This window comes from Streptomyces sp. NPDC059788, from assembly GCF_042732265.1.
Classification (GTDB): domain Bacteria; phylum Actinomycetota; class Actinomycetes; order Streptomycetales; family Streptomycetaceae; genus Streptomyces.
On record NZ_JBHWHY010000050.1, the window covers coordinates 1 to 57671 of the forward strand.

A 57671-nucleotide genomic window follows, 5' to 3' on the forward strand; every position below is an offset into this window, starting at 1 on the left:
GGGGCGGGGGGGGCCCCCCCCCCCCGGGGGGGGCGGGGCCGGGGGGGGGGCGCGGGGTCCCCGCCCCCGCGGGGGCCCCGCGCCCCGGGGGGTACGGCCCCGCCCGTACCCGTCAGCACCGGTGGACGCCGGCGCCCACCGACCCGAACCGACCATGTGCCACACGCCGGCACCGCACGCCAGGGGTGGTAAGCCATCGTGGAGTTCGTCGTCTTCCCCGACCATCCCGCGACCGATCCGCTGTGCCTGTGCCTCAGGCGCGACCCCACGATGCGGACGGTGCGCCACCCCTCCGGGCGCCCCTGGGTCATGGGGCACTGGACCGACGACGAGGCCGTGGCGGCCGGCAGCGGACCGGACCGGCTGCTGCTCTTCGGCACCACCTCGGCCGACGCCGGGACCCTGGACCGGCTGCTGCGCCGGCTGCGCTGCCTCTCCGACCTGGACAGCCGGGTCCGCGAACTGCACGGCAGCTTCTTCCTGCTGGCCGCCATGGGCTCCCGGCTGCGGTGCCAGGGCAGCCTGTCGACCGTCCGGCAGATCCACCACGCGGACATCAACGGCGTCACGGTCGCGGCCGGCCGCCCCCAGGACCTGGCGGCGCTGGCCCGCGAGGCGGCCGCCGCCGGCCTGCCCACCGGCGCCCCGGGCCTGGGCTCCGTGGACGAGGAGAGCCTGGCCGTGCGGCTGCTCGCACCGTTCGCGCCGTACCCGCTCGCCCTGCGCCCGGCGTGGCGCGCGGTGCACGCCGTACCGCCCGGCCACTGCCTGACGCTGGGGCCCGACGGCCGGTCCGGCACGGTGCGCTGGTGGTGGCCCCCGCAGCCCGACCTGTGGCTGGAGGACGCCGCCGAGTCCGTACGGGACGCGCTGACCGAGGCGGTACGGGCGCGCACCCGCAGACCCGCGCTCAGCGCGGACCTCTCCGGCGGCATGGACTCCACCAGCCTGTGCTTCCTCGCCGCCCGCGACGCCGCCCGGCTGATCACCACGGCCTGGGTCTGCCGCGACGAGGCCAACGACGACAACATCTGGAGCGCCCGCGGCGCGGCCCTGCTCCGGCCGGCGGAGCACCTGCCGCTCCCGTACGCCGACGCGCCCACCTGGTACACCCCGCCGCAGCCCGCGCACGGCGACCCGGCAGGGCCGCTCGCGGTGATCCGGGAGAGCGCCCGGCTCGCCCACCAGGCCCGGACCGTCGCCGCCCACGGCTCCCGCACCCACCTGGTCGGCGTCGGCGGCGACGAACTGTTCAGCCCGCGCCCGGTGGTGCTCAACTCCCTGGCCCGTACGGACTTCCGCTCCGCCGCCCGGCGCGCGAACGCGGCCCGCCGCCTGGGCCGCTGGACGCTGGTCGACACCCTGCGCACCCTGTTCGGCGGCGTCCCGTATCCGCAGTGGCTGGAGTCCTGCGCCGACCGGATCGTGCCCGGCGCCCGGGCCGGCGACAGCGGCGCGGACTGGGAGGTCGTGCCCGCCATGCCGTCGTGGGCGCATCCGGACGCGGTGGCCACCGTCCGCCGCCTGGTGCGGGACTCCGCCGCCGGGGGCCCGGAGCCCTTCGCGCCGCTGCGCTGCCAGCACGAGACGCTGCGCGCCGCCGCCCGCGCCGGGGAGATCGTGCGCGGCGCCGCCGCGCTGACCGCCCATCACGGCGTCACCTTCGAGGCGCCCTTCCTGGACGACAACGTCATCGAGGCGGCGCTCGCCGTGCGACTCGTCGACCAGGTCGCCTTCGGCGCGTACAAGCCCCTGCTCGGCACGGCCATGCGCGGCGTCCTGCCGGAAGCGCTACGGGCCCGCGGCACGAAGGGCGAGCACAGCGCCGAGGTGTACGCGGGCCTGCGCCGCCACCGCCGGGCGCTGTCCGCGCTCTGCGACGACTCGCGCCTGGCCTCCCTGGGCCTGATCCGGCCCGAGGCGCTGCGCGCCGCCCTCACCAAGCTCCAGCCCCACTCGCACGTCCTGCAGCCGCTCGACCCCACCCTGGCGGCCGAGTACTGGCTCCGCTCCCTGCAGGGGACGCAGACGCCGGTGCCCGCCCGCCCCACCGTTCCCGCCGCGGAAGGAGCCTGACCCGATGGCGTTCGCCCTCGCCCCCCACGTCAGCAGTGTGCGCACCCCCGGAGGCATGGTGCTGCTCAACGCCCGTACGGGCCGCTACTGGCAGATGAACAACACCGGCGCGTTCGTCCTGGAGCACCTCCTGGCGGGCGGCACCTGCGCGTCGGCCGCCGACGAGCTGCGCAGCCGCCATCCCTCGGCGGCCGACCGGGTGGGGGCGGACGCCATCGCGCTGCTGGAGTCGCTCCGGTCGGCGAAGCTGGTGACCCCGTGAGCATTCCCGTCGCCGTGGGAGCCCCCGGCCGCCTGCCCTTCGGGGAGCGCTGCGCGGCCCTCGTCTGTGTCGCCGTGGCCCGCGTCCTGACGGCCCTCTCCCCGCGCGCGCTGTGCCGCGTGCTGGAAGCCGTGCGGCGCGGCGCCCGCCCCGCCCGGGTGCCGGAGGCCGCGCGCGCCCGGCACGCCGTCGTCACGGTCAGCGTGCGCTGCGCGGGCAACGGCTGTCTGCAACGCTCCGTTGCCACCGTGCTGTTGTGCCGGCTGCGCGGGCGGTGGCCGCAGTGGTGCACGGGCGTGCGTACGGAGCCGTTCCGCGCCCATGCGTGGGTCGCGGTGGACGGCGAACCCGTCGGCGAGCCGGACGACACCCGGCTCTATCAACCACTGCTGTCCGTCCCCCGCTGAGCGCCCCGGCACTGCGCGGCGGGCCCCCGCCGGTCGCTCAGCCGGCGGCCGCCCGCCGCGGCGGTGCCATGCGTATGACGTCGTCGCACACGTCCAGCCGGGCCCGTCGGCCGCGCTCGTCCCAGGCCCGCACCGGCGTGCCCTTCGTGTCACGGGGCGCCGTGACGACGGCGGAGCCGTCGCTGATGATGCAGTCGGCCGGGTTCGGGTGCCCCGGTTCGGCGTCCCGGTAGCGCAGGTCGACGACGACGCCGGTGCCGCCGGGCAGGCTCACCGGGCGGGCGCGGCCCTGCCCCACACCGCCCGCCTCGGGGCCCTTGCCGTAGTGGACGAGGAAGTCGGGATAACCGCGGAAGACGCACTCGTTCGCACCGGTGTTCACGGCCGACAGCCGGCCTTCCCGGTGCATGCTGCGGGCCTTCTTCTTCAGCACCGTGACCTTCCACCTCAGGCCCTCGGTCGTACAACTCGCGTGCAGCGCGTCGACACGCGGTTCGTCACAGGCGACCAGACCGCCGCTCAGAACGAGCGCGGCCAGAGCCGCCACGATCAGCGGGCGCTTGCGCACGGGACCCCCAATAGTCCGGCTGTGGTTCCTGCCGTCGTTAGGGATGGGTTCCAGCGCTTATAGGTTGCTTATACGGAAAAAGTTCGGCCACCGGCCGCCCCTCGCGCCATCAGGGCCGCGTCCTCCTCGGGCAGCCACACCGGACCGTCCGGGCGCCGCAGCCACCCGCGCCCGGCCGCCAGGTCCCGGGCGGCCGTACGCAGCGCGTCCAGGCCCGCGTGCCGCAGCCCGCGCCGCCACACCAGGGATATCGGCGAGAGCGGCACGGGGTCGGTGACCGGGCGCAGCACCATGCCCGGCACATCGATGAACTCGGCACTGGCCAGCACCGACCAGCCCTGTTTGCGCACCACGCGCATGAACTCCGCCGCCCCCTCGATCTCCGGGAACGGCGCGGCCATCGCGATGTCCCGCCCGGCGAAGAGGCGGGCGGCGAGGTCGGTCCACTCGGCGGTGTGCGGGTTGCCGGCCCCGGCGTAGAGGGTCTCGCCCGCGAGGGCGGACAGGGGGACGGCGGGGCGGGCCGCCAGGGGGTGGGCCGCGTCGAGCAGGACGGCCATCGGCTCGAACCGTACGGGTTGGTGGTCCAGGCGGGCCCGGACGGCCGGCGGCAGCCCGGCGACGCGCCCGAAGGAGACGTCCAGCCGCCCGGCGGCGATCTCGGCCGCCGCGCCGGTCAGGCCGCTGTGGAAGCGGGCGACGAGTTCGCCGGCGGGCGCCAGGCGGCGGGCCTCCTCCAGGACGGTGTGCGCCGTGCCGATGGGCACGCCGACATCGACCAGCAGCGGGCGGTCGTCGGGCGCGCGGAAGGCGGCGGCCAGGTCGTCGTGGGCGGCCAGCACCTGCCGCGCGTACGGGAGCAGACGGGCGCCGTCCTCGGTGAGGGCGACCTGGCGCGTCGTACGGTCGAAGAGGACTGTGCCCAACTCCCCCTCCAGGCGCCGGATGTCGCGGCTCAGTGCCTGCTGGGCGACGTAGAGGCGGGCGGCGGCGCGGGTGAAGTGCAGTTCGTCGGCGACGGCGGTGAAGGCGCGGAGCAGGCGCGGGTCGAGGTCTCGGGGCACGGGCACATCGTGCCACCGGCGCGTACGGGGTCCGGGCGCACCCGCCGCTTTGACAACACAAGTGCGTGAATGCGTACGGATCAGGTGTTGGACGGGGAACGGCCCGCGCCGCGACCGTAGTTGCGTGATCCTCTTCCTCGCGTCCCGGCCCGTGACCGCCCGGCCCGTCCCGCCCGCGCGCCGTCGGCGGCGCCGTCGTCCCGCCGCGCTCCGGCGCGTCCTCGGGCCGTACGGACGGATCTTCACCGTCCCCGGCACCCGCGCCTTCACCGCCGCCAACCTCCTCGCCCGGCTGCCGATGGGCATGTTCGGCGTCAGCGCGATCCTGATGATCGCCGGGTCGCGCGGCTCGTACGCGCTGGCCGGGGCGGTCACCGCGACGGGGCTCGCGGCGACGGCGGTGGCCGGGCCGTGGACGGCGCGGCTGGTCGACCGGTACGGGCAGGCCAGGGTCGCCGTCCCCGCGACGGCACTCGCCGCCCTCGGCTCGCTGGCGCTGGTCCTGTGCGTCCACCTCGGCGCGCCGTCCTGGACACTGTTCGCCGCGTACGCCTGCACCGCGACCACGCCGAACACGGGCGGCATGGCCCGCGCGCGCTGGGCCCACCTCCTCCGGGACGACCCGCGCGCGCTGCACACCGCCAACTCCTTCGAGCAGGCGGCCGACGAGGTCTGCTTCATGCTCGGGCCGGTACTGGCGGCGTTCCTGTGCACCGCGCTCTTCCCGGAGGCGGGCACGCTGACGGGCGCGGTCCTGCTGCTGACCGGTGTGCTGCTGTTCGCCGCCCAGCGGCGCACCGAACCGCCGGCCACGCCCGTGTCCGCCCGGCACGGTGCCGGACGGCTCGTGCCCCCGCTCCTGCCCCTGCCCCTGCTGCTGACCTTCCTCGCCACCGGGGCGGTCTTCGGCTCGCTGGAGGTCGTCACGATCGGCTTCACGGACGCGCACGGGCAGCGCGCCGTGGCGGGGGCGCTGCTCGCCCTCCAGGCGGCCGGGTCCTGCGCGGCGGGCCTCCTGTACGGGGTACTGCGCCCGGCCGGACCGGCGGGCCGCCGGTTCCTGCGGTGCGTCGCCGCGATGGCCGCGCTGATGTGGCTGCCGTGCACGGCCGCGGGCGCGGGCGGCGGGGTCCTCCTGGGGGCCGCCCTGCTGCTCGCGGGGATGGCGACCGCGCCGACCATGGTCACCGGCATGGGCCTGATCCAGTCGCGGGTACCGGCGGGCCGCCTGAACGAGGGCATGACGCTGGCCGTCACCGCCCTGCTGACCGGCATCGCGGCAGGCTCGGCGACGGGCGGCTGGGCCGTGCAGCACCTGCCGCGGGGCACCGCCGCGGGCTACGCCGTGCCCGCCGCGGCCGCCGCCCTGGCCCTGACGGCCGCCGTCACCGCCCACGCCGTACGGGCCGCCCGGCGGCCGGTCTGAGCGGCACGAACGGCGAAGGCCCCGCTGCCTGGGCAGCGGGGCCTTCGCCTCACATGGGGTGACGGGTCCGGGGGCCGGGGCCTCCGGTTTCTCCGTCGAGTGGAGATGGCGGGAATCGAACCCGCGTCCAACGGTGCGGAAACAGGGCTTCTCCGAGCGCAGTCCGCTGCGATTTTCTCAGCCCCGGAGATCTCGCGGACAAGTCTCCGACGGGCTCAGTCACTGTTTGATTTCCTCCCAGGACCCGTGACCGGACCTAGAAGTTTAGTTCCCTAGCTGATGCCAGGATCCGGGTCGGGAACATCCCCGGGCTGACACTTCGCAAGTCGCTACTTAGGCAGCGAGGGCGAAGGAATCGCGCTTGGTGTTGGCGATTATTTTTTGCGACATAGGGTTAACGAGATCATTGCCGCTTCCTCGGCTCGCTTCCCCTGCTTCGACATCCGCTGTCGAAACCGATCATCCCCATGTTGTTTTTTCAAGGTGGTGCCTGCACCGGCGTGCGGTGCGCTGCCCATCGTACGTGACCAACGCGCGACGATGCCAGCGTATTCCTCCGGCGCCGGGGCCCGCCCGCGCCGGCGCCCGGGTCCGGCTCAGGCCCGCTCGCGCCGCTTGGCCGCCGAGATCGCGCGGTGCGCCTCACGGCGGTCCTGCTGCTCACGCAGCGTCTGCCGTTTGTCGTACTCCTTCTTGCCCTTGGCGAGCGCGATCTCGACCTTCGCGCGGCCGTTCTTGAAGTACAGCGACAGCGGCACGATCGTGTGGCTGGTCTCCTGGGACTTCGACTCCAGCTTGTCGATCTCCAGGCGGTGCAGCAGCAGCTTGCGCTTGCGGCGCGCGCTGTGGTTGGTCCACGTGCCCTGGGCGTACTCCGGGATGTGCACGTTGTGCAGCCACGCCTCGCCGCGGTCGATCTGCACGAAGCCGTCCACCAGGGACGCCCGGCCCTGCCGCAGCGACTTGACCTCCGTGCCGGTCAGCACCAGCCCGCATTCGTACGTGTCCAGGATGAGGTAGTCGTGCCGCGCCTTCTTGTGCTGGGCGATGAGCTTGCGGCCGGTCCCGTCATCCTTCTTGTTGCTCTTCTTCTTGTTCGCCTTAGCCATAGTGGCGCCATTTTCGCACTACGCCCCGCCCCCGAGGCCACTCAATACCGTACGGGCGCGCGCCGGGGCGTCGTCCTCCGCGACCAGGTCCGGGGTGATGCCGCGGTCGTCGACCGTGCGGCCCGACGGGGTGCGGTAGTGGCCCACGGTCAGCTCGGCGACCGAGCCGTCCGGCAGCTCGCTGGGCAGCTGCACCGATCCCTTGCCGAAGGTCGGGGTGCCGACGAGGACCGCGCGGGCACGGTCCTGGAGCGCCCCGGCGAGCAGCTCGCCCGCGCTCATCGTGCCGCCGTCCACCAGCACGGCCAGGGGGATCTGGGTGTTGCCGCCGTCCTTCGCGTACAGGGCGCGCTGGCTGCCGCGGACGTCGTACGTGGCGACCAGGCCGCCGTCCAGGAAGGCGGAGGCGGCGGCGACCGCCTCGTGCACCAGGCCGCCGGTGTTGCCGCGCAGGTCCAGCAGCACGCCGCCGCGCGGGGAGGCCGCGCGCACGGCCCGGCGGATCTCCTCGCCCGTACCGCTGCTGAAGGCGCCCACCTTGATGACGGTGGGGCCGTCCGGGCCGTCGGGGCGCTCGGTGGTCACGTTCTGGTCCCGCAGGCGGGCCCGGCGCAGGGTCTCGGTCCACTGCCGGGTGTCGCGCCGCAGCTCCAGTACGACGCTGCTGCCGCCGCCCGGCGCGGTGCCGCCGGCGGCCGGTCCGGCGTCGCCGCGCAGCCGCGCCACGACCTCGGTGACCGCGCTGCCCCGCGAGGCCACGCCGTCCACGGAGCGAAGTTCGTCGCCGGCGCGAAGGCCGGCCTTGGCCGCGGGGCTGCCGGGGCGTACCCGGGAGATCAGGGCGCGGCCGTCCGGCGCCTGCCGCAGCCACAGGCCCACGCCCACGTACTCGCCGTCCAGCTCCCGCTGGAAGTCCTCGTACTCGCGGGCCGAGAACGCCGTCGACCAGCGGTCACCGCTGCGGCTGACGGCCTCGCCCGCCGCCGTGGAGCCGTCCGTGTGAGGTCCGGCGGCGGGCCGCGCCGCGCGCTCGAACCGATGGGCCCGGTCGGCTCCGGCGGCCGCGTGCCCCGCTATCCGGCGCTCGTCCGCCCGGGTGCCGCACTCCTCCCAGGAGCCCGCCGCCGCTCCGGTGGCCAGCACGCTGACGAGGACCAACGTCAGGGCCGCCCCGCGGCGGCTGCGGCGGGGCCGGACGAACAAACACGGGCCCGTCATGCCGGTGAGTGTAGGCCAGAAAGAAGCGCCGTACGGGGAGTTGACCGTACGGCGCCCTTGGCATACGTCACACCTTGAGGTACTTGCGCAGCGCGAAGAACGCGGCGAGTGCCGGCATCAACAAACCGATCAGCAGCACCAGCGGCAGCACCGCCACGACCGAATCCCAGCCAATGAACTTGATGACCAGGATCTTCGAGGCCAGCCAGTTGTTGATCAGCACCCACTTGCCGCCGACGATCAGCACACAGGCGAACACCGCGCCGAGCAGGCCCGCGATGGCCGCCTCCAGGATGAACGGCATCTGGATGTAGAAACTCGACGCGCCCACCAGGCGCATGATCCCGGTCTCCCGCCGCCGGCTGAACGCCGACACCCGCACGGTGTTGACGATCAGCATCAGCGCCACCACGAGCATCAGCGCCATCACCACCAACGCGGCGATGTTCATGCCGTTGAGGAGGTTGAACAACGGCTCGATGGTGTCGCGCTGGTCCTGCACCTCCTGTACGCCCGGCCGCTCGGAGAACGCCGATTTGATCACTTCGTACTTCGTCGGGTCCTTGAGCTTGACCCGGAAGGAGTCCGGCAGCTGGTCGGGGGTGACCAGGCCCGCCACGGGCGTGTCGCCGAACTGCTCCTTGTAGTGCTTGTACGCCTGGTCGCTGGACTCGTACTGCACGTTCTGCACGATCGGCAGCCGGTCCAGCTCGGCCTTGATGTCGTCCTTCTGCTGCTGGGTGGCCGCGCCCTTGCCGCATTTGGCGCCGGTCGCGGCATCGTTCTTGTTGCAGAAGAAGACGGAGACGTTGACCTTGTCGTACCAATAGCCCTTCATCGTGCTGACCTGGTCGCGCATCAGCAGCGAGGCGCCGAACAGGCCGAGCGAGAGGGCGACGGAGACGATGACCGCGAAGGTCATCGTGAGGTTCCGGCGGAGACCGACACCGATCTCCGACAGGACGAACTGGGCGCGCATGGCGTCCTTTCAGTACTGGGGGCCGTACACGCTTAGTGCTGGTAGCCGTACACGCCGCGCGACTGGTCACGCACGAGCCGGCCCTTTTCGAGTTCCATGACGCGCTTGCGCATCTGGTCGACGATCTGCTGGTCGTGGGTGGCCATGACGACCGTCGTACCGGTGCGGTTGATCCGGTCGAGCAGCTTCATGATGCCGACCGAGGTCTGCGGGTCGAGGTTGCCGGTGGGCTCGTCCGCGATGAGCAGCAGAGGACGGTTGACGAACGCCCGCGCGATGGCGACGCGCTGCTGCTCACCACCGGACAGCTCGCCCGGCATCCGGTCCTCCTTGCCGCCGAGGCCGACTAGGTCGAGGACCTCGGGGACCGTCTTGCGGATCTGCCCGCGCGGCTTGCCGATGACTTCGAGGGCGAAGGCGACGTTCTGTCCCACCGTCTTGTTGGGGAGCAGCCGGAAGTCCTGGAAGACGGTGCCCACCTGGCGCCGCATCTGCGGCACCTTCCAGTTGGAGAGCTTCGCGAGGTCCTTGCCCAGTACGTGCACGGCGCCATGGCTGGCGCGCTCCTCACGCAGGAGCAGGCGCAGGAAGGTGGACTTGCCGGAGCCCGAGGAGCCCACCAGGAAGACGAACTCGCCGCGCTCGATCTCCAGGGAGACATCCCTGAGGGCGGGGCGGTTCTGCTTCGGGTAGGTCTTGGAGACGTTGTCGAATCGGATCACTGATGCACCACGGTCGACCTGGGTAGCGGCACAGGATGCCCCTGTTGGGGCTCCCGTCGGTGAGCGTGACCCTACGCGAGTCTCACGTGAAGGCGCAGTCGCCGTTCGGGGTTGGTGCGTTTATTCACGGCATCTAGGGGGACAAAACGAGCACATTCCGGCCCGTGGAAGCGGACGGTGTCGCCGAAAAGGCCGGAAGGCGACCGGGGCGCGCCGTTCCGCCGACGAGCTGGCACAGTGGTAGGGGGAACCATCGTGGTTCCTTGCGCGTTGCAGCGGTGGAGGAGGAGGTCGCATGACGTACGACCGGCTGGTGTGCGCCAACTGCGCGGCTCCTGTGAACGAGGGCCGCTGCCCCGTGTGCCGGGCCAGCAGGGAACGGCTGCAGGAGACCGGGCTGTTCGGCCAGCTGACGCCCGCGGCGCTGGTGGCGCTGCTGCTGGCGCTGATCGCGCTGGCGGTGCTGGTGCACCAGGCCGCCTGAGGCGGCGCCCGCGGTGACGCACCGCGCACGGAGCATCGCTCCGCCTGGCCCGCCGACGGGCGGGCACCGATGACGTAGGACGCCGAAGGGCCCGGAGCGCCGCTCGCGCTCCGGGCCCTTCGTCATGCGCTGCCCCGGGTGCGGGGCGGGGCCTGGTGTCAGGCCGCGGCCGCGCCGCCGCCGTTCTTGTTGATCAGGCGCGGCATCAGGCGGAAGCCGATGCCACCGGCGATCATCGTCGCCGCGCCGACGAGCAGGAAGGTGGTGCCGGAGGCACCGGTCTCCGCCAGCTCGCCGCCCTTGGCCTGCTGCTGCGGCTGGCCGGGCGTGTTCACGATCTGCTCGTTGCCCGCGCCGGGCTGGTCGATGGGCTTGCTGCCCTCGTTGTCGGTACCGGTGCCGGTGCCGTCGTCGCTGCCGCCGGTGGTGCCGTTGGAGCTGCCGCCGCCGGTGGTCTCCGAACCGCCGGAACCGCCGCCGGTCTGGCCGCCGCTGTGGCCGCCCGACTGGCCGCCGGTCTGCGAACCGCCGGTCTCGTTGCCGCCGGTCTGGTTGCCGCTCTGACCACCGGTCTCGTTGCCACCGGTCTGGTTGCCGCTCTGACCGCCGGTCTCGTTACCACCGGTCTGGTTGCCGGACTGGCCACCGGTCTCGTTGCCGCCAGTCTGGTTGCCCGACTGGCCACCGGTCTCGTTACCACCGGTCTGGTTGCCGCTCTGGCCACCGGTCTCATTGCCGCCAGTCTGGTTGCCCGACTGGCCACCGGTCTCATTGCCGCCAGTCTGGTTGCCCGACTGACCGCCCGTCTCGTTACCGCCGGTCTGGTTGCCGCTCTGGCCACCGGTCTCGTTGCCACCGGTCTCACTGCCGCCGGTGCCACCGATCTGCCCCGCGGTCTCGGAGCCACCGGAGTCGCCGCCGCCGCTGAGGAGGTCGTCGATGGCGCCGATCAGACCACCGGAAGTGGAACCCGCCGTCTGCTCGGTGCCGACCGCCGAGGCGGCGCCGGCGGCGGTGAGCGACGCACCGGCCGCGATCACCGCACCGGCCGCGATACGCGCTACGCGCAGCCGCGTCTTCTTCGTCATGTGCCTGCTACCCCCAGTAGCTCTACTCGTCCATGGAGCATCGCTGTTCGGGGCAGCGGCCGACCCGGGTAGGCGAGTCGCCGTACCGCCCTGCGGCCGTTGCACTCAGTTCCCCGTTCACACGCACGCCCCGGACATACGTATGCCACGTACCACCCTTCCCAGTTCTCACATCATCGTCAAGGTCAAATAAAGGTGCGATGACCGAATTGAGAGGAGTTGCGGGGTCCATGGACGTATGACTGTGACCAAACCGCCACATCGCCATACGACAGCAAAAACAACTGCCGCTCAATAAGCGGCAGTTGTTTCACAGAAAATCCAGGCGGCCTTTTCCGGCGCCTTACATCAGGGGGTTACGGACCAGGGTTACTTTCCCTGCTCCTGTTCCTGCTGCTTGCGCCAGCGGATGCCCGCCTCCAGGAAACCGTCGATGTCACCGTCCAGCACGGACTGCGGATTACCGACCTCGAACTCGGTACGCAGGTCCTTGACCATCTGGTACGGGTGCAGAACGTACGACCGCATCTGGTTGCCCCAGGAATTGCCGCCGTCGCCCTTGAGCGCGTCCATCTTGGCCTGCTCCTCCTGGCGGCGGCGTTCGAGCAGCTTCGCCTGGAGGACGTTCATCGCGGTCGCCTTGTTCTGGATCTGCGAACGCTCGTTCTGACAGGAGACGACGATGCCGGTCGGGAGGTGCGTCAGGCGCACCGCGGAGTCGGTCGTGTTCACGCCCTGGCCGCCGGGGCCGGAGGAGCGGTACACATCGACGCGCAGCTCGGACTCGTCGATCTCGATGTGGTCGGTCTGCTCGACCACCGGCAGCACCTCGACGCCCGCGAAGGACGTCTGGCGGCGGCCCTGGTTGTCGAAGGGCGAGATGCGCACCAGGCGGTGGGTGCCCTGCTCGACGGAGAGCGTGCCGTAGGCGTACGGCACCTGGACGGCGAAGGTGGTCGACTTGATGCCGGCCTCTTCGGCGTACGAGGTCTCGTACAGCTCGGTCTTGTAGCCGTGCCGCTCGGCCCAGCGCAGGTACATGCGCTGGAGCTTCTCGGCGAAGTCGGCGGCGTCCACGCCACCGGCCTCGGCGCGGATGTTGACGACGGCCTCGCGGGAGTCGTACTCGCCGGACAGCAGGGTGCGGACCTCCAGCTCGTCCACCGCCTTGCGGACGTCGGCCAGCTCGCTCTCCGCCTCGGCGCGGGCCTCGTCGTCGCCCTCGGCCTCGGCGAGCTCGAAGAGCACACCGACGTCGTCGACCCGGCCGCGCAGCTCCTCTGCCCGGCGCAGCTGGCCCTGGAGATAGGACAGCCGGCTGGTGATCTTCTGCGCGTTCTCCGGGTCGTCCCAGAGGGACGGCGCCGCGGCCTGCTCCTCAAGCGCGGCGATATCGGCCCTCATCTTGTCGAGGTCCAGTACGGCCTCGATCGACCCCATGGTCGAGGAGAGGGACTTCAGCTCTTCGGATACATCGACGACTGCCACGCACCCCAGCCTAACGGCTGCCGCCGTCTGCATGTCCCGAGCCTCGCGCCGCTTGTCGGGCGGCGGCGCGCGGACGCAGGTGGGGCGGGGTGCGGGAACCGCGGTACGGGGCCGTGGCCCGGGCCTGAGCGGGCCCGGGCGACGGCCGTGGATCAGGGCGCGGGCCGCGGGGTCGTCGCGTCGGAGTGCTGGACGCCCGGCTTGGCGTCCTCGGAGTCGCCGTGCTGGGAGGCGAACCAGCCGCCGAGCCCGGCGGCGGCCACCACCGCGGCGGCGGCGAGGCCCAGCTTCACCCGGCGGCGGCGCACCGCCTCGCGGTGCCGCGCCGAACCGGCCCGGCGCTCGCCCGCGGCGCGCGGGGCACGGGCCGTGCCGTGGGCGCCCCCGGCCAGCTCGTCCGGGCCGGGGACGCGCATACTCGTGTGCGTCTCGCGGTTCGAGTCGGGGGCGGCCGAGCCGTGCACGAGCGGTACGGCGCCGCGCGGCCGGGAGCCGCCGGGCGCGACCGGCGGGTAGAGGGACTCCTCGTACGAGCCGGAGCCGGTCCCGGCGGTGCCCGGCGCGTACGGGCCGGAGGCGCTCTCCTCGGCCTCCCGGGCGGCCTCCTCGCTGTCCGGCTCGTCGATGTCCAGCGGCGGGTGGCCCGCCAGGCCCGGCAGGATCTCGCGCAGCCGGGCGGCCAGTTCGGGGGCGCGCAGCCGGGAGGCGGGCGCCTTGGCCAGGCACTGCAGGAGCAGCTGCCACAGCTCGTCCGGGATGCCGGGCAGCGGCGCCACGGACTCGGTGACGTGGCGGCGCAGCACCGCGCCGGGGTGGCCGCCGCCGAACGGGGTGAAGCCGGCGAGCAGCTCGTACAGGACCGTGGCGAGCGCGTACACGTCGACGGACGCGCGCGGCGGCAGGCCCTCGATGATCTCGGGGGCGAGGTAGTCGGGGGTGCCGATGACCTTGGTGGCGCGGGCCAGGCGCGGTGAGTCGACGAGGCGGGCGATGCCGAAGTCGGTGAGCAGCGCCGGGTGGGCGCCGCCGGGGCCGAGCGGGCCCTGCATGTCCAGGAGGACGTTCTCGGGCTTCACGTCCCGGTGCACGACGCCCGCCTTGTGGGCGACGGCCAGGCCGTCGGCCACGTCGGCGGCGATGGCGACGGCGGCCTCGGGGGCGAGCCGGCGCTCCCGCTCCAGGCGGGTGCGCAGGTCGGTGCCCCGTACGAGGTCCATGACCAGGGCGAGGTCGTTGCCGTCGACCACCAGGTCGCGCACGTTGACGACGCGCGGGTGGTCCAGGCCGAGCAGCGCGGCGCGCTCCTGGACGAAGCGGCCGACCAGCTCCTGGTCGGCGGCGAGGTCCTCGCGCAGCAGCTTGATGGCGACGGCCCCCTCGGGTCCGTCGCCGAGCCATACCGTGCCGGCACTGCCGCGGCCAAGGATCTGGTGGGCGGTGTACCGGCTGCCGATCTTCCGTGCCAAGACTGCTCCGACGTGTCGGGCCCGCTGAGCGTCCTCAGGGGGCTGAAGGTGGCGTCAAAGCTACGCGGGTATCGGGGGGTTCTGTGCCCAGGATGGGCACAGGTGTCACTTCTGTGGGGGAAATCGCCCCTTGGAAGTCGACAAATCCCCTCTGTGACCGCGCCGGCGGCAGGGGGTCACTTGAACCAGTTGCCGACGTCCTTGACGAAGTCCCGGACGCTGCCGATGACGTCGCCGATCTGTTCGAAGTAGCCCTTGGTCGTACCGATCCACTCCTGGAGCGGGGAGAACTCCCAGATCGCCCAGCCGCCGACGAACAGGATGACCAGCACGAACAGACAGCCCTTGAGGCAGCCCAGGCCCGGGATGCGCATCGGGTTGGCGCTGCGCTGCCGGGGCTCGCGGCGCGGCCGGGGCTCGCGCTCCGGCGGCCGCTCGGGCTCATAGCGCTGCGGCGGCGGCTGCTGCCGGCGCGGCGCCTGCTGCGGCTGCGGCTGCTGGGGCTGCTGGGGCTGCTGGTGCTGGGGCTGCTGGTACGGCGCGGGGGCCTGCTGCTGGTACTGCGGCGGCTGCTGGTACGGCTGCGCCTGCTGCTGGTACTGCGGAGACTGCTGAGGCGGGGCGGGCTGCCGCTGCGGGCGGCGGCGCAGCGGGTCCTGCCCCGGGTCCAGGTACTGGGTCTGCTCGTTGCGGTCCCGGGCGGCCCGCATCTGGGACTCCCACGGATGCGGGCCCTCGGGCTGCCCGCCGGGTGGTCCCGGCGGTACGGGAGGCATGGCGCGGGTCGGGTCGGCGCCGCCCTGGCCGCCGCCGAAGTCCTGGCCCTGGCCGCCGGGGCCGGAGGCCAGCACCTGCGTCGGGTCGGCGTCCGGTCCGCGCCGGCCGTCCCGGCCGTTGGTGGACGGCAGCACGCTGGTCGCCGCGGCCGGGTCGTACGAACCGGCGGTGGACGGCAGCACCTGGGTGGGGTCGGCGTCGCCCGTACCGCCGGTGCCGGTGCCGGGCACCGTGGCGGGGGCCGGGTCCGGCGCGAGCAGCGCGGCGACGCCGAGCGCGGCCTCGGCCTGCGCCGGGGTCGCGTGCACGCCGACGCCCGCGGCGACCGTGCGCAGCGCGCGGGCCAGGTTCTCGGCGCTGGGCCGCTCGCCCGGCTCCTTGCTCAGGCAGCGCTCGATGACCGTCCACAGCGGCTCGGGGACGGTGGACGGGCGGCGCGGCTCCTCGCTGAGGTGGCGGTGCAGGACTTCGAGGGCGCTGGCGCCGCCGAACGGCGGGCGGCCGGTGACGAGCTCGTACAGCAGGATGCCGGCGCCGTAGATGTCCACGGCGGAGGTCTGCGGGCGGCCCTCGGCGGACTCCGGCGCCACGTAGGCGGGGGTGCCGACAAACTCGTGGGTGCGGGTCAGGCCGGGCGAGTCCGCCAGGCGCGCGATGCCGAAGTCGGTGAGCATCGGGTGCAGCTCGGCCGTGTCGCCCTCGCCGGTGCCCTTGAGCAGGACGTTGGCGGGCTTCAGGTCGCGGTGCACGACGCCGTCGGCGTGGCTGGCGGCCAGCGCGTCGGCGATCTGGGCGGTCAGCAGGGAGGCGGCGACGGGGCTGAAGGGGCCGTTGTCGCGCAGGTAGCGGTGCAGGTCGGGGCCGTCGACGAGGTCCATGACCAGGGCGAGCAGATCGCCCTCGACGACCAGGTCGCGGGTGCGCACGATGTTCGGGTGGGTGAGCCGCAGCAGGACCGAGCGCTCCCGCAGGAAGCGCATGACCACGTCCGCGTCGTGCGCCAGCTCCTCCTTGAGGACCTTGATCGCGACGGTCTCGCCGGGCTCCCCGGCCACCGCGGCCTCGGCCCCCGCCGTCTCCCTCTGACGGGCACGCCAGACGGTGCCCGTGGCGCCGCGTCCCAGCGGCTCCTCAAGCAGGTACTTGCTGCCTACCGGCCGCACGTGCGCTCCCTGGTCGTGATCGATCCTTGCCGGGCCGGTGGGTCGCGGCGGCCCGTCGCCCCACTGTAGTGCCGCCGAACGGGCCGTACGGCGGGACGATCGGGCGGGGCTTGGGGGAAAGACGCGCATTCAGGACAGATGGTTGCGGGCGGACCGCGATCGATGTCCACGTCAGGCCGAACAGCGATCGCCGATGATCGAAAACCGGCCGTTCGCAGTATCCGATCAGGCGGTTTTCCGCCCGGGGTCGACCAATCAAGATCACTGAGTGATGGTCGGCGGGCGTGTTGTCAGTGGCAGGTGCGAGGATGCACCCAGCACGGAAGCGGTGGGGGTGCGGGGCCTTCGTCGCGCGCGTGCGGCGCGGGAGCGCGAGCCCCGTGTCACCAGGACTTGTACGTGCCGAGTGCCCGGGTGCGGTGGGGGAGATCACGGGGCCCCCGTCGAACGGTCCGGGCGGAAGGGACCGCTGACGGCGATGCAGATCCGGCTGACCGTCCTCGGGCCGCGCAGCGGCCACCCCACGCGGGCCTGCGACGTCCTCGTCACGGCCCCCGCCGGGACGGCGCTCGCCGCGGTGGCGAGCGGCCTCGCGGCGGCCGTGGCCGGGTCCGGCGCGGACATCGGCAGCAGCGGCAGCGGCAGCAGCGGCAAGGGAGGTGCCGCCGCGGGCGGCTCCGGCGGACCCGTCGTGCTGTACGCGGGCAGCGAGCGTCTCGACCCGCAGCGCGCGGCGATCGGCGAGCCTCCGCTGATCGACGGCGCGGTGCTCTCCCTCGGCGCCCCCGGCCCCGCCCCGGCACACGGTCTGCCGCACGGCGCGCCCCGGCTGCGGATCGTCTCCGGGCCCGACGCCGGCGGCGTCCACCTGCTGCACGGCGGCCAGGGCGGCGCGATCCGCGTCGGCCGCTCCGCCGAGGCCGACGTGCCCCTCGACGACCCGGACGTCTCCCGGCTGCACTGCGCGGTGACGGTCGAGCCGGACGGCGCGGTACTGGTCGCCGACCTCCGCTCGACCAACGGCACGGCGGTCGGCGGCGCCGAGATCGGCGAGCGCCCGGTGCCGCTGGCGCCCGGCGCGCTGCTGCGCATCGGCGAGTCCGCGCTGCGCCTCCAGGCCGCGCCCGCCGAGCCCGACCCGGCCCTGGTGTGCGCTCCCGACGGGGAGGGCCAGTTGCGCGTCTCCCAGCAGGACGCCGCGGCACCGGAGGCGGCAGCCGCCGTGCGGTCCGGCGCCCCCTCCGTCCCCGGCGCCCGGTCCGCCGCCCACGACCAGGACACCTCGCGCCCCGGAGCGCCGGGCCACGGCTCCCCGGCCCCCGCCGCTCCCCCGGCCGCCCAGGACGTCACGGGCCGCGTCCCGGGGCCGTACGCCGCCGCGTCCCCGTACGGCGCCCCGAGTCCGCGGGAGGAGCTGCCCGCCGCGTACGACAGCCCGGCGCGCCGCGGCACCCCGCTGCGCGGCACCCCGTTCCCCGGCAGCCCCCAGGAGCGCTACGAGCCGTACGGCCCGGACGCCGACGGGCCGGCGCGGACCCACGGCGGCCGGCCGGGCCCCGCCCCGGCCGGGGACCCGCGCGACGGCTTCCGCGACGACCTCGGTGACGACGTCCGCGACGGCTTCCGTGCGGACCCGCGCGACGACCAGGACGGCCCCGGCGCGTCCGCGAAGGCCGCGCGCCGGGGCGGCCTCGGCGCCTGGGCCCGCCGGCTGACCGGCGCCCGGCCCGCCGCCGAGCGCCCCGGGGCGGCGCCCGCGCCCGCGCCGACCGTGTGGCAGGAGCAGCAGCGGCAGTCGCAGGCGGCGGCGTCCGGCACCGCCGACCAGGCGTACGGGCCCGCGGGCGAGCGGCTGAGCCCCGAGGCCGCCGACGAGCGGTGGCCCGACCCGGCGACGGTGCTGCTGACCGCGCTCGGCCCCGGTCCGCGGCTCTGGGAGCGCGGCCCCGACCACCCGGACGCCCTCACCGTCCGGCTCGGCACGGTCGCGCAGGACGGCGGCCGCTCCGCCGCGCCGGTGACCGTCGAGCTGCGCAAGGCGGGTGCCCTGGGCCTCGCCGGGCCGCGCGCCCGGCTCGGCGGCCTCGCGCGCGCCGCGGTCGCCCAGCTCGCCGCCCTGCACTCCCCCGCCACCCTCGAAATCGTGCTGGTCAGCACGGACCGCGCGCGCTCGCTGGAGGACCGGCTGGCCGACTGGTCCTGGCTCGGCTGGCTCCCCCAGGTGCGCCCTGCCCACGCCCAGGACTGCCGTCTGCTGCTCGCCTATGAGAAGGAGCAGGCGACGGCCCGTACGGCGGAGCTGGCGCGCCGCCTCGACGACGGCCCGCTGGGCCCGCACTGGGCCGGTGCCGACCGCTCCGCCGTCGCCTCCGCCGCCGCGCGCTACAACGGCCCGTACACCCTCCTGATCGTGGACGGCGACCCCGGCTCCTCGGCGCTGCGCGAGACGACCGCGCGGCTCGCGGCGAGCGGCCCGGCGGCCGGCATCCATGTGCTCTGCCTGGCCGAGACGCCCGCCGCCACCCCGGCCTTCCCGCTCTCCGCGACCTACGAGGCGGCCCGTGCGGCGTCGCCCGCCTTCGGCGAGTGCGGCGCGGTCGCCGTGCTGAGCGGCGACGTCGCCACGGCGCTGCGCGTCGTCCAGCCCGGCACGGGCCCGAACGGCACGGTCGCCGCGGTCGACGCGGTCTCCGGCGCCTGGTCCGAGCGGTTCGCGCGGGCCCTCGCGCCGCTGCGGGAGGCCGACACGGGCGGCGGCCTCGGCGGGCGCCCGGCACGCAGCGCCGCCGTACCACTGCCGGACACCTCGCGCCTGCTGGACGAGCTGGGCCTGGCGCGGGCCACCCCGGCTTCGCTGATGGCCCGTTGGGCCGCCGCCTCGGACCCGGGCCGGGCGGGCGCCGCCGCCGTGCTGGGCGCGGGCCCGCACGGCCCGCTCTGCGCCGACCTGGCCGCCGACGCCTGCCATCTGCTGGTGACGGGCGGCGCGGGCAGCGGCAAGACGGAGCTGCTGCGCTCGCTGGCCGCCTCGCTCGCCGCCGCCGACCGCCCGGACCTGCTCTCCCTGGTCCTGGTGGACGGCGCGGGCCCGGAGCGCGGCGAGGGCCTGCGGCTGTGCACGGACCTGCCGCATGTGACCACCCATCTGACGGCCTCGGACCCGGTGCGGATGCGGCAGTTCGCGCAGGCGCTCAGCTCCGAGCTGAAGCGGCGCGCCGAGACCCTGGCCGGTACGGACTTCGCCGCGTGGCGGGCCCGGCACCTCCCGGCGCCGCGCACCCCGGCGCCCCGGCGCCCGGCCGAGTCCCCCGCCGAGCAGGACTCCACATCGACCGGCACCCTGCGGCTGCGTGCCCGCAGCGCCCCCGGGCCCGGCCCGGAGGGGCAGGCGCCGCGGGCCGCGCCGATGTCCCGGCTGTTCGTGCTGGTCGACGACTTCGACGCGCTGGTCGCCCCGGCCCTCGGCAGTACGGGCCGGCCCGCGGCCGGTTCGGTGGTGCGGGCGCTGGAGGCGGTGGCGCGGGACGGCGCGGCGCTCGGCGTGCACCTGATAGCGGCCACCGGCCATCCGGACCGTACGGCCGACACGGCCACGGACCGGGCGGCCGGACTGCGCGTGGAGCTGGGCCCGGCGGCGGACGCGGCCGAGCCGGTGCCACCGGGCCGCGGACGGCTGCACCGCGCGGCGGACGCCGGCGTCACGCCGTTCCAGACCGGCCGGGTGACCGGGCGGATACCCCGGACGTCCACGCTGCGCCCCACGGTCGTGCCGCTGGAGTGGGCGCGGATGGGCGATCCGCCGGCCCGCCGCCCGCTGCGCGAGCTGGGCAACGGGCCGACCGATCTGGCCCTGCTGGCGAGCGCCCTGCAGCGGGCCGCCCAGTCCTGTGGCGCGCCCGCCGCCGCGCCCCTGCTCTGACCCCGGCGTCCGGCCTCCCCGCCGGCGGGCCCGGCGCGCCGCACGAAGCCCGGTCGTGAGGTGTACGCGAGGGGTAACGGGCCGGTCACGAAAGGGCAGTTGGGGCCGGAGGCGGTATTGCGGGGCCAGTGATCCGGGCGTAGGACTGTCCGCGGCGGGACACCGCACCGCGGTACCGCCACACGGCGCTCAGTGCACCGCACGGGAGGGGCTTCGGGGATGGGCACTTCACGCACACGGCGCGGCGGCGCGCGCACCGCGACGACCGGCGGCACGGCTGCCGCCCGCACCCGCACCACGACAACCGCCCGCGCCGCCCTGGCACTCGCCGCGGCGGGCGCCCTGACGCTGACCGCCTGCGGCGGCAGCGGCGGCAACGGCGACGGCGACAAGAGCGAGGGCGGCGGCAAGAGCAGCGGCGGCGTCTCCGTCCAGCTCCCCAAGCTGACCGGCCAGAAGCTCCAGGTCTCGGCGGTGTGGACGGGTCCGGAGCGCGCGAGCTTCCTGAAGGTGCTGGAGGAGTTCGAGAAGCGCACCGGCGCGACCGTCGACTACATCCCCAGCGGCGACGACATGGCCGGGTTCATCGGCTCGAAGGTGGCCGGCGGCGGGCAGCCGGACGTGGCGTTCCCGCCGCAGGTCGGCGTGTTGCGGGAGTTCGCCCGCAAGGGCTGGCTCAAGCCGCTGGGGGCCGCCGCCAAGGAGGAGCTGGCCAAGAACTTCTCGCCGGGCTGGCGGCAGCTGGGCTCGTACGACAGCACCGAGTACGGGGTGTATTACAAGGCCAGCAACAAGTCGCTGGTCTGGTACAACACCAAGGTCTTCGAGAACGCGGGAGTGAGCGAGCCGAAGGACTGGGCGGAGTTCCTCAAGACGGCGCAGACCATCGCGGACTCCGGGGTGGAGCCGGTGTCGGTGGGCGGCGCGGACGGCTGGACGCTGACCGACTGGTTCGAGAACGTCTATCTCTCCCAGGCCGGGCCGCAGAAGTACGACCAGCTGGCCCAGCACAAGATCAAGTGGACCGATCCGTCCGTCACGAAGGCGCTGACCGCGCTCGGCCGGCTCTTCGGCACACCGGGCCTGCTGGCCGGGGGCAACAGCGGCGCGCTGCAGACCCAGTTCCCCGCTTCGGTCACCCAGACCTTCAGCGGCGGCGACCAGCCGAAGGCCGCCATGGTCTCCTCGGCGGACTACGCCGCCACCAACATCGCGCAGACCAAGGCCAAGGTCGGCACGGACGCCAAGGTCTTCCCGTTCCCCGCGGTCGGCTCCAGGTCGCCCGTGGTCACCGGCGGCGACGCGGCGGTGGCCCTGAAGGACACCAAGGGCGCGCAGGCCCTGCTCACCTTCCTCGCCTCCACGGACGCCGCCAAGATCTGGGCGCAGGCCGGCGGCTTCATCTCCCCCAACAAGGAGCTGGACGGGGCCGCGTACGCGAACGACACGATGCGCGAGATCGCCGCGGCGCTGATCAAGGCGGGCGACGACTTCCGCTTCGACATGTCGGACCAGGCGCCGGCCAGTTTCGGCGGCAAGCCCGGCCAGGGCGAGTGGAAGGACCTCCAGGACTTCCTCAAGAACCCCAAGGACGTGGCGGGCACCCAGAAGAAGCTGGAGCAGGACGCCGCCAAGGCGTTCGGCAGCTGACCCGGCCTCCGTACGGCGGCGGGCCCGGCCGGTCCGCCGCCGCGCAGCGCACCCACGGTGCGCACCGCCGCTGACCGCATCGACCGGGGGGCACCACCATGAACGCTGCGACCGCGGGCGGGCCGGCCGGCCCGGTCCGCCCGCGCACCGGCACGCCGCGCCGGGGCAGGAGTGTGGCGGGCACCCGTCCCTGGGTCGCCGCCGTCTTCCTGCTGCCGGCCCTCGTCCTGCTCGGGGCGCTGGTCGTCTACCCCATCGGCTTCTCGGTCTACCGGAGCCTGTTCGACGCGTCCGGCGACGGCTTCGTGGGCCTGGGCAACTACGGCGAGCTGTTCACCGACGAGCGCATCCGCATCGCCCTGAAGAACAACGTCATCTGGGTCGTGGTGGCCCCCACCGTCGCCACCGCGCTCGGCCTGCTCTTCGCGGTGCTCACCGAGCGGGTCCGCTGGGGCACCGCCTTCAAGCTGGTCGTCTTCATGCCGATGGCGATCTCCATGCTCGCCGCGGGCATCATCTTCCGGCTGGTGTACGACCAGGACCCGGAGCGCGGCGTCGCCAACGCCGTGTGGGTCGCCGTCCACGACACCTTCGCGGAGCCCGCCCCGTACCCGGGCGCCAAGCCGCGGCCCAACGCGGGCCTCACGGCGTCCGGCGGCGCGTACACCACCACCAAACCGGTGCGCGCGGGCGATCCGGCGCACCTCCCGCTCGTCGCCGTACAGCCCGCCGACCTGGGCAAGGCGCGCGCCGCGACCGCCGCGCGCCCGGAGCCGGGGCGGGTCACCGGCACGGTCTGGCTGGACTTCACCCGCGGTGGCGGCGGCGCCCCGAACATCATCGACCGCTCCGAGAAGGGGCTGCCGGGCCTGACGGTCGAGGCGGTCAAGGACGGCCGGACCGTGGCGAGCGCGACCACCGGGACCGACGGCCGGTTCTCGCTGCCCGCCGAGGCGGACGGCGCGCTGCTGCGGCTGCCCGCCGCGAACTTCGCCGCCGCGTACAACGGCGTGAACTGGCTCGGCCCGGCCCTGGTCACCCCGGCCATCATCGGCGCGTACATCTGGATGTGGGCCGGGTTCGCGATGGTGCTGATCGCGGCGGGCCTGGCGGGGATGCCCAGGGAGCTGCTGGAGGCGGCCCGGGTGGACGGCGCCAACGAGTGGCAGGTCTTCCGCCGGGTGACGGTGCCGCTGCTGGCGCCCGTCCTGATCGTCGTGCTGGTCACGCTCATGATCAACGTGCTGAAGATCTTCGACCTCGTCTACATCATCGCGCCGGGCTCCAGCCTCAAGGACGCCAACGTGCTCGCCCTCCAGCTCTTCCAGTCGTCCTTCGGCACGGACGTGGACCAGGGCATCGGCAGCGCCATCGCGGTGTTCCTGCTGCTGCTCGTCCTGCCGGTGATGTACGTCAATCTCCGGCGCCTACGGAAGGAGCGCGGGCGATGACGACCGCGGACGGTGTCGTACGGGCCAGGCAGTCGCTGCCCGCGCGGATCGCGGCCCGCACGGGCGGCGGCGCCCTGCGGGTCGTACTGATCCTGATCGGGCTGTTCTGGCTGATGCCGACGGCCGGGCTGCTGGTGTCCTCGCTGCGCTCGCCGCAGGACATCGCCGAGTCCGGCTGGTGGACGGTCTTCACCGAGCCCGCCCAGCTCACGTGGTCCAGCTACGGCGCGCTGCTGGAGAACGCCAAGGTCATGGACTCGCTGCTGACCACCGCGCTGATCACCGTCCCGGCGACACTGCTGGTGGTCGTCATCGGGGCGCTGGCCGGTTACGCGTTCGCCTGGATGGACTTCCCCGGCCGCGACGGGTGGTTCATGGTGGTCGTCGGCCTGCTGGTGGTGCCCGTACAGGTCGCGCTGATCCCCGTGGCGAAGCTGTTCGGCGCGGTCGGCCTGTTCGAGACGACGCCCGGTGTGATCCTCTTCCACACCGCCTTCGGGCTGCCCTTCGCGGTGTTCCTGCTGCGCAACTTCTTCGCCGAGATCCCGCGCGAGCTGCTGGAGGCGGCCCGGCTGGACGGCGCGAACGAGCTGCGCCTGTTCACCCGGGTGGTGCTGCCGCTGGGCGGGCCCGCCATCGCCTCGCTGGGCATCTTCCAGTTCCTGTGGGTGTGGAACGACCTGCTGGTGGCGCTGATCTTCGCGGACAGCGGCAGCCCGCCGATCACGGTCGCGCTCCAGCAGGAGGTGCGGCAGTTCGGCAACAACATCGACGTGCTGGCGCCGGGCGCGTTCCTGTCGATGGTGGTTCCCCTGGTCGTCTTCTTCGCCTTCCAGCGGCAGTTCGTCTCCGGGGTGATGGCGGGCGCGGTGAAGTGACCGGCGCGGGCCGGGGCCGGGAACCGGCGGCGTACGGGAACGGGTGCGGTGGCGTAAGGGAACGCTGTGCCGTACGCCACTTTCCGTTCACGTTGCTGCCCCACGATGACGGGCACGCCGACGACGCCCCCCGACCGTCTGGAGACGGACCGCACATGACTGCCCGCACCGCAGACCTCAGTGCCGAACTCCCGCGCCCCGGGCGGCTGTCCGATGTGAAGGGCTGGTTCTTCACCGCCGACCAGCTGCTCTTCGACTGGTTCCTGGCCCGCCAGGAGGACCGCGCCGAGCCGGGCGACCTGCTCGAACTGGGCGCGTACATGGGCAAGAGCGCCATCTTCATGGGCGCGCGGCTGCGCCCCGGCGACCGCTTCACGGTCTGCGACCTGTTCGACTCGCCCGCCGGGGACGCCTCCAACTCCAAGGAGATGGCGAAGTCCTACGCCACGCTGACCCGCCGCGCCTTCGAGGCGAACTACCTGGCCTTCCACGACGAGCTGCCCGAGATCGTGCAGGGGCTCAGCTCGGTCGTGGCGGACCACGTCGAGCCGGGCAGCTGCCGCTTCGCGCACATCGACGCCTCGCACCTGTACGAGCATGTGCACGGCGACATCGTCACGGTGCGCGAACTGCTCACGCCCCAGGGCATCGTCGTCCTCGACGACTTCCGCGCCGAGCACTGCCCCGGGGTGGCCGCCGCCACCTGGCAGGCGGTCACCGGCCAGGCGCTGCGCCCGGTCTGCATCACGCCGACCAAGTTCTACGGCACGTGGGGCGACCCCGCGCCCGTACAGGCGGCGCTGCTGGCGTGGCTGACCGGCCGCGAGGGGATGTGGCACGAGGTGCAGGAGGTCAACGGCGCGCCGCTGATCCGGCTGAGCGCCAAGGGCGCCGAGGAGCCCGCGCACCCGGTCTCCCGCCACCGGGCGGCGGCCCCGCGGAAGAACGACGCCCCGGCGGCCTCCGCCCAGCCCGCGGGCCCGCAGGCGGCCGCCCGCACCGCCGCGCCCCGTCCGGCCGCCGCCCGCGCGCGTCGCAGCCCGGCCCGCCGCCTCGCGGTCAACGTCCTGCCGCCGTTCATCACCAAGGCCGTCGTCGCCGCCCGCCGCCGCTCGGCGGCCCGCTGAGCGGCCGGGGCACCGGCCGTCATCCGGCGACGGCGCCGGGGCCCGTGAGGGTGCGGGTGGCGCCGTCCTGCTGGGCCGCGGCCCGTTCGGCGGCCCGGGGCGACGGGGCGGGCCGGCGCTCGTCCGGCGGCAGCAGGGGCAGCAGGTCGTCCTCGCCGAGGAGGACCCGGCGCACCACCCGCTCCGCGGCCAGCCCGTCGCCGTACTGGCAGAAGCGGTCCCGGAAGGCGGCCCGCAGCGACGCCGCCGCCGGGCCGTCCCAGCGCCCGGAGTGGAAGGCCCCGGCGATGGCCGCCTCGTCCTGCGCGAGCACGCCCGGGGTGTCGCCGGGCCGCCCGGACAGCAGGTCCACGTAGACACCGCGGGCGAGCCGGAAGGCGTCCCAGCCCGCGGTGTGCACGATGATCGGCCGGTCGAGGTCGGCGTAGTCGAAGAGTACGGAGGAGCAGTCGCTCAGCAGCGCGTCGGCGGCCAGGCACAGATCCTCGATGTGCGGGTGGCCGGAGACGTCGAGGACCGCGCCCGCCTCCTGGAGGGCGGCCGTCTGCGGGTCCGGCGCGCCCTGCCGCCCGGCGTACGGGTGGGCGCGGACCAGGAGCTGGAAGCGCGGGCCGAGCGCCGCGGCGAGGCGGGCCACGTCCAGCGGCGGTGCGGCGGCGGCCGGGTGGTCACGGTGGGTGGGCGCGTACAGCACGGCAGTCGCGCCGGGCCGGATGCCGAGCGCGGCGCGCATCGCGCGGACATCGGCCGCGGTGGCGGTGTGATACCGGTCGTTGCGCGGGAAGCCGGTGGCCAGCGTCTCGTACGAGCTGGGGTAGGCGCGCTCCCAGATCTCGCTGGAGTGCTGGTTGGCGGAGAGGCAGTAGTCCCACTGGTCGGCGTGTTCCAGGACCCGGCCCGGTCCCGGGCCTGCCGGGGCGCCCGGGTGGCGGTGGGCGTCCAGGCCCGTCGCCTTCAGCGGGGTGCCCTGGTGGGTCTGGAGGCAGAGCTGTCCCGGCCGCCCGGCAGCGCCGGGGAAGTCGCCGTCGGTGACCAGGTACGCGGCCCTGGCCAGCAGTTCCCAGTAGCGGCGGGAGCCGACCGTGACGTGGTCGGTGCCCGCCGGTACGGCGTCCTCCGCGCCCTCGCGGACCGCCCACACGCCGTACAGCTGGGGCGCGATCTCGCGGGCCTTGCGCTCGACGGCATACGGGTTGCCGGTCACCGCGCGGTTGCCGCGGGCGCCGTACAGCACGAGGTCGGCGTCGAGCGGGGCGTGCAGCCGCAGGCCGTAGTAGCGCCGGTAGGCCGTGCGGGCGGCGGCCTCGCCGCGGTCGCGCAGCTCCCTGGCCAGCTCGCGCCGCATGTCGCGCGCCCCGTGCAGCGACCGGTACGCGCGGTACGAGCGCAGCGCGGGCGGCAGCGGCGCGCCGGCCGGGCGGTGCCGTCGGATGCAGCCGCTCGCGGCGCGGAAGAAGGCGGCGCGGTCGGCGGGCACGATGCGGTCGGGGTCGTCGAGGATCGCCAGCAGCCGTTCGGTCATCCGGGCGTGCAGCACGGCCAGCAGCTGCGGCCGGGCTTCGGCCGGGGCCGACCGCGCCCCGGGCCCCGGCTCCCCGCCCGGCAGCAGGCCGTCCAGCCGGGCGAACAGCTCCTCGTAGCGTTGGACGACGACGAAGTGGTGGCGCCCGGGGGTCGTGCCGGCACTGCCCCGCCGCCGCTCGCGCCAGGTGACACAGGCCCGGTCCAGCGCCGCGACGCGCCCGGCGGTCAGCAGACTCTCGTACGCGTACGGGATGTCCTCGTACGGGCCGTCGGCGAAGGCGAGTCCCCGGCCGGTCCAGTGGTCGCGGCGCACCGCCCGGTTCCACGCGGCGGGCGCCACGCCGAGCGCTTCGGGGCGCTGCGCGGCGTCGAAGACCGTGTCGCCCGCCGCCGCCAGGAGGGCGCCGTCGCCGCCGGGCCGCCGCCGCTCCCAGACGTCCACCCGTTCGTGGTCCCACAGCAGGACGTCCGGCTCGCCGCAGGCCCGCAGCCGCGCGTCGACGGCGGCCAGCGCGCCGGGGGCCAGGGTGTCGTCGCCGTCGAGGAAGAGCAGGTAGTCGCCGCGGGCCAGCGCGGCACCGGCGTTGCGGGACGGGCCCGCGCCGCTCGGGCGCCGCTGGTGCCGGGCGATCAGGCGCGGGTCGTGGCGCGCGTACTCGTCGATGATCGCGCCGGTGGCGTCCGCCGAGCAGTCGTCGACGGCGATCAGCTCCACGTCCCGGTGGGACTGCTCCAGTACGGAGTCCAGGCAGGCGCGCAGGAAGCCCTGGACGCTGCGGGCGGGGACGATGACGCTGAACCGGGGCATGGCCATCCCAAAGTCGGGGCTCGCGGACGAGAACACGGGGAACGGACGCAGAGCGTAACCATGCGGCTACGTACTGTCGATTGCGCCTGTCACCCGTTCGGCCCACGGCCGGTGACCCGCCGGTGCGGGGCGAGTTGAGCCACGTGCCGCGGCGGGCCGGGGAGGGACGGTATGCGGGGCCCTGGTTCCGGCCCCGGGGCGCGGGACGGCAAGATGGCCCGGAGCAGGGGCGTGCACGCAACCGTGCGCCGGCTTCCGGTGTCCGTACCGAGGAGGCGGGAGCCACGGGGCCCGCCGGCGCCGACCACACCGACACGAAATGTAGATGTAGTGACTGTGAACGAAGCCCCAGAGCCGCGGCCGGGGTCTGCCATCCCTGGGTCCGCGCAGGTCAGCGTCGTCGTCATCGCCTACAACGACGCCGCGCTGGTGGGCGGGGCGGTGCGCTCCGCGCTGGCGCAGGGGGACGCGATCGCCGAGGTGATCGCGGTCGACGACGCCTCCACCGACCGCACGGGCCAGGTCCTGGACGAGCTCGCGCGCGAACACCGGCGGCTGCGGGTGATCCACCGCGAGGACAACAGCGGCGGCTGCGGCACGCCCCGCAACGACGGGCTGCGGGCGGCCACCGGCCGCTTCGTGATGTTCCTGGACAGCGACGACGTGCTGCCCGCCGGCGCCGTCGACGCGCTGCTGGACGCGGCGCTGCGCCACGGCACGCCGGTCGCGGCCGGCCTGTGCGTACGCCGTGAGCTGCCCGGCCCGCGCGAGGTGCCCTGGCAGCCGGACCTCTACCGCGAGCCCGCCCTGCGCACGCCCGTCACCGACCACCCCGAGCTGGTCGGCGACACCCTGTGCGTCAACAAGCTCTACGACCGGGCCTTCCTCCTCGACCACGGCGTCCTCTTCCCCGACGGCCGCTTCACCTACGAGGACTTCGTCTTCATCTCCCGGGTGCTGGCCGCCGCCCCAAGCCTCGCGATCATCCCCGACGAGGTCTATGTCTGGCACGTGCGGCGCAGCGCCGCCAAGCAGTCCATCTCGCTGGACCGCAAGGACGTCGCCAACTGGCAGGCCCGCATCGAGGCGCACCGCACCAGCGTGCGCATCTTCGCCGACGCCGGGCACAAGGGGCTCGCGCACGCGGCGCGCACCAAGTTCCTCGACCACGACCTGCGGATGTACGTCCGGGAGCTGCACACCCGCGGCGCGGACCACCGGCAGGAGTGGTGGCGGCTGACCCGCGCGTACCTGGCCGGTTTCGAGGAGAGCGAGCTGCTCGCCGCCACCGCGCCGGCCCGCTGGCTCGCCCGGGTGCTGCTCGCCTCCGGGACGCCGGTGGACCTGGACCGGCTCACCCAGCTCGCCGCCCGCCCCGGCCGCCTGCTGCCGCCGTACGCGAGCGACGGCGAGCGGCCCGTGTGGTCGCGCGACCTGCCCGGCGTCGAGCTGGACGGCCTGGACGCGCTGCCGTCCGAGCAGCTGCCGGTGACCATCGACGCCGAGCCGGTCCTCGGCACCCGGCCCGTGCTGCGGCTGCGTCTGCACGAGCTGTACGGGCGGGTCGGCGCCGCCTCGCCGGCCGGCATCGAGGTGGAGCTGCGCCGCCGGGCGGACGGCCGCCGCGGGCCCGTACACACCGCCGCGCTCACCCCGGACCCGGCCGGGCGCGGCTGGACGGCCGAGACGCCGCTCGACCTCGGCGCCCTGATCCCCCGGGGCGGCACCGGCGCCCCCGACCCGTGGGACCTGACCGCCAGGGTGCGCTGCGCGGACGGCTCCGAGCTGCACGGCGCGCTGCGGGCCACCGGCCCCGGGCTGCGGCGGCACGCGCTGCCCAGCGCCCGGCACGGCCTGCTGCTGGCGCAGCCGTACGCGACCACCGGGGGCGCGCTGGCGCTGCGTATGGCGTCCGGAATGCGTACCGCGTGGCAGATCGCGGCCCGCAAGCTGCGCCGCGCGCGCGGGCGCGGCCGTTAGTCACATCACAGCGGCCCGGCCGGCGGCGGCCGGGCACGGCGCTGCGGGGGCCCCGCGACGGCCCCGGTCAGCGCGCCGGACGCCGCCGTACGGCCCCCGGGGCGGCGCCCGCCGGCGTCCGCACCTGCTCCACCCGACCAGGAACGACCACCTTAGGATGGCGAGATGTCTTACTTGATCACGGGCGGCGCCGGCTACATCGGCGCCCACGTCGTACGGGCCATGACGCAGGCGGGCGAGCGGGTCGTGGTGCTCGACGACCTCTCCACGGGCGTGGCCGCCCGGGTCCCCGAGGGCGTCCCGATGGTGGTCGGCTCCACGCTGGACCGCGAGCTGCTGGACCGCGCGATCGCCGAGCACGGCATCACCGGCGTCGTGCACCTGGCCGCGAAGAAGCAGGTCGGCGAGTCCGTCGAGATGCCGCTGCACTACTACCGCGAGAACGTGCACGGCCTCCAGACGCTGCTGGAAGCCATGGCGGCGGGCGGCGTCGGCCAGTTCGTCTTCTCCTCCTCGGCCGCGGTCTACGGGATGCCGGACGTGGACCTGGTCACCGAGGACACCCCCTGCTCGCCGATCAACCCGTACGGCGAGACCAAGCTCGTCGGCGAGTGGATGGCGCGCGCCGCGGGCAAGGCGCACGGCATCAACACCGCGTGCCTGCGCTACTTCAACGTGGCCGGCACCGCCACCCCCGAGCTGGCCGACATGGGCGTCTTCAACATCGTCCCGATGGTCTTCGAGAAGCTCACCGACGGCGAGTCGCCGCGGATCTTCGGCGACGACTACCCGACGCCGGACGGCACCTGCATCCGCGACTACATCCACGTCGCCGACCTCGCGGACGCCCACCTGGCCGCCGCCCGCAAGCTGGCCGAGCCCGGCCCGGTGCGCGACCTGACGCTGAACATCGGCCGCGGCGAGGGCGTCTCCGTCAAGGAGATGGTCGACCTGATCAACGAGATCACCGGCCACACCGACGCGGTCGCCGAGGTCACCCCGCGCCGCCCCGGCGACCCGGCCCGGGTCGTCGCCGCCGCCGACCGCATCGCCGACGAGCTGGGCTGGAAGGCCCGCCACGACGTACGCGACATGATCACCTCGGCCTGGCAGGGCTGGCAGCACCACCGCGCCGGCGCCTGATCCACCGCCCCTTCGTACGCCCCCGGTCCGCCGGGGGCGTACGGCTTTTCAGCCCGTTTCCGCGGGCCCCGCCGGCCGCAGCTCGTAGCAGGCGTCCGGGATGCCGCGCCCCGGGTCGCGGAAGTACGGGTACGCGGCGTACTCCCGGCCGTCGCCACCGGCCACCGGCGGCCCCAGTTCCCGCTCCGTGTCCGCGCGTACGACCTCGTCCAGCTCCGCCACCCGCCCCGTGCGCAGGCAGTGCGCGCGCAGCCGCAGCCGGGGCGGGAGGGCGGCCAGCACCCGTTCGGTGAGGTAGGCCTCGACCAGCGGGCGGGCGGCCTTCGCCATGGCGCGGCGCCCCTCGGCGTCCCGGGCGAGGTACGGCGCGGCGAACTGGGCGAGGATCTCGCCGTGGAAGTGGCGGACCATGAGCGTGTCGCGGTCCGGGCCCGGCGGCACCAGGTCGGCGACCCGGGCGAGCACGGTGGCGATGTAGCCGAGGTGCTCGGCCCAGTCGAGGTCCTGGCGGCTGGCGTTGCTGTCGTCGTCGCGGCCGTGGAGGTAGTAGCAGTCGTAGTCGCCCAGTACGGAGACCGTCTCCGCGCCGAGCAGGGCCCCGATGCCGAAGGGCAGGTCCTCGGCCAGCAGCCGGCCCTCGACGAAGCGCAGCTCCCGCTTTTGCACGTAGGCGCGGCGGAAGAGCTTGTAGGCGGCCAGCGTCCAGTAGACGGGCGAGTCGAAGGGCGTGACGCGGGCGCTGGTGGTGTGCAGGTCGACGGGGGCGGCGCGCCCGCCGGCGCCGACTATGCGCCCGTAGACGACGTCCGAGCCGTGGGTGTCGGCCAGCGCGGTGAGCCGTTCCAGTGCCTCGGTGCCGAGGTGGTCGTCGGAGTCGAGGAAGAAGAGGTACCGGCCGCGGGCGCGGTCCATGCCGACGTTGCGCGGCCGTCCGGCGCCGCCGGACGGCGGCTGGTGGACCACCGTCAGGTTCGGGTGCGTACGGGCCTGTTCGTCCAGCCACCCGCCGCTGCCGTCGTCGGACCCGTCGTCCACCGCGATGATCTCGACGGCGTCCGGCCCGAGGCTCTGGGCGAAGGCGGACCCGAGGCAGCGGTCGAGGTAGCGGCGGGTGTTGTGGACGGGCACGACGACCGAGACGGCCGGTTCACGGGGCACCGGGCCGCCGGTGTCCGGGGGACGGTCCGGTGCCATGGTGTGCCTCTTCCGTCGTGCGGTGCGGACCGGCCCCGCGGCGTGCGGGGCCGGTCCGGCGGGCCTCAGCGCTCCAGCAGGGCGAAGAGGTCCTCCCAGCGCTTGGTGATGCGGTCGGTCGAGTAACGCTGCACGTTCTCCCGCGCCGCCGTACCGAGCCGGTCGCGCAGTTCCTTGTCGGAGATCAGCGCGTCGATGTGCCGGGCCAGTTCGGTGGTGTTGCCGACCACGGCCAGCAGGCCGTCCTCGCCGTCCCGCACGATCTCGTGGACGCCGGGCGCGCAGTCGAAGGCCGCGCACGGCACGCCGCTGGCCATCGCCTCCATGAGCGAGAGCGGGAAGCCCTCGGCCCGGGAGGACTGGGCGAAGACGGACGCCTCGCGCAGCGCGCCGGCCACGTCGTCGGTACGGCCCATGAACGCGACCGAGTCGTTCAGCCCGAGCGTGGCGGCCTGCTTCTTGAGGATCTCCTCGTCCTCGCCGGAGCCGTAGATCCGCAGCGTCCAGCCGGGGTGGTCCGGCGCGACCGCGGCCCAGGTGTCCAGGAGCAGGTCGACGCCCTTCTCGTCGGAGAGCCGGCCGATGCTGGCGACGACCTCGGCGGTGCGGTCGGAGGGCACCTCGGGCGTCACCGGCAGCGGGTTGGGCATGAAGTCCGCGTTGTCCATGCCCTGGCGGATCCACAGGTCGGCGTCCTCGCGGGTGAGGGCGAGCAGCCGGTCCACGTCCTTGTAGTACTTCTTGACCCGGCCGAAGCGCGAGGACTTGCGGCAGGCGTCGAAGGACTCGTGGGTCATGCCGACCACCGCCAGCCCGGCGGTGTCGGCGAGGTTCACCCACTCCATGGCCCACACCTGCGTCACGATGACCACGCCGCCGGGCCGGGCGGCGCGGAACAGCGCGCTGAGCTTGTCGGCCTGCTCCTGCATCCCGGCCTGGCGGGCGGCGCGGCGGCGCTGCTCGGCGACGTTCAGCCGGCCCTTGATGCCGCGGGCGGCCGGTACGGCCTTGGGCGGGTGCTCGTCGTACAGCGTCGTGGTGCGGTACGGGAGGTCGTCGCCGAGGCCGGCGCGCAGTTCCTCCGGGGCCGGTACGACGCCGATGACGTGCACGCGGTGGCCGCGGTCGGTGAAGAGCCGGGCCATCTGGTGGGACCAGGTGGTCACCCCGCCCATCTCGTCGACGTTGTTGGAGACGAAGAAGATGTCACGCCCGGTCATGGGCTTCCCCCTTCACGGAAGGACCGCTGTGCGCGGAGCCGCTGATGACGGTGGGGCCGGGCAGGGCGCCGCCGAGCGCCGGGCCGCCGTCCGCGGCGTGGCCGGTGGCCGCGCCGCCGAAGAACCGCTCGACGATCACGCGGGCCGCGTCGCCCTGGTCGTACTCGCCGAACTCGGCGGTGAAGGCGCGCCGGGCCGCGCGGTGCGTGTCGTCGGCCGCCTTGAGGCCCTCGATCGCCTCGAACAGCTCCTCGGCCGTGCCCAGTACCGGGCCCGGCGCCTTCTCCTTGAGGTCGAAGTAGGTGCCGCGCGCCTCGTTGGCGTACTCGTCGTAGTCGTACGCGAAGAACAGCATCGGCCGGTCGAGCAGCGCGTAGTCGAACATCACGGAGGAGTAGTCCGTGATCATGCCGTCGGCCAGCTGGAGCAGCGGCGTGATGTCGTGGTGGGCGGTGACGTCGATGACCTTGCCGCGGACGGACGGCGGCAGCACCACGTTGTTCAGGTAGTGCGAGCGCATCAGCAGCACGAAGCGGTCGCCGAAGCGGTCGGCGAACTCGTCCACGTCGAAGGGCGGCTCGAAGCCGCGTACCGAGCCGTTGGCGTTGGCGCGGAAGGTCGGCGCGTACAGCAGCACGGTCTTGTCTTCGGGGATGCCCAGCTCGGCGGCGAGCGGGCCGCGCTCGCGCACGCCGCTCGCCTCCTCGGCGCGGCGGGTGGCGGCCAGCGCGTCGTTGCGCGGGTAGCCGCTGCGCAGCAGCACCTCGTCGCGCAGCCGGAAGGCGCGGGCCAGGGTCCGTACGTCGTGCTCGGAGCGGACCAGGAAGTGGTCGAAGCGTTCCAGGACCTTCTGGAACTCCTCCTTGGCGGCCCGCGACTGGAGCTTCAGGCGCGGCTCGTCGAAGCCCATGCGCTTGAGGGCGGAGCCGTGCCAGGTCTGGATGTAGGTGGTCTCCGGGCGCTTGACCAGCCGCAGCGGGAAGCCCTGGTTGTCGATCCAGAACTCGGCCTGGGCGAGGGCGCGCAGGTACTGCCAGCTCCAGCGCTTGACGAGGGTGGCGTCCTTGGGGAAGCCGTCCGGCTTCTTGCCGTCGTAGGCCCATACGGCCTCGAAGTCGACGCCCTGGCGGCGCATCTCCTCGTAGATGGCGCGGGGGCTGTCGCTGTACTGCTTGCCGAGGTGGCTCTCGAAGACGACCAGTCCCTTGTGGACGGGCAGCTTGCTGAACACCTCGTGGTAGACGCGCAGCTTGGTCTCGCCGGAGTTCAGGTCGCGCTTGGCCTTGCGGGCCTTGCGCACGCCGCTCTTGGCGAGGTCGGCGGCGGGGCTGCGCAGTGCCTGCCGCAGCACCTCGTTGGTGCGCTTGGCGGCCTTGCCCTGGGCGTCCAGGACGAAGGTGAGGTGGCCGCGCTTGGAGGCCGCGGGCTCGACGCGGTCGGAGACCAGCCGGGTCAGGCGGGGGCGGACCCGCAGCGCGTGGGCGCTGTCCAGGTCGACGCCGCCGACGGTCAGGCGGGTGCGGGTGGTGACGCCGTCCACGTCGAGGACCAGCCGGACGTCCCAGACGGCGTCGATGACGCCGAGCGGGCGCAGCCGCCGGGCCAGGTCCAGTTCGGCGTCCCAGTGCAGGCCGTCCTCGGCGATGCGCAGCGAGGCCAGCGGGAAGGAGAACTCCTGCAGGCTCTTGCGGCGGGCCTTGAGCTCCAGCCGGCCGCGCAGCGGGGTGGCGGAGGTGACCTTGCCGAGCGGGTTGACGACCGTGCCGGCCAGCCTGACCGTGCCGCGGCCGTCGTCCTCGTAGGAGGTGAGCTGGTTGCGCAGGAAGAGCTTGCCGACCGAGCGGGTGTGGTAGCCGGCGTCGGTGACGTCCAGGACGCGGCGGCCCTCGGGGTCGTCGAGGTGTTCGGCGCACCAGTAGATGCGGCCGTCGTGCTCGGCGAGCGGCGAGGAGAGCTTGTCGCGGTTGATGAGGGTGTCGACCGCGGGCATCAGGTTGTGCCAGTCCTCCTTGGCCAGGAGGTAGGCGCAGATCGCCTGGATGCGCTGGACGCGTTCGTACGCCTCGGGGGCGATGCCGGCGAGATAGCCGTTGGCCATCGCCGCGAACTCGCGGCGGTAGTCCTCGTCCAGCAGCGGAAGATCACGCAGATGCAGCACGAGGTCGTGCTTGAGGAACTTGACGTCCTTGTGGAACTTCAGCTCGGTCAGGCCCTCGCGCTCCAGCAGTTCGTCCACCCGGCGGTGGATCTCCATGCGGTGCGCGAAGTTGGCGATCTCGTGGCGCCGGTTGCTGATCGACTTCGTGGCGGCCTTCTCGAAGACGTTCCAGAAGTAGACGTGGTTGGGGATCAGCGTGATCCGCTTGGCCGCCACGTACGCCTGGGCGGAGAAGAGCAGGTCCTCGTAGTGGATGCCGACGGGGAAGACCAGCCCGGCCTCCAGGAGGAACTCGCGCCGGTAGCACTTGTTCGTCGAGAGCGTGTCGAAGACCAGGAGGTCGGGCAGCTCGGAGACGGACTCAAGGGTGCGGGTGCGGGAGTACAGCCAGGGGTACCACTCGGTCTGCTTCTGGTTGCGGGAGTCGACGTTGACCCGTACGCACATGCCCGAGACCAGGTCGGCGCCGGTGCGCTCGGCCGCCTCCAGCATGTTGCGGCAGGCGTTCGGCTCCAGCACGTCGTCGCTGTCCAGGAACATCACGTACGCGCCGGCGGCGTGCTGGACACCGTGGTTGCGGGGTGCTCCGCAGCCACCGCTGTTCTCCGGCAGCTGCAGCGCCCGCACCCGGTCCGGGTTCTCGGCGGCGAGCTGCTGGGCCACCTCGAAGGATCTGTCCGTGCTGCAGTCGTCCACGATCAGAACTTCGACTCCGTGGAGCGTCTGGTCCAGTACGGACCGGACGGCCGTCGGTAGCCGGTCGGCGTCGTTGTAGACGATCACGACTACGGAGACGTCAGGCACGGGCACCCCAATCCTCTTTTCATAGCGCTGCGGGACCCCAAAGCTACCTTGGTCCGCGACCGGCCCGGCACGCCGCCGACCGGCGCACGAGCGCACGTTCGCCGCCGCAGCTTCCTCTTGTCAAACCGCATTATTGCGGACATTTTGGCTTACGGTAGGACTCCCAGCCCCAGGACGATCCCCCGCATCCATCACCAGGTCACGACATTCCGTATATGAGGAACGGATCACCCAAAAGCGGCATCTACTCGTACATGATGCAGGTGAGCAGGGAAGCGCGGCGCCCCGTGAAAGTGACCATCAAGACGCTGACCGCACCGGCGAAACACCCGGCCACCTCACGGTTTGCGCCGCCTTTCGCGGCATTGCTGGCCATGGGGGCCTATTGCCTCGGTATGACGATGCTGGGCAGTTATCCGTTCGGTACCCGCTCACGCGCCGTCAACGACCTCGGAAATCAGTTCGTACCGTTCCACGCCCATCTGTGGGACCTGCTGCACGGCAGCACCACCGGTGACCTGGCCTTCAACTGGAACAGCGGCTACGGCGTCCCCTTCCTCGCCGACTTCCTCACCTATCTGATGAACCCGTTCTCCTGGCTCGTCGGCCTCTTCCCCCGCGAGCTGGCCGAGCTGCCGGTGTTCCTCGTCACGCTGGGCTGCATCGGGCTCGGCACGGCGCTGATGACCGTCTTCCTCGGACGGGTGCACCCGGGCTCGCCCTGGCTGCGCGCACTGCTCGCGGTCGGCTACGGCACCTGCGCCTGGGTCGTCAGCGACGGCGCCGCCGACCCCATGTGGATGTGGGGCCTGGTCTCGCTGCCCCTGACCGGCATCGCCGCCGACTGGTGCCTGCACCGCCGCCGCTGGGCCGCCGGCACCCTGCTCGTCGGCGTGTCCTGGGCCGGGAACTTCTACACGGCGGCAATGGCCACCCTCGCCATGGCGCTCGTGCTCGCCGTACGCCTGCTGCTCGCCACGGACCTCTCCGTACGGCACCGGCTGCGCGCACTGGCCCGCGCCGCCGCCATGGCCCTGACCGGCATCCTGCTGGCGGCGCCCGCCATCACCGTCACCCTCAAGGCCAGCAAGGCGTCCCGGCCCGCCCCGGAGGCCGTCTACCGGGGGCGCCCGCCCACGCTGGACTTCCTGGCGGAGCTGCTGCCCGGCGGGCGCGGCTCGGTGCCCGCGCCGCACCTGTTCATCGGGATGCTCGGGCTGCTGCTGGTGGCGGCCTTCCCGTTCGTCCGCGCCGTCCCCGTCCGCGCGCGTGCCGTCTGGTGCGGGCTGGCCGCCTGCGTCGCGGTCTCCTTCGTGTGGAAGCCGACGCTGCTGCTCTGGCACGGCCTGGCGGTCCCCAACGGCAGCCCGTACCGCGCCTCCTTCGTCCTGAGCGCCCTCCTGGTGATCATCGCCTGGCTGGCGCTGGCACACCGGCCGCGCCCGCGCGAACTGGCGGCCGGCGGTGTGCTGGTGGCCCTGCTCGCCGCGCTGTGCCACGGCCGCGGCGCGGTCGGGCCGGCCACCTGGATTCTGGTGCCGGGCTGCGGCGCCGTGGTGCTCGCCGCGCTCCTGGCACTGGCCGGGCGCCGTGCGCACCGGACCGCGCGTATCGCCGTCGCCGCCGTGCTGACCTGCGCGGTCTTCCTCGGCTCGGCCTACGCGGCGTTCTCCGTGACGGCTGTACGGGACAAGCTCCCATGGTGGGGGCCGAAGATCACCCTCGACGACCGGACCCTCGCGGCCCGCCGGGACATCGGGGAACACGAGGACTGGCCGCGCTCGCGCACCGACCCCGGCCCGCACGAGTTCGCCAACAACGACCCCCTGCTGCTGGGCGGCGAGGGCGGCTCGTACTACAGCAGCTACCTGCCCGAGCGGACCGCGCGCACGCTGCGCGAGATGGGCGGCGGCTGGTACATCCACGGCCGTCACACGCGCAGCGTCGAGGACCCCGTCAGCCGCGCGATCATGGGCGTGAGCAGCTTCCGGACCGGTCCCCAGGCAGGCCCGGTCGACGTGGGACGGGCCGCCGCCGCGCCCCTGCTGACCGTACGGCCCGGCCTGTCGGCGGACGGCCTCGACCAGCGGCGGCGCGGGGCCGCCGCGCGGGGCATCGACGTACGCGCCGATCCGCGGGTCGGCGGCGGCACGGTCTTCGCCCGCCAGGAGCGGCTGCTGGGGGCACGGGTGTACGAGGTGCCCGCGCTGCGCCCGACGGGTGCGGGGGTCGGCGGCGCCGGGGGCGGGCCGGCGGCGGGCAGCCATTCGGTGGCGGGGCCTTTCGGAACGGGGCCTTTCGGAACGGGGCCCTTCGGAACGGGGCCTTTCGGAACAGGGCCTTTCGGGGCCGGGCGGCTGTCCGGGTCCGGCTCGTCCGGCTCCGTCTCCCCCGGCCCCTCCGCGCCCGGCTCTTCGGGCGGGTCGGTGCGTCCGGTGCCGCGCCTGGCCGACGGGGAGTGGCGGCTGCCGGCCACCCGGCGGGGCGGCGCGGCCGTCTTCACGGCGCAGTGCGCGCCGGGCTCCGCCGTCTTCTGGTACGCGCCCTGGTACCACGGCAAGGTCCGCGCCAACGGCCGTACCTCCCCGGGGTTCGGCATCCGGGAGACGACCGCGAACCCGCTCAAGGGCCTGGGCAGGGTTCCGGCCGACGGGCGGCTGACGGTGTCCTTCAGCAACCCGAAGGCCCAGCGCGTCCCGGAGCACCCGCTCGGCTGCCTGGACCCGAAGAAGCTGGCGGCCGCCGTCGCCGGCCTGCGCGAGCAGGCTCCGGTGCGCCTGTCGTCGAGCGGGCACGGGCTGTCCGCCGAACTGCCCGCGCGCAGCACCGGCACGGCCGTCGTCGCGGTCCCGGCCGTCACCGGCTGGAGCTGCCGGGTGGACGGCGGCGCCGCCCGCGCCCCGCACTCGTTCGGCGGTCTGATCGCCGTCCCGCTCGGAGCGGGTGCCACGCGGCTGGACTGCTCCTACCGCCCGCCCGGACTGCTGCCGGGCCTGGCGGCGAGCGGCGCCGCGGTGGTGGTGCTGGCGGTCGTGGCCGGGGCCTGCGCGGTGCGGCGGCGCGGGGGCGGACGGGGCAGCGCGGCCTCTATCCCCAAATCGTGACATTTCATCTGATTAGTAGAATTGCTGCTTGGGGCGTGGTGGCTCACCACGTCGCGCTCCGCCCCGGCGAAAGGGCACCTTCATGAAGCTCTCGGTCGTCGTCCCTTGCTACGACGAAGAGGAAGTCATCGGCCGCTTCGACGAGGAGATCCGCCAGGTGCTCTCGGCGCTCGCCGTCGAATACGAGCTGTGCTACGTCGACGACGGCAGCCGCGACGGCACCCTGCACCGGATACGCACCCTCGCCCAGCAGCACCGGCCCACCACCCGCTACCTCTCCTTCAGCCGTAACTTCGGCAAGGAGTCCGCGATGCTCGCGGGCCTGAAGGAGGCCACCGGCGACGCCGTGATCCTCATGGACGCCGACCTCCAGCACCCGCCGCAGCTCATCGAGAAGATGCTCGACCTCTACCAGCTCGGCCACGACCAGGTCATCGCCAAGCGCAGCCGGGAGGGCGACAAGCCGCTGCGCAGCGTGTGCAGCCGGCTGTACTACCGCGCGATCAACAAGTGGGTGGACGTGGAGCTGACCGACGGCGTCGGCGACTTCCGGCTGCTGTCGCGCACCGCCGTGGAAGCGCTGGTCTCGCTGCCCGAGTACAACCGCTTCTCCAAGGGCCTGTTCTCCTGGATAGGCTTCGACACCGTCACGTTCGACTACCGCAACGCCCGGCGCGAGGGGGGCGAGACCAAGTGGCGCTTCGGCTCCCTGGTCAACTACGGCATCGACGGCATGATCTCCTTCAACAGCCGCCCGCTGCGGGTGGCGATCTACGCGGGCCTGAGCCTGGCCGCGCTGGCCGCCGGGTACGCCCTGTGGATCGTCGGCGCCGCGGTCGCCGGCGGCATCACCGCGCCCGGCTATGTGACGCTGGTGGCGATCATCGTGGGCCTGGGCGGCCTCCAGATGGTGATGCTCGGCCTGATCGGCGAGTACATCGGCCGCATCTACTACGAGACCAAGCGGCGCCCGCACTTCCTGGTCAAGGAGACCAACGGGACGACGCCCACGCACACCCCGACGGCCCGGGTCGCCGGCCGGGCCCGCCGATGACCCGTCGACCGCACGGACCGGGCCGCTTCCGGGTGAGCCGCTTCGGGATGAGCCGCTTCCGGGTGAGCCGCTTCGGGACGGGCCGCTTCCGGGTGAGCCGCTTCCAGCTCGGCAGGCTGCTGCGCTTCGCCGTCGTCGGCGGCGTCAACACGCTGACGTTCTACGCCTGCTACCTGGCGCTGCACCCCTGGATGCCGTACTTCGCCGCGTACACGATCGCGTTCCTGTTCAGCATGGTGGGCTCGTTCTTCCTGAACACCTACTTCACCTACCGCACCCGGCCCAGCTGGAAGAAGTTCCTGCTCTTCCCGCTGACGCAGGTCACCAACTACCTGGTGCAGAGCGCGGGCCTGGTCGCGCTGGTGAGCTGGTGCGGGCTGGGCACCCGCGTCGCCCCCCTGGTCGCGGCGGTGATCGCGATCCCGTTCACCTATCTGGTGTCCACCCGCATCCTCGTGCCGGGAAAGCCGGTGCCCGTACGGGACAGGGAGAGCCGTACGGGTGACGCGACGGCCGGCCGCTCCGTTGACCACACGGCCGACCGTACGGGCGACGAGGTTCAGCCGGCGCGTTCCGCCGGGCCGGTCTGACCGCGCCGGGCCGGCTGCACCGTCCACGCCTGGAACGGGCCGTCCGCCCCCGCGTCCCGCTGCCGCACCACGTGCAGCCGCCCGTCGTTGCCGAGAACGGCCAGCACCGCCCGCCCGTCGGTGTCCTGCCCGACGGCCGCCGCTCCCGAGTGCGGCACCTTCCCGGTCAGCCAGCGGCCCGGCGAGTCCTGCCCCGCGTCGCCGAGCGCGTACCGCAGCAGGCCCGCGTCGTCCCGCCCCGCGAGCACGACCGTCCGCGCGGGCTTGCCGACGGCCGCCGCGGCCACCCGCCCGTACCCGCCGACCGGCTCGTACCGCGCCGCCAGCCGCCAGGACCCGGGCCGCGGCCGCCGCTCGGCGAGCAGCACCCGCGCGGTGGCGCTCTGCCGGTACGCGAGACGCACCGCCCCGTCGCCCAGCGGCACCAGGCTCAGCGGGCCCGCCGGCCCGGGCAGGCCGCAGTCCCCGGTGGGCTCGGGTATCCGCCCCGGTTCCCCGGACACCCAGTGGTGTACGGCCTTGTCGCTGGGCGCGACGACGTGGACCAGCCCCTCGGAGTCCACGCACGCGTCCAGCCCGTCGACGACGCCCGGCACGCGGCCCGCCGGGCCGCCGGGGGCCGTCGGCGCTTCCAGGCGCCGCCACAGCGACCAGTCCCCGCCCTGCGCGCCGCTGCGGTAGCCGATGCCGCCCCGCCAGTCGCGGGCGAAGACGTGCACCGTGCCGTCCTGGTCGACGGCGGCGGCCGGGAAGCCCGTCTCCAGGGACTTGACCGGGGCGGCGTCCGGGACGCCCAGCGACTCCCACGCGCCGAAGGTCGGCACGCCGTTCCGGGCGGTGCCGTTCTGGAGGGCGGTGAGCAGTTCGCGGCGGTGCGCGTGGTTGCGCGCGGGCAGCACCGTACGGGAGGCGAAGAGCTGGAGGGCGCCGCCGGGGTGGCTCACGACGTGGATCTGCCCCTGGAGGAAGCCGCCACCGAGCCGGTGCGGGCCGCTGAAGGTGCCGTTGCCCGGCGCGGTCTCGGCCCAGCACACGGCGGTGCCGTCCAGGACGGCGAAGGCGGCGAGCCGGCCGTCCTTCAGGGGGCGCAGCCAGCTGTTCGAGCCGGGGGCGCGCAGCCGGGTGCTGCGGGTCCAGTTGCGCGACCAGCCGTCGAACGCCGAGCCGCCCACCTTGCGGTCGCCGCAGCCCGCCCGGTCACCGCAGTCGCGGCCGTCGGCCCATCCGTAGACGGACAGCAGTTCGCCCTTGCGGCGGGCGGTCGGCAGATCGACGTTGTTGGGCAGCACGCCCGCCTCGTACCCGAGGTAGCTCTCCACGACGGTGGGGCGGGTGTGCGCGCGGCCCCAGTAGCCCGCCAGCGCGGCCTGTGCGAAGTACGCCGAACTGATGTGGTCCTGATGGTCGTAGTACAGGAATCCGCGCAGCCTGGGGTCGTCGGTGGGCGGCGGCTGGTGCGGGGCGTGCACCGCGTTCGGGTCGAGGGTGCGCACCACGGTGGGCCGCACCCGCTCCAGGAGCGCGATCAGCGATTCGACGACCTGCTCGCGGGTGTACTCGAAGGTGCGCTGTACGGGGGTGCCCGCCGGGCGCAGCGTGGGCAGCGCGTCGGTGGCGCCGAGCCACAGCCCGCGCAGGCTGCGCGCGCGGGGCACGGAGACGGTCCGCGCCTCCACCAGTTCCATGAAGACGAGCTGGTTGTGCGGCGCGGCGCGCAGCGTCTGGATCTCGACCTGGAAGCCGGGCAGCAGGGAGATGGCCTCCACGTCCCAGGGGCTGAGCGGGTCGCCGGTGGCCATCAGCGCGTGCGCGGCCCGCAGCCCGTTGGTACGGGCCCGCGCGAACGCGGCGCGGTCGCGCGGCGGCACCCGGTCCCCGCGGTCGTGCTCGGCGGTGTTCCGGCCGTCGGACTCGCCGCCGGTCAGACACACCGTCACCGAACGGGCGCCGGCGCGCACCGACTGCTCCAGGGCCGGGTTCATGAAGTACAGCGAGTCGTCGGCGTGCGCGATGACGTGCAGGAACGCCTGATCCGCGCCCGACGCGGCGGCCTCCTGCTCCAGCGCGGGACCGGCGGCCTGGGACAACGGCACCCGCGGCCCCAGCCAGGCCCAGGCCCCGGCCCCGGCCGTGACCGCCGCCGCTGTGCCACCGGCGGCCTGGAGCAGACGCCGTCGGGACATACGGGGCGGGTGCGTCGGCACAGCGCTGGTCCTCCATGGCGCCCGGCAGCGCCCAAGTCGCAACAAATCGACTCACACCGGGATGAGTCACCTCGCTAGATGCACCACCTCAGTATTCGGTTGCCCGGTCTGCACCGCTCGCCCGATTAGTCCATATTTCCTGGGCCGCGACGCTTCCCCGGCCGCGGCGTGGGAACCGCTCCCGGCCTACGCCTCCAGCGCCGACGCCACCGCGAGGGCCAGCTCGTCCAGGTAACTCTTCGGGAGTTCGTCGCGGACGACCATCAGCCGCCAGTACAGCGGCCCGGTCATCAGGTCCAGCGCCAGACGCGCGTCGGCGTCCGGCCGCAGTTCGCCGCGCTCCACCGCGCGGGCCACCATCGCCGCCGCGACGCCCTGCTGACTGTCGAGCAGGGCGGTCCGCAGCGCTTCGGCGATCTCCGGGTTACGCGCCGCCTCCGCCAGCAGGTCCGGGATGATCTGCGACGCCATGGGGTGCCGCAGCGCGCGGGCCGCGACCTCCAGCAGCGTCCGCACGTCGCCGCGCAGCGATCCGGTGTCGGGCGACGGCAGCCCCTCGGCGGCCACCGCCGAGACCACGTCCAGCACGAGGTGCAGCTTGGAGCGCCACCGCCGGTAGACGGCGGTCTTGCCTACACCGGCCCGCCGGGCGATGCCCTCGATCGACATCCGCGCGAACCCGACCGCCGCCAGCTCCTCGAAGACCGCGGCGCGGATCGCCTCGGTCTTCTCCTCGCGCAGCACGGCGGCACCGGCCGGCGCCCGGCGCCCGCCCGGCACGCCCGGCACCCTGGTCGCCTGAGTCACTTCACTGCCGTCCTTTGCCATGCCTTGATCCTAGCGTCGCGACGCAACGGTTGCGTTTCGACGTCACGCGGTCGTACGCTCGGCGACGTAGCGACGATACGGGACCGTTCTATCGTCGCGGCCGTCCTCGTCGACCCTCGCCGGACCGTGCGGGCGGGCGCCGCGCCCCGACGCGCGCGCCCCGCCCGCCCGCACACGCCGCACCCGTACGCGCGCCCTCGTACGGCCTCTCCCGCACACCCCATCTCCCGCACGCCCCTCCCCCGTCACCCACCCGGAGGCGACCGCCCTCATGACCCAGACCCTCGCCCCACCGGCCCACGCCGCCGGGGCGTCACCAGCGGTCCCGGCCGCCGCCCCGCCCGACCCCGGCCTGCGCGCGCTGGCGGAGCAGTACGGGCTGACCGTCAGCGGCGCCCGGCCCCCGCTCCGCGAGTACACCCGCCGCCTGTGGGCGCGCCGCCACTTCATCGCGTCCTTCGCCACCGCCCGGCTGACCGCCATGTACACCACGGCGCGCCTCGGCCAGCTGTGGCAGGTGATGACCCCGCTGCTCAACGCCGGCGTCTACTACTTGATCTTCGGCGTGCTGCTGCACACCAGCCGCGGCATCCCGAACTTCATCCCGTTCCTGTGCACCGGCATCTTCGTCTTCACGTTCACCCAGTCCACGGTCCTGGCCGGCACCCGCGCGGTCTCCGGCAGCCTCGGCCTGGTCCGCGCCCTGCACTTCCCGCGGGCCGCGCTGCCCGTCGCGCAGACCCTCATCCAGCTCCAGCAGCTCATCTGTTCCATGGGGGTGCTGGCGGCCATCGTGCTGATCTGCGGCGTACCGCTGACGTGGCACTGGCTGCTGATGGTCCCCGCCCTGCTGCTCCAGTCGGTCTTCAACACCGGTCTCGCCCTGGTCATGGCCCGGATCGGCGCCAGGACCACCGACACCGCGCAGCTGATGCCGTTCGTGCTGCGCACCTGGATGTACGTCTCCGGCGTCTTCTACAACCTCTCCGCCTTCACGAGCAGCGCGCCCCACCTGGTCTCCGTGGCCCTGAACTGCAATCCCGCCCTGATCTACATCGACCTGATGCGCTACGCCCTGATCGACACGGTGCGCGCCCACGACCTGCCGCCGCACGTGTGGCCGCTGGCCCTGGGCTGGGCCCTGCTGGCGGGCGTCGCCGGATACGTCTTCTTCTGGAAGGCCGAGGAGGAGTACGGCCGTGGCTGAGACCACCATCGAACGCGCCCCCGCGACCGTCGGCGCGACCGCCCCCGCCGACGACCGCGCCCCCACCGTGATCTGCGACAGCGTCCACATCGTCTACAAGGTGCACGGCGGCGGCAGCGGAAAGGGCAGCGCGACGGCGGCCCTCCAGCGGCTGGTCCGCCGCGGGCCTGCCGCCGGGGTGCGCGAGGTGCACGCCGTCAAGGGCGTCACCTTCGTCGCCCGCAAGGGTGAGGCGATCGGCCTGATCGGCTCCAACGGCTCGGGGAAGTCCACGCTGCTGCGTGCCGTCGCCGGTCTGCTCCCGCCCGCCGCCGGCCGCGTCTACACCCACGGCCAGCCGTCCCTGCTGGGCGTGAACGCGGCCCTGATGAACGACCTGACCGGCGAGCGCAACGTCGTCCTGGGCGGGCTCGCCATGGGCATGTCCCGCGAGGAGGTCCGCGCCCGCTACCCGGACATCGTCGACTTCTCCGGCATCAACGAGAAGGGCGACTTCATCTCGCTGCCGATGCGCACGTACTCCTCCGGCATGGCGGCCCGGCTGCGCTTCTCCATCGCCGCCGCGAAGAGCCACGATGTCCTGATGATCGACGAGGCGCTGGCCACCGGCGACCGGTCCTTCCAGCAGCGCTCCGAGGCCCGGATCCGCGAACTCCGGGAAGAGGCCGGCACGGTCTTCCTGGTCAGCCACAACAACAAGTCGATCAGGGACACCTGCGACCGGGTGCTGTGGCTGGAGAAGGGCGAACTGGTCATGGACGGCCCCACGGAGGAGGTCGTCACGGCGTACGAGAACTCCGGCAGATAGGGCGCCCGGGTGGCAGGACGCCCGGGCGGCACGACGTACGGAGAGCACGACGTACGAAGAGCACGACGCCCGGAAGGCCCCGGCACCCGAGTGACCGGCCCCCGGAAACGCGGCGGCGCGGCCCGGCCGCCCGAAACCGCGGCGGCGCGGCCCGGCAGTGCCGGACCGCGCCGCCGTCACGACGTGCGAAGCGTCAGCTGTGCGTACGCAGCAGCGTGCGCATGGTCCGCATGGCGACCGACAGGTTCGCCAGGTCGAACCCTTCCGACCCGTGGATCTCCTCCAGCGTGGTCCGCGCGCGGCCGAGGATCGCCGCGTTCTTCTCCTCCCACGCCTTGAACCGCTCCTCCGGCGTCGCGGAGTCGCTGCCCACCGACAGCACGTCGCCGGTCAGCGCGGCGTGCGCGGCGAACAGGTCCTCGCGGATGGAGGCGCGGGCCATCGACTGCCACCGGTCGTTGCGCGGCAGTTCCAGGATGCGGTCCAGGAGCTGGTTGATCCGCAGCCGGTCGCCCAGGTCGTAGTAGACCTCGGCGACGGCCAGCGGCTCCTTGCCGGTGCGGTCCGCGATGGCCACGATGTCCAGCGCCGGGAAGACCGAGGAGAACCCGGCCACCCGCGTGGCCAGCGCCACCGGCACACCGGCCTCGGCCAGCTCGTCGAGGATGCGCTGGTGCCACTCCAGGTCGCTGCCGCGCAGCAGCTTGGGCAGTTCGGTCCAGACCTCGGCGACCCGGTCGGCGAAGAAGCCGATGGTCTCGGAGAGTTCCAGCGGCTGCGGCCGGTTGTTGAGGAGCCAGCGGGTGCCGCGCTCCACCAGGCGCCGCGAGTGCAGCCGGATGCGGGTCTGCACGTCGGCGGCCACGGCGTTGTCGAGGGCCTCGACGTCGTCCCAGACGTTCCCGAGCCCGAAGATCGCCCGCGCCGCGGTGTGCGCCCGTACGACCTCTTCCAGCGCGGCGCCGGTCTCCTCCCGCATCCGGTGCAGGAAGCTCGTACCGCCGGAGTTGACGGTGTCGTTGACCATGACGGTGGTGACGATCTCGCGGCGCAGCGCGTGCGCGTCGATCTGCTCGGCGAACTTCTCGCGCAGCGCGGTGGGGAAGTACGCGTGCAGCAGGTGCTGGAGGTACGGGTCGTCCGGCAGCCCGGTCTGGATCAGCGCGTCGGCGACCGTGATCTTCGTGTAGGCGAGGAGCACGGCGGTCTCGGGCTGGGTCAGGCCGCGCCCGGCGTTCAGCCGTTCCTTGATCTGGCGGTCGCTGGGCAGGAACTCCAGGTCCCGGTCCAGGTGCCCGTCGCGCTCCAGGCGGCGGATGAAGCGCTGCTGGGCCGAGAGCATGCTGGCGGACTGCGCCTGGGCCAGCGAGAGCGCGGTGTTCTGCGCGTAGTTGTTGCGCAGCACCAGCGCGCCGACCTCGTCGGTCATCTCGGCCAGCAGCTTGTTGCGCTGCTTGACCGTCATGTCGCCGTCGGCGACGACCGAGTTGAGCAGAATCTTGATGTTCACCTCGTGGTCGGAGGTGTCCACACCGGCACTGTTGTCGATCGCGTCGGTGTTCATCTTGCCGCCGTTGTGGGCGAACTCGATCCGGCCGAGCTGGGTCAGGCCCAGGTTGCCGCCCTCGCCGACGACCTTGACCCGCAGGTCCTCGCCGTTGACGCGGATCGCGTCGTTGGACTTGTCACCCACGTCCGCGTTCGACTCGGCCGACGACTTCACGTACGTACCGATGCCGCCGTTCCACAGCAGGTCCACCGGCGCCCGGAGGATGGCCCGCATCAGGTCGGCCGGCGTCATCTTCTTGACGCCCGCCTCCAGGCCGAGGGCGGCCCGGACCTGCGCGTTGATCGGGATGGACTTGGCGGTACGGGGGTGGATGCCGCCGCCCTGCGACAGCAGGCCGGTGTCGTAGTCCGCCCACGAGGAGCGCGGCAGCTCGAACAGGCGGCGGCGCTCGGCGTAGGAGGTCGCCGCGTCCGGGGTCGGGTCGATGAAGATGTGCCGGTGGTCGAAGGCGGCCACCAGCCGGATGTGCTCGCTGAGCAGCATGCCGTTGCCGAACACGTCACCGGACATGTCGCCGACACCCACGACGGTGAAGTCCTCGGTCTGGGTGTTGACGCCCAGTTCGCGGAAGTGCCGCTTGACCGACTCCCAGGCGCCGCGGGCGGTGATGCCCATGCCCTTGTGGTCGTACCCGGCGCTGCCGCCGGACGCGAACGCGTCGCCGAGCCAGAAGCCGTACGACTCGGCGACCTCGTTGGCGATGTCGGAGAACGTCGCGGTGCCCTTGTCGGCCGCGACGACGAGATACGTGTCGTCCTCGTCGTGCCGCACGACGTCGGCGGGGTGCACGACCTCGCCCGCGACGAGGTTGTCGGTGATGTCCAGCAGGCCGGAGATGAACGTCTTGTAGCAGGCGATGCCCTCGGCCAGCCACGCGTCGCGGTCCGCCGACGGGTCCGGCAGCCGCTTGCCGACGAAGCCGCCCTTGGCGCCGACCGGCACGATGACGGTGTTCTTGACCATCTGCGCCTTGACCAGGCCGAGCACCTCCGTGCGGAAGTCCTCGCGCCGGTCCGACCAGCGCAGACCACCGCGCGCGACCTTGCCGAAGCGCAGGTGGACACCCTCGACACGCGGCGAGTACACCCAGATCTCGTACGCCGGGCGCGGCGCCGGCAGGTCCGGGATGGCCTGCGGGTCGAGCTTCATCGACAGGTAGGCGTGCGGCTCGCTGCCGCTGTTCTTCTGGTAGTGGTTCGTGCGCAGCGTCGCCTTGATGACGGTGAGGAAGGACCGCAGGATGCGGTCCTCGTCCAGGCTCGCGACCTGGTCCAGCGCGCCGTCCAGCTCCTCCAGCAGCCCGTCCGTCAGCTCGGTGCCGGCCCGCTGCCGCTCCGGGGACATCCGCGCCTCGAAGAGGCTGACCAGCAGCCGGGTGGTGTGGACGTTGTTGGAGAGGGTGTCCTCCATGTACGTCTGGCTGAAGGTCGAACCGGCCTGCCGCAGGTACTTGGCGTACGCGCGCAGCACCATCGCCTGGCGCCAGTTCAGCCCGGCCCGCAGGACCAGCTTGTTGAAGTTGTCGCTCTCCGCCCGGCCGGTCCACACCGCCGTGAAGGCGTCCTGGAACCGCTCGCGCGCGTCGTCGCCGTTCATCCTTTCGGGGATGCGCAGCCCGAAGTCGTAGATCCAGGCGGCGCTGGCGTCGGTGCAGCGCAGCTCGTGCGGACGCTCGTCGACGACCTCGACGCCGAGACGGTTCAGCACCGGCAGGACCTTGGACAGGGAGACCGGCTCACCCGTGCGGTAGATCTTGAAACGGCGCTCGTCGGGGCCCGCGCCGACCGGCTCGTACAGGCTGACCTCGAAGTCCTTGCCGGCGGCCGGGGCCAGCTTCTCCAGGTGCTGGAGGTCGGCGACCGCGCTGCGCGGCGGGTTGTCGGCCTTGTAGCCCTCGGGGAAGGCGTGGTTGTAGCGGCGCAGCAGCTCGGCGGCGCGCTCCTCGCCGACCTCGGCGGTCAGCGCCTCGGCGAAGCCGTCGGCCCAGGAACGGGCGGCCTCGACCAGGCGCGCCTCGATGCGCTCGGCGTCGGCGTCGGTGAGGTCCGGCAGGGCCGCGCCGGGCTCGACGCGCACGACGAAGTGCAGCCGGGACAGGATCGACTCGGTGTTCCAGGCGGTGAAGTCGACGCTGGTGCCGCCCAGTTCCTCCTTGAGGATCTCGATCAGCCGCAGCCGTACGCCGGTGGTGTAGCGGTCGCGCGGCAGGTAGACCAGCGCCGAGTAGTAGCGCCCGTACTCGTCCTGGCGCAGATACAGCCGCAGCCGGCGGCGCTCCTGGAGGTACAGGACGCTGGTGACGATGGACTGCAGCTGGTCGACGGGCGTCTGGAACAGCTCGTCGCGCGGGTAGGTCTCCAGGATCTGGAGCAGGTCGCGGCCGTCGTGGCTGTTCGCGGTGAAGCCGGCGGCGTCCAGGACCTCGGCGACCTTGCGGCGGATGACCGGCACCCGGCGTACGGACTCGGTGTACGCGGCCGAGGAGAACAGGCCGAGGAAGCGGCGCTCACCGACGACGTTGCCCTGGGCGTCGAACTTCTTGACGCCCACGTAGTCGAGGTAGGAGGGGCGGTGCACGGTGGAGCGGCTGTTGGCCTTGGTCAGGATCAGCAGCCGGTGCTCGCGGGCCTTGGCGCGCGCGTCCTTGGGGAGCCGGTTGAACGACGGCGAGACGGGGTGGCCGTCGTCGCCCTCGCTGTGCGCGGGGTCGGAGCGCAGGATGCCCAGGCCGGTGCCGGGCACGGCGGTCAGCACGTCCTCCTCGGTGCCGGACTCGCCGGGGGCCGAGGTCAGCTCGTACTCGCGGTAGCCGAGGAAGGTGAAGTGGTCGGCGGCCAGCCAGCGCAGCAGCTCACGGGCCTCGTCGACCTCCTGGTCGCGCAGGTCGTCGGCGGTCGGCTCGGTGGGCAGCTCGTCGGCGATGCGCAGCGCGGAGTCGCGCATCTTCTCCCAGTCCTCGACGGCCTCCCGTACGTCGGACAGCACCCGCAGCAGGTCGGCGGTGATCTGCTTGAGGTCGGCGCGGTCGGTCTCCCGGTCGATCTCGACATGGATCCAGGACTCGATCAGCGCGTCGTGCGGCAGGTCCCGGCCCTTGCCCTTGCCCGCCTTGTCCTTGCCGGTCCGGCCGTGCAGATCGCACGAGTTGTCGAGGACCTCGATCAGCTTGCCGGTCACGTCACGGCGGACGATCACCTGCGGGTGGATCACGACGTGGATGCCGCGGCCCTGGCGGGACAGCTCGTTGGTGACCGAGTCCACCAGGAACGGCATGTCGTCGGTGACGACCTCGACCACGGAGTGGCTGCACGTCCAGCCGTTCTCCTCGACCGTCGGCGTGTGCACCCGTACGTTCGCGGTGCCCTGCGGGCGGTTCTCGGCCAGGCGGTAGTGGGAGAGCGCGGCGCCGAAGACATCGACCGGGTCGCGGCCGGTCAGGTCCTCCGGCGCGGTGTGCAGGTAGTAGCGCTGGAGGTATCCCAGGAGGGTGTCCGGGTCGAGGCCCTGTACCGGTGCCTGTCCTCCGGCCGGGCTGCTTTCAGCGACCCGGGCAGCCCTCGCGAGCAGCTCGGTCTTGGCTTCGTCCAGCTTGGTCTGCATGTCCTCTGGCTCCTGTCGCGCGCCGTTGCGTGACGTCGTGGATGAACTCCGTGGAAGCTGCACAGCACCGGCACGAACCGTGCGGATTTCCCCGACGCAACGCGGGGAAGTGTCCGGTCGGAAACGACGCTGTACCGCGATGAGCGATGACCGGACCACACGGCACCGACCCGGTCGGAGTCGGCGTGGGGTCCCGGTCGCAACGATCAGCGGCCGCCCGGTCACTGTGCTGTCCCGGGCGCACGACGGAGGCCTCGATGCCCCCGCGGGTTATCGCGCTGATCACGATGTAAGGCTATCGCTCTCCGCGGGGGTGCCGTCATGGTCCAGCTGTGTACAAAACCACTAGCCGAAATTTGACGATCCGGACAGCGACGCGACGGCGCGGCGCCACCCCTGGAATCCCACGGTATCCCGCGGGGGCTTGGCAAGCACGACGATCCGGAGGACGTTGAGCGGGACACCGAGGAGCGGATCGCCACCGCGCGGATGTGACGAACGGCACGTCCGCGCGGGGTACGCAACCCGAGCGGAGGTGGACGGCATGGCCGCCAAGATCCTGATCGTGACCGGCGACGCGGCGGAGTCCCTGGAGGTCCTCTACCCCTACCAGCGGCTGCGCGAAGAGGGCTACGACGTACACGTCGCCGCCCCGGCCCGCAAATCCCTGCGCCTGGTCGTACACGACTTCGAACCGGGCTTTGACACCTACACCGAGAAACCCGGCTACACCTGGCCCGCCGACCTGGCCTTCTCCGAGGTGGACCCGGGGCAGTACGCCGCCCTGGTGGTGCCCGGGGGACGGGCGCCCGAGTATCTGCGCAACGACCCCGAACTGCGCAAGCTGGTGAAGTCCTTCTTCGACGCGGACAAACCCGTCGCCCAGATCTGCCACGGTCCGCTGCTGACCGCCGCCATCGGCGGCCTCAACGGACGCCGGGTCACCGCCTACCCCGCCCTCGAAATGGACATGCAGGCCGCCGGCGCCACCTTCCGGGACGCCGAGGTCGTCGTCGACGGCACCCTGGTCTCGTCCCGCGCCTGGCCGGACCACTCGGGATGGATGCGCGAGTTCATCGCGGTGCTCCGGACGAAGGCGCCGGTCACGTAGGGCTTGAGGAACGGCGCGCGGTCGGTGGCCCCGGCCCGCGGCAGCCGGGCGCCCCCGGCTACGCGGCGATCTCCTTCGCCGCCTCCACCGCCTCCGCGAGCGTGTCCACCACCGGCACGCCCGCGGCCGCCAGGCTGCTCCGGCTGTGCGAGCCGCCCGTGTAGAGCACCGCGTGCGCCCCCGCGTGCCGGGCCGCTACCGCGTCGTCCACCGCGTCACCGATCACGACCGTACGCGCCGGGTCTATTCGCGCCGCCTCCCCTCGCGCCGGATCTGTTCGCCCCGCGCCGTCCGGCCGGGCCGCCCCGGACGGCCCGGCGGCCAGGGCCGCGAGGTGGCGCACCATGTACTCGCTCTTGCCTCCGCCGGACGGCCCCGTACGGCCGTCCACGCGCAGGAAACGCGACGCGATACCGAAGTCACGCACCAACGGCATCAGCTCGTCGTGCCCGTACATGCTCAGGATCGACTGGCTGCGGCCCGCCAGCTGCCAGCTCTCCAGCAGCGCCTCCGCGCCCTCGGCGAGCCCGCACGCGGGACGGTGGACGGCGTAGTGCCGGTGGAACGCCTCGTCCATGACCAGCCACTCGGCGTCCGTGGGCAGCCGCCCCAGCAGCCGCTCGTAGAACTTCGGTATGGGGACGCAGTACAGCTCGCGATAGCGATCGAGGGTGATCGGAGGCAGCCCGAGCTCGGCGAAGGCGGCGTTGGTCGCGCCCATCACGGCTTCGGTGTCGTGAAAGAGCGTGCCGTTCCAGTCCCAGACGATGTGCGTCGCGTGCGTCCCCATGCCCAAGACGGTACCCATGACCACTGACAGCGCAGTCACGGGTAACGGTGCTGCGGGCCGGCGGGCGGCACGCCGTCGGACCGTCAGGCGATCAGGTTCGGGATCTCCTGGACGCCGAACCACATCAGCTCGTGGTCCTCGGCGCCGTCGACCGTGAACCGCGCATCCTCGTCACCGAGGTCCGCTGCGCCCAGCGCGGCCGCGGCGGCCTCGACGTCCGGCGTCGCGTCCTCGGAGTCGACGTGCACCGCCGCCGCCTTCGCCATCGGCACCGGCCCGGCGATCCGGACCTCGCCCAGCGCGGCCTGGTCCAGGCCACGGTCGGGGTCGGCGACGGCCGCGCCGTCCGGGACGTCCACGGCCACCACGACCCGGCGCCGCGGGGCCCGCGGATCGGCCGCGAGCCGGCGCAGCGAGCCCTGCGCGGCCCGGTTCAGCGCCGCGTACTCCAGCTCCTCGATGTCGTCGGAGACGTACCACTCGCGCAGCGCGGGCGTGACGGCGTAGGCGTCCAGCGGACCGGGGCCCAGCTCCCCGGCCTCGTGGGCCGCCGCGAGTCCGGGCAGGGTCAGGGGGACATAGACGCGCATGGCTGCCGCTTCCGCTCACTTCGCCGGGGTATGGGAAAAACTGCCCGGCCAGCATACGGGCGCGGGGTACGGGAGTGGGATACGGGCGCGGGTCCCCCATCGGGCTCCCGCTCCGCCGCCCCGGCGCCGCCCTCCCCGGGCACGTACCGCCACGCGCCCGCGCACCCGCCCGTTCTCCCCCTGATGGGTGAATTCGCGGCCGTCCGCGGGGCCCGTCCGACGGCCCTTGCCGCCGTCGCTTCGCCGCCGGTAGAAGAGCCCCACCGAAGCTACTCCCCGGTATCCACCGGACCGGCCGAACGGGGGCCCACCATGCTCACTGCCCAGACCGACACCCACCCGCCCGCCCGCATCCGCTTCCCCAGGCCCCCGGCCGCCGCGGGCCCCGGCCGTCCCCGCACCGGCCCGCCGGGCCGCCGCGACACCCGGCGCCCGGCCGGCCCCCGTACGGTCCCGGCCGCCCCTCGTACGACCCCGGCGACCGCCGCCCGGCACCGTGCGTCCCGTCCCCTGCCGCACGACTGGTTCGCCGAACAGCTGCTGCTCACCCTCAGTGGCCGCCGCCCCGTGCACGCGCTGCTGGGCCACGCGCTGCCCGCCGCGTACGACCGCCTCGTGGAGCTGGCCCCGCAGGCACCACTGAGGCCGTCGGGCACCGGAGCGGGCCGCCCTGTCCCGGCCCCGACGGTGCGCCACTGCGGGCTGTGCCGGCCGCGCCAGGGCGTCATCGAGGCGTTCGCCCGCATCGCCTCCGGGGAACGGCTGCGCGCCCTCGCGTTCCGGCTGGAGCTGGGCAGCGACACCCGGTGGCGCTGCGCCGCCCTCGACATCGGCCCGTCCACGAGTGTGTGGTGACCGGCCCGGCCCGTACGCCCGGGGGACCTGCGGACACGACCGCACCAACCCTCCAGCCCTCCGGCCCCGCCACGAAAAGGGCCGGGGCGCCGCAGCATCCCGCTGCGGCGCCCCGGCCTCACCCGCTCCGTGGAGCGCGGTGTGTCACTTCTTGCGGCGGCGCCCGCCGCTCTTCTGGGCCTTGCGGCGCTCCGCGCGCGTCAGGCCGTCCGACTCCGAACGGGCCGGGGCCGCGTCGTCGCTGGTGAAGTCGCCCTCGACGACACCGCCCTCGCCGTCCACGGTCGGCGCGGAGAAGTGCAGCCGGTCCGGGCGCTGCGGCGCCTCCAGGCCCTTCGCGTGGATCTCCGGCCGCCCGGCGCCGGCGGGCACGGCGTCCTGCGCGTCCTTGTCCAGCGAGGTCTTCTCCTCGGCGTCCGCCACCGGGACCTCCTCGACCTGCTGCTCGACCTGAACCTCCAGGTTGAACAGGTAGCCGACGGACTCCTCCTTGATGCCCTCCATCATCGCGGTGAACATGTCGAAGCCCTCGCGCTGGTACTCGACCAGCGGGTCCTTCTGGGCCATCGCCCGCAGGCCGATGCCCTCCTGGAGGTAGTCCATCTCGTAGAGGTGCTCGCGCCACTTGCGGTCCAGGACGGACAGCACCACGCGGCGCTCCAGCTCCCGCATGATGTCGGAGCCGAGCTGCTCCTCACGGGCCGCGTACTGCTGGTGGATGTCCTCCTTGACGGCCTCCGCGATGAAGTCGGAGGTGATGCCGGCGCGGTCACCGGCCTCCTCCTCCAGCTCCTCGACCGTCACCTTGACCGGGTAGAGCTGCTTGAACGCGCCCCACAGGCGGTCCAGGTCCCACTCCTCCGCGAAGCCCTCGACCGTCTCCGCCTGGATGTAGGCGTCGATCGTGTCGTCCATGAAGTGCTTGACCTGCTCCTGAAGGTCCTCGCCCTCCAGGACGCGGCGGCGCTCACCGTAGATGACCTCGCGCTGGCGGTTGAGGACCTCGTCGTACTTCAGGACGTTCTTACGGGTCTCGAAGTTCTGCTGCTCGACCTGGGACTGCGCGGACGCGATGGCGCGCGTCACCATCTTGTTCTCGATCGGCACGTCGTCGGGGACGTTGGCCATGGCCATGACCCGCTCGACCATCTGGGCCTTGAACAGGCGCATCAGATCGTCGCCGAGGGAGAGGTAGAAGCGGGACTCGCCGGGGTCGCCCTGACGGCCGGAGCGGCCGCGCAGCTGGTTGTCGATACGGCGCGACTCGTGCCGCTCGGTGCCCAGCACATACAGCCCGCCGAGGCTCTTGACCTCCTCGAACTCGGCCTCGACCGCGGCCTCGGCCTTCTCCAGGGCGGCGGGCAGCGCGGCCGCCCACTCCTCGACGTGCTCGACCGGGTCCAGGCCCTGGTCGCGCAGCTCGGTCTCGGCCAGGTCGTCGGGGTTGCCGCCCAGCTTGATGTCCGTACCGCGGCCGGCCATGTTCGTGGCGACCGTGACGGAGCCCTTGCGGCCCGCCTGCGCGACGATCGACGCCTCACGGTCGTGCTGCTTGGCGTTCAGCACCTCGTGGCGCACGCCGCGCTTGTTCAGCTGCTGGGAGAGGTACTCGGACTTCTCCACGGAGGTCGTGCCGACCAGGATCGGCTGGCCCTTCTCGTGCTTCTCGACGATGTCCTCGACGACCGCGGCGAACTTGGCGACCTCGGTGCGGTAGATCAGGTCGGCCTGGTCCTTGCGCACCATCGGGCGGTTCGTCGGGATCGGGACGACACCCAGCTTGTAGATCTGGTGGAACTCGGCGGCCTCGGTCATGGCCGTACCGGTCATGCCGGAGAGCTTGCCGTAGAGGCGGAAGAAGTTCTGGAGGGTGATCGTGGCGAGCGTCTGGTTCTCGTCCTTGATCTCCACCCCTTCCTTCGCCTCGATCGCCTGGTGCATGCCCTCGTTGTAGCGGCGGCCGGCGAGGATACGGCCGGTGTGCTCGTCGACGATCATGACCTCGCCGTCGATGACGACGTAGTCCTTGTCGAGCTTGAACAGCTCCTTGGCCTTGATCGCGTTGTTCAGGTAACCGACCAGCGGCGTGTTGACCGACTCGTACAGGTTGTCGATACCGAGCCAGTCCTCGACCTTGCCGACGCCGGACTCGTGGATGCCGACCGTGCGCTTCTTCTCGTCGACGTCGTAGTCGCCGGTCTCCTCGATACCGCGCTGCGGGTTGGCCGGTTCGCCCTTCTTGAGGCGCTTGACCAGCTTCGCGAAGTCGCCGTACCACTTGGTCGCCGAGTCCGCGGGGCCCGAGATGATGAGCGGCGTACGGGCCTCGTCGACCAGGATCGAGTCGACCTCGTCGACGATCGCGAAGTTGTGGCCGCGCTGGACCAGCTCCTCCTGCGACCAGGCCATGTTGTCGCGGAGGTAGTCGAAGCCGAACTCGTTGTTCGTTCCGTACGTGATGTCGCGGTTGTACTGTTCGCGGCGCTCGGCGGGCGTCATGTTGGCGAGAATGCAACCCACGGACAGGCCCAGGAACTTGTGGACCCGGCCCATCATCTCGGAGTCGCGCTCGGCCAGGTAGTCGTTGACCGTGATGAGGTGGACGCCCTTGCCGGACAGCGCGTTCAGATACGCCGGGAGGGTACCGACCAGGGTCTTGCCCTCACCGGTCTTCATCTCGGCGACATACCCCATGTGGAGGGCCGCGCCGCCCATCAGCTGAACGTCGTAGGGGCGCTGGCCGAGCACGCGCCTGGCGGCCTCACGGACCGTCGCGAACGCCTCGGGCAGCAGGTCGTCCAGAGTTTCGCCGTCCGCGAACCGCTGCTTGTACTCATCGGTGAGCGCCCGCAGCTCGGCGTCGGAGAGGGCCGCGAAGTCCTCCTCGATGGAGTTGACCTGGCCCGCGATGCGGTGCAGTTTGCGCAGGATCTTTCCTTCGCCTGCACGCATGAGCTTGTTGAAGACGGACACTTGGGCTGGTCTCCTTGCCGGTCGGGCCTGGCGCTGGGGGTTCCCCCCGCCGCAGGCAGGGGGAGGGTGCGCGGGCGCGGCATTTTTCCAAGGGGCAGGCCCCGCCGCAACGGCCATCGTAAAGGAGGACCCCATCCGGCCGGGAGGTCCACCGCCGCGAAGCGCACCGCTCCCCGGTGCACACCTTTCTCATACGAGAACGCGCGAGGGCGGCGGAAGGTGCCGGGGCGGGGA

At 73.2% G+C, this 57671-nt stretch carries 39 protein-coding genes and 1 other RNA gene; 19 read left to right on the forward strand and 21 right to left on the reverse strand.

Translation table 11 applies throughout. The annotated features are described in order from the left end of the window. Positions 1-198 precede the first annotated feature (198 nt). The 3 genes from ACFV57_RS33780 to ACFV57_RS33790 are packed head-to-tail and all read left to right on the forward strand — an operon-like array spanning position 199 to position 2745. Complete coding sequence (locus ACFV57_RS33780) at positions 199-2076, forward strand: asparagine synthase-related protein (RefSeq protein ID WP_385240041.1); 1878 nt, start codon at positions 199-201, stop codon at positions 2074-2076. Between the two features lie 4 nt (positions 2077-2080). Continuing rightward, positions 2081-2338 carry a lasso peptide biosynthesis PqqD family chaperone gene (locus ACFV57_RS33785; protein WP_385240043.1) on the forward strand — a complete coding sequence of 86 codons (258 nt, stop codon included), beginning with the start codon at positions 2081-2083 and terminating at the stop codon, positions 2336-2338. Further along, entirely contained in the window at positions 2335-2745 is a 411-nt protein-coding gene (locus tag ACFV57_RS33790; protein ID WP_385240045.1) for a lasso peptide biosynthesis B2 protein, read from the forward strand. Before ACFV57_RS33785 ends, ACFV57_RS33790 begins: the two co-directional genes overlap by 4 nt. A gap of 37 nt (positions 2746-2782) precedes the next feature. On the opposite strand, the gene ACFV57_RS33795 is transcribed toward ACFV57_RS33790, so the two are convergent. Beyond that, positions 2783-3313: a DUF4232 domain-containing protein gene (locus tag ACFV57_RS33795; RefSeq protein ID WP_385240047.1), complete on the reverse strand. Its 531-nt coding sequence runs from the start codon at positions 3311-3313 to the stop codon at positions 2783-2785. 68 nt (positions 3314-3381) lie between these two features. After that, positions 3382-4377, reverse strand: a complete 996-nt coding sequence (locus tag ACFV57_RS33800) for a LysR family transcriptional regulator (RefSeq protein ID WP_385240049.1) — start codon at positions 4375-4377, stop codon at positions 3382-3384. Positions 4378-4501: 124 nt separating this feature from the next. On the opposite strand from ACFV57_RS33800, the gene ACFV57_RS33805 reads away from it, so the two are divergent. Next, positions 4502-5803 (forward strand): MFS transporter, encoded by a 1302-nt coding sequence (locus tag ACFV57_RS33805; protein WP_385240051.1) that lies wholly within the window; start codon positions 4502-4504, stop codon positions 5801-5803. Positions 5804-5900: 97 nt separating this feature from the next. Here ACFV57_RS33805 and ssrA read toward each other — a convergent pair. The 5 genes from ssrA to ftsE all read right to left on the reverse strand — a co-directional run bounded on the left by ssrA (position 5901) and on the right by ftsE (position 9831). Beyond that, positions 5901-6270: a transfer-messenger RNA gene (gene ssrA / locus ACFV57_RS33810) on the reverse strand. Positions 6271-6399: 129 nt separating this feature from the next. Beyond that, a complete protein-coding gene (gene smpB, locus ACFV57_RS33815) occupies positions 6400-6912 on the reverse strand; it encodes an SsrA-binding protein SmpB (protein WP_385240053.1) in 513 nt (170 codons plus the stop codon). 18 nt (positions 6913-6930) lie between these two features. After that, positions 6931-8130, reverse strand: coding sequence for a S41 family peptidase (locus ACFV57_RS33820; protein WP_385240055.1), 1200 nt, complete (start codon positions 8128-8130; stop codon positions 6931-6933). 67 nt (positions 8131-8197) lie between these two features. Continuing rightward, positions 8198-9109, reverse strand: coding sequence for a permease-like cell division protein FtsX (gene ftsX / locus ACFV57_RS33825; protein WP_385240057.1), 912 nt, complete (start codon positions 9107-9109; stop codon positions 8198-8200). A 32-nt stretch (positions 9110-9141) separates the two neighbouring features. Further along, positions 9142-9831, reverse strand: a complete 690-nt coding sequence (gene ftsE, locus ACFV57_RS33830) for a cell division ATP-binding protein FtsE (RefSeq protein ID WP_003986514.1) — start codon at positions 9829-9831, stop codon at positions 9142-9144. 295 nt (positions 9832-10126) lie between these two features. On the opposite strand from ftsE, the gene ACFV57_RS33835 reads away from it, so the two are divergent. Beyond that, complete coding sequence (locus ACFV57_RS33835; RefSeq protein ID WP_385240059.1) at positions 10127-10315, forward strand: hypothetical protein; 189 nt, start codon at positions 10127-10129, stop codon at positions 10313-10315. 158 nt (positions 10316-10473) lie between these two features. Here the strand turns inward: ACFV57_RS33835 and ACFV57_RS33840 are convergent, their stop codons facing one another. From ACFV57_RS33840 to ACFV57_RS33855, 4 genes are all read right to left on the reverse strand, one after another. Next, positions 10474-11403 (reverse strand): hypothetical protein, encoded by a 930-nt coding sequence (locus ACFV57_RS33840; RefSeq protein ID WP_385240061.1) that lies wholly within the window; start codon positions 11401-11403, stop codon positions 10474-10476. A gap of 369 nt (positions 11404-11772) precedes the next feature. Further along, on the reverse strand, positions 11773-12891 hold the full coding sequence (prfB, locus tag ACFV57_RS33845; RefSeq protein WP_385240063.1) for a peptide chain release factor 2: 1119 nt from the start codon (positions 12889-12891) through the stop codon (positions 11773-11775). A gap of 152 nt (positions 12892-13043) precedes the next feature. Continuing rightward, on the reverse strand, positions 13044-14357 hold the full coding sequence (locus tag ACFV57_RS33850) for a serine/threonine-protein kinase (RefSeq protein WP_385240065.1): 1314 nt from the start codon (positions 14355-14357) through the stop codon (positions 13044-13046). 176 nt (positions 14358-14533) lie between these two features. Further along, on the reverse strand, positions 14534-16297 hold the full coding sequence (locus ACFV57_RS33855) for a serine/threonine-protein kinase (RefSeq protein ID WP_385240067.1): 1764 nt from the start codon (positions 16295-16297) through the stop codon (positions 14534-14536). Positions 16298-16775: 478 nt separating this feature from the next. On the opposite strand from ACFV57_RS33855, the gene ACFV57_RS33860 reads away from it, so the two are divergent. The 5 genes from ACFV57_RS33860 (at position 16776) to ACFV57_RS33880 (ending at position 25322) form a co-directional block, all read left to right on the forward strand. Next, positions 16776-20216, forward strand: a complete 3441-nt coding sequence (locus ACFV57_RS33860) for an FtsK/SpoIIIE domain-containing protein (RefSeq protein ID WP_385240069.1) — start codon at positions 16776-16778, stop codon at positions 20214-20216. 219 nt (positions 20217-20435) lie between these two features. Next, positions 20436-21866, forward strand: coding sequence for an ABC transporter substrate-binding protein (locus tag ACFV57_RS33865; RefSeq protein WP_385240071.1), 1431 nt, complete (start codon positions 20436-20438; stop codon positions 21864-21866). A 98-nt stretch (positions 21867-21964) separates the two neighbouring features. Further along, positions 21965-23317 (forward strand): carbohydrate ABC transporter permease, encoded by a 1353-nt coding sequence (locus ACFV57_RS33870; protein WP_385240073.1) that lies wholly within the window; start codon positions 21965-21967, stop codon positions 23315-23317. Continuing rightward, positions 23314-24195 (forward strand): carbohydrate ABC transporter permease, encoded by an 882-nt coding sequence (locus ACFV57_RS33875; protein ID WP_385240075.1) that lies wholly within the window; start codon positions 23314-23316, stop codon positions 24193-24195. Before ACFV57_RS33870 ends, ACFV57_RS33875 begins: the two co-directional genes overlap by 4 nt. 155 nt (positions 24196-24350) lie before the next feature. Then, a complete protein-coding gene (locus tag ACFV57_RS33880) occupies positions 24351-25322 on the forward strand; it encodes a class I SAM-dependent methyltransferase (protein ID WP_385240077.1) in 972 nt (323 codons plus the stop codon). 19 nt (positions 25323-25341) lie between these two features. On the opposite strand, the gene ACFV57_RS33885 is transcribed toward ACFV57_RS33880, so the two are convergent. After that, positions 25342-27654, reverse strand: a complete 2313-nt coding sequence (locus ACFV57_RS33885) for a CDP-glycerol glycerophosphotransferase family protein (RefSeq protein WP_385240079.1) — start codon at positions 27652-27654, stop codon at positions 25342-25344. A gap of 336 nt (positions 27655-27990) precedes the next feature. Here ACFV57_RS33885 and ACFV57_RS33890 point away from each other — a divergent pair, with 336 nt between their 5' ends. Both ACFV57_RS33890 and galE read left to right on the forward strand, forming a co-directional pair. Beyond that, the gene (locus ACFV57_RS33890; RefSeq protein ID WP_385240081.1) at positions 27991-29634 is read left to right on the forward strand and encodes a glycosyltransferase; all 1644 of its coding nucleotides are present in this window, start codon (positions 27991-27993) and stop codon (positions 29632-29634) included. A 165-nt stretch (positions 29635-29799) separates the two neighbouring features. Then, on the forward strand, positions 29800-30777 hold the full coding sequence (galE, locus tag ACFV57_RS33895; protein ID WP_385240083.1) for a UDP-glucose 4-epimerase GalE: 978 nt from the start codon (positions 29800-29802) through the stop codon (positions 30775-30777). A gap of 48 nt (positions 30778-30825) precedes the next feature. Here galE and ACFV57_RS33900 read toward each other — a convergent pair whose 3' ends face one another. From ACFV57_RS33900 to ACFV57_RS33910, 3 genes are all read right to left on the reverse strand, one after another. Then, positions 30826-31971, reverse strand: a complete 1146-nt coding sequence (locus ACFV57_RS33900) for a glycosyltransferase family 2 protein (RefSeq protein WP_385240085.1) — start codon at positions 31969-31971, stop codon at positions 30826-30828. Between the two features lie 65 nt (positions 31972-32036). After that, complete coding sequence (locus ACFV57_RS33905) at positions 32037-33191, reverse strand: glycosyltransferase (protein ID WP_385240087.1); 1155 nt, start codon at positions 33189-33191, stop codon at positions 32037-32039. Further along, the gene (locus ACFV57_RS33910; protein WP_385240088.1) at positions 33178-36153 is read right to left on the reverse strand and encodes a CDP-glycerol glycerophosphotransferase family protein; all 2976 of its coding nucleotides are present in this window, start codon (positions 36151-36153) and stop codon (positions 33178-33180) included. The genes ACFV57_RS33905 and ACFV57_RS33910 overlap by 14 nt, the downstream gene beginning before the upstream one ends. A 215-nt stretch (positions 36154-36368) precedes the next feature. Here ACFV57_RS33910 and ACFV57_RS33915 point away from each other — a divergent pair, with 215 nt between their 5' ends. From ACFV57_RS33915 to ACFV57_RS33925, 3 genes are all read left to right on the forward strand, one after another. Further along, positions 36369-39257: a YfhO family protein gene (locus ACFV57_RS33915; RefSeq protein ID WP_385240089.1), complete on the forward strand. Its 2889-nt coding sequence runs from the start codon at positions 36369-36371 to the stop codon at positions 39255-39257. Between the two features lie 82 nt (positions 39258-39339). Beyond that, entirely contained in the window at positions 39340-40311 is a 972-nt protein-coding gene (locus ACFV57_RS33920; RefSeq protein WP_385240090.1) for a glycosyltransferase family 2 protein, read from the forward strand. Continuing rightward, positions 40308-40901 (forward strand): GtrA family protein, encoded by a 594-nt coding sequence (locus tag ACFV57_RS33925; RefSeq protein ID WP_385240091.1) that lies wholly within the window; start codon positions 40308-40310, stop codon positions 40899-40901. The genes ACFV57_RS33920 and ACFV57_RS33925 overlap by 4 nt, the downstream gene beginning before the upstream one ends. Here the strand turns inward: ACFV57_RS33925 and ACFV57_RS33930 are convergent. Both ACFV57_RS33930 and ACFV57_RS33935 read right to left on the reverse strand, forming a co-directional pair. Then, positions 40871-43084 carry a PIG-L family deacetylase gene (locus ACFV57_RS33930; protein ID WP_385240093.1) on the reverse strand — a complete coding sequence of 738 codons (2214 nt, stop codon included), beginning with the start codon at positions 43082-43084 and terminating at the stop codon, positions 40871-40873. The two genes, ACFV57_RS33925 and ACFV57_RS33930, sit on opposite strands and share 31 nt — an antisense overlap. A 207-nt stretch (positions 43085-43291) precedes the next feature. Beyond that, positions 43292-43933, reverse strand: a complete 642-nt coding sequence (locus ACFV57_RS33935) for a TetR/AcrR family transcriptional regulator (RefSeq protein ID WP_385240095.1) — start codon at positions 43931-43933, stop codon at positions 43292-43294. Positions 43934-44204: 271 nt separating this feature from the next. Here ACFV57_RS33935 and ACFV57_RS33940 point away from each other — a divergent pair, with 271 nt between their 5' ends. Both ACFV57_RS33940 and ACFV57_RS33945 read left to right on the forward strand, forming a co-directional pair. Next, on the forward strand, positions 44205-45140 hold the full coding sequence (locus tag ACFV57_RS33940) for an ABC transporter permease (RefSeq protein WP_385240097.1): 936 nt from the start codon (positions 44205-44207) through the stop codon (positions 45138-45140). Continuing rightward, on the forward strand, positions 45133-45948 hold the full coding sequence (locus tag ACFV57_RS33945) for an ABC transporter ATP-binding protein (protein ID WP_385240099.1): 816 nt from the start codon (positions 45133-45135) through the stop codon (positions 45946-45948). The genes ACFV57_RS33940 and ACFV57_RS33945 overlap by 8 nt, the downstream gene beginning before the upstream one ends. Before the next feature lie 193 nt (positions 45949-46141). Here ACFV57_RS33945 and ACFV57_RS33950 read toward each other — a convergent pair whose 3' ends face one another. After that, positions 46142-51118: an NAD-glutamate dehydrogenase gene (locus ACFV57_RS33950; protein WP_385240101.1), complete on the reverse strand. Its 4977-nt coding sequence runs from the start codon at positions 51116-51118 to the stop codon at positions 46142-46144. Positions 51119-51662: 544 nt separating this feature from the next. Between ACFV57_RS33950 and ACFV57_RS33955 the strand changes: the two genes are divergently transcribed. Continuing rightward, positions 51663-52229, forward strand: a complete 567-nt coding sequence (locus ACFV57_RS33955) for a DJ-1/PfpI family protein (protein ID WP_385240103.1) — start codon at positions 51663-51665, stop codon at positions 52227-52229. Between the two features lie 58 nt (positions 52230-52287). Here the strand turns inward: ACFV57_RS33955 and ACFV57_RS33960 are convergent, their stop codons facing one another. Both ACFV57_RS33960 and ACFV57_RS33965 read right to left on the reverse strand, forming a co-directional pair. Further along, a complete protein-coding gene (locus ACFV57_RS33960; protein WP_385240105.1) occupies positions 52288-53019 on the reverse strand; it encodes an HAD family hydrolase in 732 nt (243 codons plus the stop codon). An 83-nt stretch (positions 53020-53102) separates the two neighbouring features. Further along, positions 53103-53609 carry a DUF6912 family protein gene (locus ACFV57_RS33965; RefSeq protein WP_385240107.1) on the reverse strand — a complete coding sequence of 169 codons (507 nt, stop codon included), beginning with the start codon at positions 53607-53609 and terminating at the stop codon, positions 53103-53105. Between the two features lie 312 nt (positions 53610-53921). Here ACFV57_RS33965 and ACFV57_RS33970 point away from each other — a divergent pair, with 312 nt between their 5' ends. Next, positions 53922-54464: an Rv3235 family protein gene (locus ACFV57_RS33970; RefSeq protein ID WP_385240109.1), complete on the forward strand. Its 543-nt coding sequence runs from the start codon at positions 53922-53924 to the stop codon at positions 54462-54464. Positions 54465-54608: 144 nt separating this feature from the next. On the opposite strand, the gene secA is transcribed toward ACFV57_RS33970, so the two are convergent. Further along, positions 54609-57437, reverse strand: coding sequence for a preprotein translocase subunit SecA (gene secA, locus ACFV57_RS33975; protein WP_385240111.1), 2829 nt, complete (start codon positions 57435-57437; stop codon positions 54609-54611). Between the last annotated feature and the right edge of the window lie 234 nt (positions 57438-57671).

Bases quoted from the DNA above. Each gene is read 5' to 3' on its own strand.
- ACFV57_RS33940 (WP_385240097.1), top strand. From the start codon at position 44,205: ATGACCCAGACCCTCGCCCCACCGGCCCACGCCGCCGGGGCGTCACCA.
- ACFV57_RS33930 (WP_385240093.1), bottom strand. From the start codon at position 43,084: ATGTCCCGACGGCGTCTGCTCCAGGCCGCCGGTGGCACAGCGGCGGCG.
- ACFV57_RS33865 (WP_385240071.1), top strand. From the start codon at position 20,436: ATGGGCACTTCACGCACACGGCGCGGCGGCGCGCGCACCGCGACGACC.
- ACFV57_RS33880 (WP_385240077.1), top strand. From the start codon at position 24,351: ATGACTGCCCGCACCGCAGACCTCAGTGCCGAACTCCCGCGCCCCGGG.
- ACFV57_RS33920 (WP_385240090.1), top strand. From the start codon at position 39,340: ATGAAGCTCTCGGTCGTCGTCCCTTGCTACGACGAAGAGGAAGTCATC.
- ACFV57_RS33875 (WP_385240075.1), top strand. From the start codon at position 23,314: ATGACGACCGCGGACGGTGTCGTACGGGCCAGGCAGTCGCTGCCCGCG.
- smpB (WP_385240053.1), bottom strand. From the start codon at position 6,912: ATGGCTAAGGCGAACAAGAAGAAGAGCAACAAGAAGGATGACGGGACC.
- ACFV57_RS33885 (WP_385240079.1), bottom strand. From the start codon at position 27,654: ATGCCCCGGTTCAGCGTCATCGTCCCCGCCCGCAGCGTCCAGGGCTTC.
- ACFV57_RS33965 (WP_385240107.1), bottom strand. From the start codon at position 53,609: ATGCGCGTCTATGTCCCCCTGACCCTGCCCGGACTCGCGGCGGCCCAC.
- ACFV57_RS33785 (WP_385240043.1), top strand. From the start codon at position 2,081: ATGGCGTTCGCCCTCGCCCCCCACGTCAGCAGTGTGCGCACCCCCGGA.
- ACFV57_RS33915 (WP_385240089.1), top strand. From the start codon at position 36,369: ATGAGGAACGGATCACCCAAAAGCGGCATCTACTCGTACATGATGCAG.
- ftsX (WP_385240057.1), bottom strand. From the start codon at position 9,109: ATGCGCGCCCAGTTCGTCCTGTCGGAGATCGGTGTCGGTCTCCGCCGG.
- ACFV57_RS33820 (WP_385240055.1), bottom strand. From the start codon at position 8,130: ATGACGGGCCCGTGTTTGTTCGTCCGGCCCCGCCGCAGCCGCCGCGGG.
- ACFV57_RS33840 (WP_385240061.1), bottom strand. From the start codon at position 11,403: ATGACGAAGAAGACGCGGCTGCGCGTAGCGCGTATCGCGGCCGGTGCG.
- ACFV57_RS33905 (WP_385240087.1), bottom strand. From the start codon at position 33,191: ATGACCGGGCGTGACATCTTCTTCGTCTCCAACAACGTCGACGAGATG.
- ACFV57_RS33955 (WP_385240103.1), top strand. From the start codon at position 51,663: ATGGCCGCCAAGATCCTGATCGTGACCGGCGACGCGGCGGAGTCCCTG.
- ACFV57_RS33860 (WP_385240069.1), top strand. From the start codon at position 16,776: ATGCAGATCCGGCTGACCGTCCTCGGGCCGCGCAGCGGCCACCCCACG.
- ACFV57_RS33870 (WP_385240073.1), top strand. From the start codon at position 21,965: ATGAACGCTGCGACCGCGGGCGGGCCGGCCGGCCCGGTCCGCCCGCGC.
- ACFV57_RS33935 (WP_385240095.1), bottom strand. From the start codon at position 43,933: ATGGCAAAGGACGGCAGTGAAGTGACTCAGGCGACCAGGGTGCCGGGC.
- ACFV57_RS33900 (WP_385240085.1), bottom strand. From the start codon at position 31,971: ATGGCACCGGACCGTCCCCCGGACACCGGCGGCCCGGTGCCCCGTGAA.
- galE (WP_385240083.1), top strand. From the start codon at position 29,800: ATGTCTTACTTGATCACGGGCGGCGCCGGCTACATCGGCGCCCACGTC.
- ACFV57_RS33960 (WP_385240105.1), bottom strand. From the start codon at position 53,019: ATGGGGACGCACGCGACGCACATCGTCTGGGACTGGAACGGCACGCTC.
- ACFV57_RS33925 (WP_385240091.1), top strand. From the start codon at position 40,308: ATGACCCGTCGACCGCACGGACCGGGCCGCTTCCGGGTGAGCCGCTTC.
- ACFV57_RS33970 (WP_385240109.1), top strand. From the start codon at position 53,922: ATGCTCACTGCCCAGACCGACACCCACCCGCCCGCCCGCATCCGCTTC.
- ACFV57_RS33835 (WP_385240059.1), top strand. From the start codon at position 10,127: ATGACGTACGACCGGCTGGTGTGCGCCAACTGCGCGGCTCCTGTGAAC.
- ACFV57_RS33950 (WP_385240101.1), bottom strand. From the start codon at position 51,118: ATGCAGACCAAGCTGGACGAAGCCAAGACCGAGCTGCTCGCGAGGGCT.